The 56,105-nt window shown below is 57.7% G+C and carries 55 protein-coding genes and 1 other RNA gene (2 of these 56 running past the window's edge); 25 read left to right on the top strand and 31 right to left on the bottom strand.

The genetic code is table 11. From position 1 onward, the window contains the following. Nucleotides 1–47 carry the final stretch of an HHA domain-containing protein gene (locus D7S44_RS01070; RefSeq protein ID WP_120451305.1) on the top strand. The gene continues 172 nt to the left of window position 1, outside the view, so 47 of the gene's 219 nt are visible here — the last part of the coding sequence; its start codon lies beyond the left edge, outside the window; its stop codon occupies nt 45–47. A 124-nt stretch (nt 48–171) separates the two neighbouring features. Here D7S44_RS01070 and ffs read toward each other — a convergent pair. Continuing rightward, an RNA gene (gene ffs, locus D7S44_RS01065) (signal recognition particle sRNA small type) lies at nt 172–268 on the bottom strand. 165 nt (nt 269–433) lie between these two features. Between ffs and D7S44_RS01060 the strand changes: the two genes are divergently transcribed. Beyond that, nucleotides 434–745: an MGMT family protein gene (locus D7S44_RS01060; RefSeq protein ID WP_120451304.1), complete on the top strand. Its 312-nt coding sequence runs from the start codon at nt 434–436 to the stop codon at nt 743–745. 32 nt (nt 746–777) lie between these two features. On the opposite strand, the gene D7S44_RS01055 is transcribed toward D7S44_RS01060, so the two are convergent. After that, nucleotides 778–1,335, bottom strand: coding sequence for a YbaY family lipoprotein (locus tag D7S44_RS01055; RefSeq protein WP_120451303.1), 558 nt, complete (start codon nt 1,333–1,335; stop codon nt 778–780). Between the two features lie 189 nt (nt 1,336–1,524). On the opposite strand from D7S44_RS01055, the gene tesB reads away from it, so the two are divergent. Beyond that, nucleotides 1,525–2,388 carry an acyl-CoA thioesterase II gene (tesB, locus tag D7S44_RS01050; protein ID WP_120451302.1) on the top strand — a complete coding sequence of 288 codons (864 nt, stop codon included), beginning with the start codon at nt 1,525–1,527 and terminating at the stop codon, nt 2,386–2,388. Nucleotides 2,389–2,506: 118 nt separating this feature from the next. On the opposite strand, the gene amtB is transcribed toward tesB, so the two are convergent. From amtB to D7S44_RS01025, 5 genes are all read right to left on the bottom strand, one after another. Continuing rightward, nucleotides 2,507–3,799: an ammonium transporter AmtB gene (gene amtB / locus D7S44_RS01045; protein WP_120451301.1), complete on the bottom strand. Its 1,293-nt coding sequence runs from the start codon at nt 3,797–3,799 to the stop codon at nt 2,507–2,509. Between the two features lie 33 nt (nt 3,800–3,832). Continuing rightward, nucleotides 3,833–4,171 (bottom strand): P-II family nitrogen regulator, encoded by a 339-nt coding sequence (gene glnK / locus D7S44_RS01040; RefSeq protein ID WP_033752690.1) that lies wholly within the window; start codon nt 4,169–4,171, stop codon nt 3,833–3,835. Between the two features lie 257 nt (nt 4,172–4,428). After that, complete coding sequence (locus D7S44_RS01035) at nt 4,429–6,204, bottom strand: SmdB family multidrug efflux ABC transporter permease/ATP-binding protein (protein ID WP_120451300.1); 1,776 nt, start codon at nt 6,202–6,204, stop codon at nt 4,429–4,431. Then, a complete protein-coding gene (locus D7S44_RS01030; RefSeq protein ID WP_120451299.1) occupies nt 6,191–7,966 on the bottom strand; it encodes a SmdA family multidrug ABC transporter permease/ATP-binding protein in 1,776 nt (591 codons plus the stop codon). The genes D7S44_RS01035 and D7S44_RS01030 overlap by 14 nt, the downstream gene beginning before the upstream one ends. 23 nt (nt 7,967–7,989) lie before the next feature. Continuing rightward, nucleotides 7,990–8,451, bottom strand: a complete 462-nt coding sequence (locus D7S44_RS01025; protein ID WP_120451298.1) for an Lrp/AsnC family transcriptional regulator — start codon at nt 8,449–8,451, stop codon at nt 7,990–7,992. 115 nt (nt 8,452–8,566) lie between these two features. On the opposite strand from D7S44_RS01025, the gene D7S44_RS01020 reads away from it, so the two are divergent. Further along, nucleotides 8,567–9,598: a PLP-dependent cysteine synthase family protein gene (locus D7S44_RS01020; protein ID WP_218834573.1), complete on the top strand. Its 1,032-nt coding sequence runs from the start codon at nt 8,567–8,569 to the stop codon at nt 9,596–9,598. 34 nt (nt 9,599–9,632) lie between these two features. Here the strand turns inward: D7S44_RS01020 and cof are convergent, their stop codons facing one another. Next, entirely contained in the window at nt 9,633–10,454 is an 822-nt protein-coding gene (gene cof, locus D7S44_RS01015) for an HMP-PP phosphatase (RefSeq protein WP_120451297.1), read from the bottom strand. A 92-nt stretch (nt 10,455–10,546) separates the two neighbouring features. On the opposite strand from cof, the gene D7S44_RS01010 reads away from it, so the two are divergent. Both D7S44_RS01010 and queC read left to right on the top strand, forming a co-directional pair. After that, on the top strand, nt 10,547–12,229 hold the full coding sequence (locus tag D7S44_RS01010) for an SgrR family transcriptional regulator (RefSeq protein WP_120451296.1): 1,683 nt from the start codon (nt 10,547–10,549) through the stop codon (nt 12,227–12,229). Nucleotides 12,230–12,303: 74 nt separating this feature from the next. Then, on the top strand, nt 12,304–12,999 hold the full coding sequence (queC, locus tag D7S44_RS01005) for a 7-cyano-7-deazaguanine synthase QueC (protein ID WP_120451295.1): 696 nt from the start codon (nt 12,304–12,306) through the stop codon (nt 12,997–12,999). 21 nt (nt 13,000–13,020) lie between these two features. Here the strand turns inward: queC and D7S44_RS01000 are convergent, their stop codons facing one another. The 9 genes from D7S44_RS01000 to bolA all read right to left on the bottom strand — a co-directional run bounded on the left by D7S44_RS01000 (nt 13,021) and on the right by bolA (nt 23,412). Next, complete coding sequence (locus D7S44_RS01000; protein WP_120451294.1) at nt 13,021–13,419, bottom strand: YbgC/FadM family acyl-CoA thioesterase; 399 nt, start codon at nt 13,417–13,419, stop codon at nt 13,021–13,023. A 102-nt stretch (nt 13,420–13,521) separates the two neighbouring features. Further along, nucleotides 13,522–13,845: a ComEA family DNA-binding protein gene (locus D7S44_RS00995; protein ID WP_120451293.1), complete on the bottom strand. Its 324-nt coding sequence runs from the start codon at nt 13,843–13,845 to the stop codon at nt 13,522–13,524. Between the two features lie 139 nt (nt 13,846–13,984). Then, nucleotides 13,985–15,853 (bottom strand): peptidylprolyl isomerase, encoded by a 1,869-nt coding sequence (ppiD, locus tag D7S44_RS00990; protein ID WP_120451292.1) that lies wholly within the window; start codon nt 15,851–15,853, stop codon nt 13,985–13,987. A gap of 246 nt (nt 15,854–16,099) precedes the next feature. After that, on the bottom strand, nt 16,100–16,375 hold the full coding sequence (gene hupB, locus D7S44_RS00985) for a nucleoid-associated protein HU-beta (RefSeq protein ID WP_120451291.1): 276 nt from the start codon (nt 16,373–16,375) through the stop codon (nt 16,100–16,102). A gap of 214 nt (nt 16,376–16,589) precedes the next feature. Further along, nucleotides 16,590–18,944 (bottom strand): endopeptidase La, encoded by a 2,355-nt coding sequence (gene lon / locus D7S44_RS00980; protein ID WP_120451290.1) that lies wholly within the window; start codon nt 18,942–18,944, stop codon nt 16,590–16,592. A 190-nt stretch (nt 18,945–19,134) separates the two neighbouring features. Beyond that, the gene (gene clpX, locus D7S44_RS00975; protein WP_120451289.1) at nt 19,135–20,406 is read right to left on the bottom strand and encodes an ATP-dependent protease ATP-binding subunit ClpX; all 1,272 of its coding nucleotides are present in this window, start codon (nt 20,404–20,406) and stop codon (nt 19,135–19,137) included. A gap of 127 nt (nt 20,407–20,533) precedes the next feature. Next, nucleotides 20,534–21,157 carry an ATP-dependent Clp endopeptidase proteolytic subunit ClpP gene (gene clpP, locus D7S44_RS00970; protein ID WP_033752709.1) on the bottom strand — a complete coding sequence of 208 codons (624 nt, stop codon included), beginning with the start codon at nt 21,155–21,157 and terminating at the stop codon, nt 20,534–20,536. 336 nt (nt 21,158–21,493) lie between these two features. Then, nucleotides 21,494–22,798, bottom strand: a complete 1,305-nt coding sequence (gene tig, locus D7S44_RS00965) for a trigger factor (RefSeq protein WP_120451288.1) — start codon at nt 22,796–22,798, stop codon at nt 21,494–21,496. Nucleotides 22,799–23,097: 299 nt separating this feature from the next. Next, nucleotides 23,098–23,412 (bottom strand): transcriptional regulator BolA, encoded by a 315-nt coding sequence (bolA, locus tag D7S44_RS00960; RefSeq protein WP_120451287.1) that lies wholly within the window; start codon nt 23,410–23,412, stop codon nt 23,098–23,100. Nucleotides 23,413–23,690: 278 nt separating this feature from the next. On the opposite strand from bolA, the gene D7S44_RS00955 reads away from it, so the two are divergent. The 8 genes from D7S44_RS00955 to D7S44_RS00920 all read left to right on the top strand — a co-directional run bounded on the left by D7S44_RS00955 (nt 23,691) and on the right by D7S44_RS00920 (nt 32,515). After that, the gene (locus tag D7S44_RS00955) at nt 23,691–24,269 is read left to right on the top strand and encodes a lipoprotein (RefSeq protein WP_120451286.1); all 579 of its coding nucleotides are present in this window, start codon (nt 23,691–23,693) and stop codon (nt 24,267–24,269) included. Between the two features lie 51 nt (nt 24,270–24,320). Beyond that, nucleotides 24,321–25,811, top strand: a complete 1,491-nt coding sequence (ampG, locus tag D7S44_RS00950) for a muropeptide MFS transporter AmpG (protein WP_120451285.1) — start codon at nt 24,321–24,323, stop codon at nt 25,809–25,811. Nucleotides 25,812–26,257: 446 nt separating this feature from the next. Further along, nucleotides 26,258–27,184, top strand: a complete 927-nt coding sequence (gene cyoA / locus D7S44_RS00945; protein ID WP_120451284.1) for a cytochrome o ubiquinol oxidase subunit II — start codon at nt 26,258–26,260, stop codon at nt 27,182–27,184. Nucleotides 27,185–27,188: 4 nt separating this feature from the next. Further along, the gene (cyoB, locus tag D7S44_RS00940; protein ID WP_120451283.1) at nt 27,189–29,171 is read left to right on the top strand and encodes a cytochrome o ubiquinol oxidase subunit I; all 1,983 of its coding nucleotides are present in this window, start codon (nt 27,189–27,191) and stop codon (nt 29,169–29,171) included. Then, the gene (locus D7S44_RS00935) at nt 29,171–29,788 is read left to right on the top strand and encodes a cytochrome o ubiquinol oxidase subunit III (RefSeq protein ID WP_120451282.1); all 618 of its coding nucleotides are present in this window, start codon (nt 29,171–29,173) and stop codon (nt 29,786–29,788) included. The genes cyoB and D7S44_RS00935 overlap by 1 nt, the downstream gene beginning before the upstream one ends. Next, nucleotides 29,788–30,117 (top strand): cytochrome o ubiquinol oxidase subunit IV, encoded by a 330-nt coding sequence (locus D7S44_RS00930; RefSeq protein WP_120451281.1) that lies wholly within the window; start codon nt 29,788–29,790, stop codon nt 30,115–30,117. Before D7S44_RS00935 ends, D7S44_RS00930 begins: the two co-directional genes overlap by 1 nt. 13 nt (nt 30,118–30,130) lie before the next feature. Next, on the top strand, nt 30,131–31,018 hold the full coding sequence (cyoE, locus tag D7S44_RS00925; RefSeq protein ID WP_120451280.1) for a heme o synthase: 888 nt from the start codon (nt 30,131–30,133) through the stop codon (nt 31,016–31,018). Between the two features lie 132 nt (nt 31,019–31,150). Next, nucleotides 31,151–32,515, top strand: a complete 1,365-nt coding sequence (locus D7S44_RS00920) for an MFS transporter (RefSeq protein ID WP_120451279.1) — start codon at nt 31,151–31,153, stop codon at nt 32,513–32,515. 74 nt (nt 32,516–32,589) lie between these two features. Here the strand turns inward: D7S44_RS00920 and adhP are convergent, their stop codons facing one another. Together adhP and D7S44_RS00910 are read right to left on the bottom strand one after the other, a co-directional pair. Further along, a complete protein-coding gene (adhP, locus tag D7S44_RS00915; RefSeq protein ID WP_120451278.1) occupies nt 32,590–33,615 on the bottom strand; it encodes an alcohol dehydrogenase AdhP in 1,026 nt (341 codons plus the stop codon). Between the two features lie 154 nt (nt 33,616–33,769). Continuing rightward, entirely contained in the window at nt 33,770–34,261 is a 492-nt protein-coding gene (locus D7S44_RS00910) for a YajQ family cyclic di-GMP-binding protein (RefSeq protein ID WP_120451277.1), read from the bottom strand. Nucleotides 34,262–34,399: 138 nt separating this feature from the next. On the opposite strand from D7S44_RS00910, the gene panE reads away from it, so the two are divergent. Then, on the top strand, nt 34,400–35,320 hold the full coding sequence (gene panE, locus D7S44_RS00905) for a 2-dehydropantoate 2-reductase (RefSeq protein ID WP_120451276.1): 921 nt from the start codon (nt 34,400–34,402) through the stop codon (nt 35,318–35,320). Next, the gene (gene yajL, locus D7S44_RS00900) at nt 35,274–35,870 is read left to right on the top strand and encodes a protein deglycase YajL (RefSeq protein ID WP_120451275.1); all 597 of its coding nucleotides are present in this window, start codon (nt 35,274–35,276) and stop codon (nt 35,868–35,870) included. The genes panE and yajL overlap by 47 nt, the downstream gene beginning before the upstream one ends. A 54-nt stretch (nt 35,871–35,924) precedes the next feature. Here the strand turns inward: yajL and thiI are convergent, their stop codons facing one another. Then, a complete protein-coding gene (gene thiI / locus D7S44_RS00895) occupies nt 35,925–37,373 on the bottom strand; it encodes a tRNA uracil 4-sulfurtransferase ThiI (RefSeq protein ID WP_120451274.1) in 1,449 nt (482 codons plus the stop codon). 231 nt (nt 37,374–37,604) lie between these two features. Here thiI and xseB point away from each other — a divergent pair, with 231 nt between their 5' ends. The 4 genes from xseB (at nt 37,605) to D7S44_RS00875 (ending at nt 41,668) form a co-directional block, all read left to right on the top strand. After that, nucleotides 37,605–37,847 carry an exodeoxyribonuclease VII small subunit gene (gene xseB, locus D7S44_RS00890; protein WP_120451273.1) on the top strand — a complete coding sequence of 81 codons (243 nt, stop codon included), beginning with the start codon at nt 37,605–37,607 and terminating at the stop codon, nt 37,845–37,847. After that, nucleotides 37,847–38,746 carry a (2E,6E)-farnesyl diphosphate synthase gene (gene ispA, locus D7S44_RS00885; RefSeq protein WP_120451272.1) on the top strand — a complete coding sequence of 300 codons (900 nt, stop codon included), beginning with the start codon at nt 37,847–37,849 and terminating at the stop codon, nt 38,744–38,746. Before xseB ends, ispA begins: the two co-directional genes overlap by 1 nt. A 19-nt stretch (nt 38,747–38,765) precedes the next feature. Next, nucleotides 38,766–40,631 (top strand): 1-deoxy-D-xylulose-5-phosphate synthase, encoded by a 1,866-nt coding sequence (gene dxs / locus D7S44_RS00880; RefSeq protein ID WP_120451271.1) that lies wholly within the window; start codon nt 38,766–38,768, stop codon nt 40,629–40,631. A gap of 62 nt (nt 40,632–40,693) precedes the next feature. After that, nucleotides 40,694–41,668, top strand: coding sequence for an aldo/keto reductase (locus tag D7S44_RS00875; protein ID WP_120451270.1), 975 nt, complete (start codon nt 40,694–40,696; stop codon nt 41,666–41,668). Nucleotides 41,669–41,825: 157 nt separating this feature from the next. Here D7S44_RS00875 and pgpA read toward each other — a convergent pair whose 3' ends face one another. From pgpA to nrdR, 6 genes are all read right to left on the bottom strand, one after another. Further along, nucleotides 41,826–42,365, bottom strand: a complete 540-nt coding sequence (gene pgpA, locus D7S44_RS00870; protein WP_371315516.1) for a phosphatidylglycerophosphatase A — start codon at nt 42,363–42,365, stop codon at nt 41,826–41,828. Further along, nucleotides 42,310–43,287, bottom strand: coding sequence for a thiamine-phosphate kinase (thiL, locus tag D7S44_RS00865; protein WP_120451268.1), 978 nt, complete (start codon nt 43,285–43,287; stop codon nt 42,310–42,312). The genes pgpA and thiL overlap by 56 nt, the downstream gene beginning before the upstream one ends. 50 nt (nt 43,288–43,337) lie before the next feature. Then, nucleotides 43,338–43,757, bottom strand: a complete 420-nt coding sequence (nusB, locus tag D7S44_RS00860; RefSeq protein ID WP_120451267.1) for a transcription antitermination factor NusB — start codon at nt 43,755–43,757, stop codon at nt 43,338–43,340. 19 nt (nt 43,758–43,776) lie between these two features. Then, nucleotides 43,777–44,247 carry a 6,7-dimethyl-8-ribityllumazine synthase gene (gene ribH / locus D7S44_RS00855; protein WP_103795113.1) on the bottom strand — a complete coding sequence of 157 codons (471 nt, stop codon included), beginning with the start codon at nt 44,245–44,247 and terminating at the stop codon, nt 43,777–43,779. A gap of 89 nt (nt 44,248–44,336) precedes the next feature. Then, a complete protein-coding gene (gene ribD / locus D7S44_RS00850) occupies nt 44,337–45,440 on the bottom strand; it encodes a bifunctional diaminohydroxyphosphoribosylaminopyrimidine deaminase/5-amino-6-(5-phosphoribosylamino)uracil reductase RibD (protein ID WP_120451266.1) in 1,104 nt (367 codons plus the stop codon). Between the two features lie 2 nt (nt 45,441–45,442). Beyond that, nucleotides 45,443–45,892, bottom strand: a complete 450-nt coding sequence (nrdR, locus tag D7S44_RS00845) for a transcriptional regulator NrdR (protein WP_120451265.1) — start codon at nt 45,890–45,892, stop codon at nt 45,443–45,445. Between the two features lie 176 nt (nt 45,893–46,068). On the opposite strand from nrdR, the gene lysM reads away from it, so the two are divergent. Both lysM and D7S44_RS00835 read left to right on the top strand, forming a co-directional pair. Beyond that, on the top strand, nt 46,069–46,506 hold the full coding sequence (gene lysM, locus D7S44_RS00840; RefSeq protein ID WP_120451264.1) for a peptidoglycan-binding protein LysM: 438 nt from the start codon (nt 46,069–46,071) through the stop codon (nt 46,504–46,506). Between the two features lie 17 nt (nt 46,507–46,523). After that, a complete protein-coding gene (locus D7S44_RS00835; RefSeq protein ID WP_120451263.1) occupies nt 46,524–47,087 on the top strand; it encodes a SadB/YajI family lipoprotein in 564 nt (187 codons plus the stop codon). Nucleotides 47,088–47,228: 141 nt separating this feature from the next. On the opposite strand, the gene secF is transcribed toward D7S44_RS00835, so the two are convergent. The 5 genes from secF to queA all read right to left on the bottom strand — a co-directional run bounded on the left by secF (nt 47,229) and on the right by queA (nt 52,710). Beyond that, on the bottom strand, nt 47,229–48,197 hold the full coding sequence (secF, locus tag D7S44_RS00830) for a protein translocase subunit SecF (RefSeq protein WP_120451262.1): 969 nt from the start codon (nt 48,195–48,197) through the stop codon (nt 47,229–47,231). A gap of 10 nt (nt 48,198–48,207) precedes the next feature. Continuing rightward, a complete protein-coding gene (gene secD / locus D7S44_RS00825) occupies nt 48,208–50,055 on the bottom strand; it encodes a protein translocase subunit SecD (RefSeq protein ID WP_120451261.1) in 1,848 nt (615 codons plus the stop codon). A gap of 25 nt (nt 50,056–50,080) precedes the next feature. Next, nucleotides 50,081–50,413 carry a preprotein translocase subunit YajC gene (gene yajC, locus D7S44_RS00820; RefSeq protein ID WP_120451260.1) on the bottom strand — a complete coding sequence of 111 codons (333 nt, stop codon included), beginning with the start codon at nt 50,411–50,413 and terminating at the stop codon, nt 50,081–50,083. A 25-nt stretch (nt 50,414–50,438) separates the two neighbouring features. Beyond that, a complete protein-coding gene (gene tgt, locus D7S44_RS00815; RefSeq protein ID WP_120451259.1) occupies nt 50,439–51,563 on the bottom strand; it encodes a tRNA guanosine(34) transglycosylase Tgt in 1,125 nt (374 codons plus the stop codon). 76 nt (nt 51,564–51,639) lie between these two features. Beyond that, nucleotides 51,640–52,710: a tRNA preQ1(34) S-adenosylmethionine ribosyltransferase-isomerase QueA gene (gene queA / locus D7S44_RS00810; protein WP_120451258.1), complete on the bottom strand. Its 1,071-nt coding sequence runs from the start codon at nt 52,708–52,710 to the stop codon at nt 51,640–51,642. Between the two features lie 105 nt (nt 52,711–52,815). Between queA and D7S44_RS00805 the strand changes: the two genes are divergently transcribed. From D7S44_RS00805 to D7S44_RS00795, 3 genes are all read left to right on the top strand, one after another. After that, the gene (locus D7S44_RS00805) at nt 52,816–53,397 is read left to right on the top strand and encodes an ACP phosphodiesterase (protein WP_120451257.1); all 582 of its coding nucleotides are present in this window, start codon (nt 52,816–52,818) and stop codon (nt 53,395–53,397) included. 129 nt (nt 53,398–53,526) lie between these two features. Continuing rightward, on the top strand, nt 53,527–54,342 hold the full coding sequence (locus D7S44_RS00800; protein ID WP_120451256.1) for an inositol monophosphatase family protein: 816 nt from the start codon (nt 53,527–53,529) through the stop codon (nt 54,340–54,342). Between the two features lie 348 nt (nt 54,343–54,690). Then, nucleotides 54,691–56,105, top strand: the 5' portion of a protein-coding gene (locus tag D7S44_RS00795) for an acyltransferase family protein (protein ID WP_120451255.1). 541 nt of this gene lie beyond the right edge of the window; 1,415 of the gene's 1,956 nt are visible here — the first part of the coding sequence; its start codon is at nt 54,691–54,693; its stop codon lies beyond the right edge, outside the window.

Genomic DNA, 56,105 nt, shown 5'->3' with positions numbered 1-56,105 from the left:
AGCTTTACGACAAAGTCCCTGGCTCAGTATGGAAGTTCGTGCGTTAACACACTGTTTTTCCTTTCTCTTTGCTACAACCTATCCCTTTTTCTGAATAAATCTGTAACTGGCCATGGAGTGGCGGTTATAAGAGACGTATGAAGATTTTTCGAGGGGAGAAAGTGGTGGAGGCTCTGCCAGCCACATCCCGGCACACGCGTCGCCTGCTGCGGCTGCTTCCTTCCGGACCTGACCGAGTTCACAAGTTAGCATTGCGGGAGGACCAACAGAGCCTCCATTGATAAGCCCTCTTTCGAAGGCGGGGGCATTATCAGGGAAGCCCCCGGCAATTGCAAGCGCCGTCCGGATGACCGTTGTTTTCTTGAACAATGGGTGCCGCCTGACGCCGCGCCGCTATGCTAAAGTAGGTCTTTACGCCTACCGGAACGAGGTTATGGATCCGCAAGAGAGTTTTCAGCAGCGCATATGGCATATTGTCGCCGCTATTCCGCAAGGAAAAGTCGCTACCTATGGCGATATCGCCCGGCTGGCGGGTTCTCCACGCGCTGCGCGCCAGGTGGGCGGCGTATTGCGTCGTTTACCGCAAGGCACGCAGCTGCCATGGCATCGCGTGATTAACCGCCACGGCGCTATTTCTTTACAGGGCGACGATCTGCTACGACAGCGCGATGCGCTGGCGGCCGAAGGCATTGAGATAAGCGATGACGGGCGTATCGCGCTGGAACAGTATCGCTGGCGGCCCTGACAGCGGGGCTATAACGCCCCGCTCTCATCAGATTACAGGCTGGTCGGCGCAGGTACAGAAGAAGATGGGGTCACCTGCGTCGGAGAGGTTGACGGCACCGTAGTGGCCGCGCCGGGCTGTGTAGGCAGCGCCGTTTGCGGTACCGGCACCAGCAGCAGTTCCGCTTTGGTTCCGCCCTGGTTAATTACTGGCTTAACGGAATCGGTAATAAACGCCAGCTTGCCGTCAATAGTGATGGCCGCACTCAGCAAAATACGCGCGTTGGGCTGAATGTCAGCAGGATTAAACGGCAGCACGAAATGGAACGGCGCCTGCTTGCCCTGCGTGTGTACGGCGCGCTGCGAAAGCACTTTCGATGGCGCGTTCGCCATTGACGCATCGGAGAGCGTAACCGTCAACACCGCGTCAGGCGGTAGCGCGACGCGCTGACGAATATAGACTGAACCGCTCACGTTTGGCTGCGCAATCGCTGCCTGCTGTCCTGCTGCGCTTGCGCCCAGCGTCGGCACCGGTACAGATTTGCTGTGATCGGCACAACCTGCGGCGGCTGCAATTAACGTAATACCACTTACCACTTGCCAGAGTTTCATTGATGTCGTCTCCATCTGATCACTATGATTATCGGCTGCGAATTTATCGACTGGGATTTCATTCGCCTTATAGGGTTAATCCTGGCATAAAATCCAGATATTTCCTGTCGGTGCCTGATGCACTCTTTGATTGACGTTAACTGGTCGGATCTTTCACACTGAGCCGGTTAACTTTGTGAGGATTGCACTATGAGCCAGGCGCTGGAAAATCTGCTGAATTTATTAAATCTGGAAAAGCTGGAAGAGGGCCTCTATCGCGGCCAGAGCGAAGACTTAGGACTGCGTCAGGTCTTTGGCGGTCAGGTCGTCGGCCAGGCGCTCTACGCGGCGAAACAGACGGTGCCGGAAGAGCGCATCATTCACTCTTTCCACAGCTACTTCTTACGACCGGGCGACAGCAAGAAAAGCATTATTTACGATGTGGAAACGCTGCGCGACGGCAAAAGCTTCAGCGCGCGGCGCGTCAGTGCGATTCAGAACGGCCAGCCTATATTCTATATGACCGCCTCTTTCCAGGCGCCGGAGAGCGGTTTCGAGCATCAGAATGAGATGCCTGCGGTGCCCGGCCCCGAAACGCTGGCATCGGAACAGGATCTGGCGCAAAAGATGGCGCATCTGCTGCCGGAAAAGGTGCGTGAAAAATTCATCGCCGAGCGACCGCTGGAGATACGCCCGGTACAGATTCACAATCCGCTCAAAGGCCGCGTCGACGAGCCGGTGCGCCAGGTCTGGATCCGCGCCAACGGCGGCTTGCCTGGCGATCTGCGCATCCATCAGTATCTGCTGGGCTACGCCTCCGATTTAAATTTCCTGCCGGTGGCGCTTCAGCCGCACGGCAAGGGCTTCCTTGAGCCAGATATGCAGGTCGCCACTATCGATCACTCGATGTGGTTTCACCGCCCGTTTAACTTCAGCGACTGGCTACTCTACAGCGTGGTAAGCACCTCCGCCTCCGGCGCACGCGGTTTTGTGCGCGGCGAGTTCTATAACCAACAGGGGGTGCTGGTCGCCTCCACCGTGCAGGAAGGGGTGATGCGCCAGCGCAGCGAATAACTTATCCGGGCGCTGAAAAACGCAGCGGGCTGGCCCGGCGACGGGCAAAAAATAAGGGGCGAATAGTCGCCCCTTGTCGCGTTATAGTAGGTTGTGCACTGCTCTTCTTTGCCCCGGCTTACTGGTTGTAAGCGTTCTCGCCGTGGCTGTTCACATCGAGACCTTCGCGCTCCTGCTCTTCCGGCACGCGCAGACCCACGATCATATCTGCCAGCTTAAAGCCGATAAAGGCGACCACCGCAGACCAGACGATAGTAATGGCGACGCTGTAGAGCTGCACCCATACCTGATGTCCCATGGTGACCCCTTCCGCATAACCGACGCCGCCCAGCGAAGAGGAGGTGAATACGCCGGTCAGAATACAGCCAATAATGCCGCACACGCCGTGCACGCCGAAGACGTCACAGGGATCGTCCACGCGCAGCATTTTCTTCAGCGAGGTTACGCCCCACAGCCCAGCCAGACCGCCCACCAGGCCGATAATCAACGCCCCGCCGACGCCTACATAGCCACAGGCTGGGGTAATGGCGACCAGACCGGCGATAAAACCTGAACAGGCGCCCAGCAGCGACGGTTTGCCGCGTACGGCCCACTCGCCGAAGGTCCAGGAGAGCACCGCGCCTGCGGTCGCTACTACGGTGTTCAGAAAAGCCAGCGCGGCGATCTCGTTAGCGGCAGAGGCCGAACCGGCGTTAAAGCCAAACCAGCCCACGTAAAGGATCGCCGTACCGGTGAAGACCATCGGCAGGTTATGCGGTTTAAACGCCTCTTTGCCGAAGCCCGCGCGCTTGCCTACCAGATAGGCGCCCACCAGTCCGGCAATAGCGGCGTTAATATGCACGACCGTACCGCCTGCGAAGTCCAGCGCGCCATCCTGCGCCAGGAAACCGCCCGCCCAGACCATATGTGCAATCGGCAGATAAGCCAGAGTGACCCAGACGCCGACAAAAATCAGCACGGCGGAGAAGCGAATACGCTCGGCGATAGCGCCGACGATCAGCCCCACGGTAATACAGGCGAACGACGCCTGGAATGCGACGTGGATATACTGATAGAAGGTGCCCATCACCGCCTTCAGCTCGATGTTTTTCAGCATCGCCCACTGGAAGCTGCCGAAAAAGGCGTTGCCTTCGCTGAACGCCAGCGAATAGCCATACACAATCCACAGCACGCAGACTAACGCAAAGGTCACCGCGACCTGCGTCAGCATAGAGAGAACGTTTTTGCCGCGGATCAGGCCGCCGTAAAAGAGTGCGATCCCTGGAACCGTCATAAACAGCACCAGTGCGGTGCAAATCATCATAAATGCGTTGTCGGCCTTATCCGCAACCGCCGGCGCGGGCGCAGCCATCGCCAGCGAGGGTAACAGGGCCAGGCTGATGAGGCCCAACAAGGTCAGTGCTTTATTCATTTTTTTCCATCCCATCAGATTACGTAGCCGAAATCAGAGCGCTGCTTCGTCGGTTTCACCGGTGCGAATACGAATAACGCGCTGAAGCTCAGCGACAAAAATTTTGCCGTCACCGATCTTGCCGGTGTAAGCCGCCTTGCTGATCACATCCACCACTTCGTCGAGCTGGTCGTCGGCAATAGCGACATCAATCTTGACCTTGGGCAGAAAGTTCACGCTGTATTCAGCGCCGCGATAGAGCTCTGCATGGCCTTTCTGACGGCCAAATCCTTTAACCTCAGAAACGGTCAGCCCCTGAATGCCGATAGAGGAGAGCGCTTCGCGCACATCCTCCAGTTTGAATGGTTTGATGACTACGGTAACCAGCTTCATTACATCCCCTCCGGGTAGTAGACAAGTGAGTCGCCTCAGACGTGCAGAGACAGAAGCAAAGGCTGTGCCAGGAATGAAAAAGCGTGCGCGGTGCGCCCTGAATGCAGCGCAGTATGGCTTAACGTGGCAGGAAAAAAGGACCGGGAGAGAAAAGCGAAACGAGATAACGACAGGGCTGCACTTCTTTGGTGCTTCGGGCCTCAAAGAAGTGCAGCGATACGGAACATTCTGATAAATGCGCGCAAAAAAGGTGCAATTTACTCGACGGAGGCGACGGCTGTGCCCGACACCAGTTCATCGCCCGCCTGCTGCAGCTGATACATTTGCCAGTATCGCCCCTGACGCGCCAGCAGCCCGGCGTGATCGCCCTGCTCCACCACCTGACCGCGATGCAGCACCAGAATGGTATCGGCCTCGGTAATGGTCGACAGACGATGGGCGATGACCACCAGCGTGGTGTGCTGACGCAACGCGCGCAGGGTCTGCTGAATCGCCTGTTCGGTGCCGGAGTCGATATTGGCGGTCGCCTCGTCGAGGATGAGGATCTGCGGCATCTCTACCAGCACGCGCGCCAGCGCCAGCAGTTGCTTCTGTCCCACCGACAGATTGTTCCCCTGCTCGCCTAAACGCGTATGAATGCCGTCAGGCATATCGCGCGCCAGCGAGGCGAGCTGCACCTGTTCCAGTACCTGCCAGACCGCCTCTTCACTGATATCGCGGCCGAGGCGCACGTTAGCCAGCAAACTGTCCGCCAGCACCACAGGATCCTGCTGCACCATGGCAATGCCGCGACGCAGAGTCCGATGGCTGAGCTGGCTGACGGGACGATCGTCCAGCCTTATTTCGCCGCGTGTCGCCGGGTAATAGCCCATTAAAAGGCTGGCGAGGGTGCTTTTTCCGCTGCCGGTATGCCCTACCAGCGCGACGAAACTGCGCGCTGGCACGTCAAGATTGATATCGCTCAGCACGTCACGATCGCCGCGATAGGCGAAGCTCAGGTGACGCAGCGAGATACGTCCTGAACTCAGCGGGCGATCGTCATCGCCGTAATGCTGCTGCGTCGCGTCCATCAGCTCGAAAATGCGTTCGCCCGACACCATCGCCTGCTGCAGCATCGACTGCTGCGTCGTCAGTTCGATCAGCGGTTCGTTGAGACGACCAAGGTAGGTGATAAAGGCATAGAGCACGCCGACCTCAAATATGCCCGGCGAGGAGAAGCTGAACAGCATCAGCAGACCGCAAAGGATCAGCGCGGAAAAGAGGCTAAGCAGCGGGCGCAGCAGAAAACCGTCCAGCCGCAGCGTCTGCATACGCGCCAGATAGTGCGAACGACTGGCTTCGTTCATACGCTCGCCGAAGCGCGCCTGCTGACGAAACTGTTGGATCACGCTCATGCCGTTGATCACTTCGTTAAAACCGTTGTTGATATCCGCCAGATAGCTGCGTACGCGGCGCGCAATCGGCGTGCTGTAGCGCTGATAAATCAACATCACCGTCAGCACCAGCGGAAAGATCACCATCGCCACCAGCGCCATGCGCCAGTCAAGGCTGAACATCGCCACCATCATCGCGCCGATCAGCGCCGCGCCGCGCAACACTGTCGCCACCACCGTGACGTAGAGATCTTTAATCACCTCGGTGTCGTTGGTAACGCGTGAAATAATCTGCCCGACCGGCTGGGTATCGAAGGCGCTGAGCGGCTGACGCAGCGCCGCGTCCATAACGTCGCTGCGCAGCCGCTGCACCACGCCGATCGCCGCGCGGTTAAACAGCAAAGCCTGAAAATAGTGCAGTCCCGCCGCCAGCAGCTGCAGCAAAATAAAGCTCACTACCAGCCCGGCGACGATGCCCCAGGGCATCCGGTGTTTCGCCACCAGGTTGTCGATAAAATAGCTGACCAGCACAGGTCCGGTCACCTCGGCCGCGGCGGCGATCCAGAGCATGCCGACCGCGAGGCCCAGCGACCGGCGCCATGGTTTGCCATAGGCGAGCAGCCGCTTCAGCGTCGGCCATAAGCGTTTAGACTTCGCCATCGGGCGCTCCTTTTGCTGATTCATCCTCATCCAGCGCCGCCTCAAGCTGCTGATAGCGATACATATCGCGATACCATCCCGGCTGCGCCGCCAGCGCATCGTGATCCCCGCGCTGGGCGACCACGCCCTGTTGCAGCACCAGAATTTCGCTCGCCTCCGCCAGCGCCGACAGACGATGCGCGCTGATGATCAGGGTGCGGCCCTGTCCCCAGCGGCGCAGGTTATGCAGGATGTCATGTTCGGTGCGGCCATCGACCGCCGACAGGGCATCGTCGAGGATCAGGATCTCCGCGTCGAGCAACAGCGCGCGCGCAATAGAGATACGCTGCTTCTGGCCGCCGGAAAGCATTACGCCGCGCTCGCCCACTTCAGTGTCATACCCCTGCGGCAGACGCAAAATATCCTCGTGCACGCAGGCCAGCTGCGCTGCGCGCTCGATCTCTTCCTGACTGGCGTCGGGCCTGCCCAGCGCGATATTGCTCGCCACGCTGTCAGAGAAGAGGAACGGCGTCTGGCTGACCACCGCCAGGCGGCTGCGCCAGCTATCGATGCGCAGCTGCGGCAGCGGAATGTTGTGATAGCGGATCTCACCCTGTTCAATATCGAAATGGCGTTGCAACAGGCTGAGCAGCGTGCTTTTTCCGCTGCCGGTCGGGCCGCACAGGCCGAGCATCTGGCCAGGCTTCAGCTCAAAGCTGAGGTTGCGCAGCACCGGCGCGACGCTGGCCGGATAGCGAAACTCGCGGATCGCCGCCTTTAGTACGCCAGGGTTCGCAGGCGGAACCTGCTCGCCATCTTCCACCGCGGGCGCTTCCGCCAGCAGCGCGCCGATGCGGCTCCAGGCGGCGCTGCCGCGCTCGACGATATTGAACATCCACGCCAGCGCCAGCATCGGCCAGATCATCAGGCCAAGATACATAACAAAGCTGGTAAGCTGACCAAGCGTCAGCCGATCGTGCCATACCATCCAGCTGCCGCCGCCGATCGCCAGCAGGTTCGAGAAGCCGATTGCGATATAGATCGTAGGGTCGAAGCGGGCGTCGACGCGCGCCACGCGCAGGTTTTTCTCGCCGGTATCGCGGGCAATCGCGGAAAACTGCTCGGACTGGTGCGACTCCAGGCCAAAAGCCTTAATCATACGGATGCTGGTCAGGCTCTCCTGCGTCTGATCGTTAAGGCTGGAAAAGGCCGCCTGCGCCAGCTTAAAACGGTCGTGCAGCTGGTTGCCGTAACGATGGATAAACAGCGCCATGATCGGCATCGGCACCAGCGACAGCAGCGTCAGCTGCCAGCTAATCTGCAGGCTCATCACCAGCAGCACCACGCAGCCCATTACCAGCGAATCCACCAGCGTCAGCACCCCTTCGCCGGCGGCGAATACCACGCGATCCACATCATTAGTGGCGCGCGCGATAAGATCGCCGGTGCGATGGCGCAGATAAAAAGCCGGGTGCTGGCGGCTGAGCTGACGGTAAAAATCTTCGCGCAGTTCGACGGCAAGCTGATAGGAGGCGCCGAACAACAGCACGCGCCAGACATAGCGCAGCAGATAGGTCGCCACGGCGGTAACCAGCATCACGCCGATCCACATCATAATGGTGCGCGCGCTCATGCTGCTATGCGTAACGCCATCGACGATAACGCCTACCAGATGCGGCGGCAGCAGCTGCAGGATAGCGATGATAATCAGAAGAGTGACCGCGCCCAGATAGCGTCGCCACTCGCGAATAAAATACCAACTTAACTGGCTGAATAATCGCACTACGCTCTTCTCTTTCTTTTGCCTCAGGGGGCAACGGGTAACGCCGTGGTGTATTTAATCTCCTCCATGGCGAAGCTGGAGGTGACGTCAATCAGGCCCGGCACGCTGTTAACCAGACGCTTGTAAAATTCGTCGTAACGTTTCATATCCGCCACCTGAATACGCAGCAGGTAGTCGTATTCGCCCGCCGTACGGTAGAACGCCAGCACTTCAGGCATCTCCTGCACCGCCGTGACGAAGCGCTGATACCATTCGCGGCTGTGCTGCTGCGTTTTTACAAACATAAAGGCCGTCAGCGACAGGCCGAGCTTCTCCGCATCCAGCAGCGCGACGCGCGCGCGGATAATACCGTCATCCTCCAGCTTTTTCAGTCGCTTCCAGCACGGCGTGGTGGTGAGGTTGACGGCGTCCGCCAGCGCCTGCAGCGACAGCGTGCAGTCCCGCTGTAGCAGATCCAGTAAATGGCGGTCAGTTTTATCTAACATTTGCCTCTCCGGGAGAATATTTTTCTCCATTGGTGCCATTATAGCCGGAATAAAGCCAACTCTTTTTCCTGCCCGTGCCTTACAATCAGCGCATCTTTTTTGCCGGACTAGCATCATGAGTAACTGGACTCGCCACGCCATTAATGAGATCAACGCGGATTTTCAACGCTCCGCCGAAACCCACCTGATTCGCTTTCGCCTGGCGGATTATCCCGGCATCGCGTTCTATCTGAAAGATGAGAGCACCCATCCCAGCGGCAGCCTGAAACATCGCCTGGCGCGCTCGCTGTTTCTCTATGGGCTGGCGAACGGCTGGATTAAAGAGAACAGGCCGGTGATTGAGGCCTCATCCGGCAGCACGGCGGTGTCGGAGGCCTATTTCGCCCAGCTGCTCGGCCTGCCCTTTATCGCCGTGATGCCGGCGAGCACCGCGAAGCGCAAAATTGAACAGATCGCGTTCTACGGCGGTCAGTGTCATTTTGTCACCGATCCCTGCGAGCTTTACAGCGCGTCAACACAGCTGGCGCGCGAGCTGAACGGCCATTTTATGGATCAGTTCACCTACGCCGAACGCGCCACCGACTGGCGCGGCAATAATAACATCGCCGAAAGTATTTTCCGTCAGATGGCGCTCGAGCCCTTTCCGGTGCCGCACACGCTTATTATGGGCGCAGGAACCGGCGGCACCTCGGCGACGCTGGGGCGCTATATCCGCTATCAGGGTTTTGCCACTCAACTGCTGGTGGTCGATCCCGAGCATTCGGTATTCTTTGATTACTGGCACAGCCGTGATGCGGCGCTGCGCAGCGCACGCGGCAGCCAGATTGAAGGCATCGGCCGCCCGCGCGTCGAGCCCTCTTTTATGCCGGACGTGATTGACGAAATGATGAAAGTGCCTGACGGCGCGACGCTGGCGGCAATGCTGAAGCTGGCGCAGATTATTGGCCGCAAGCCTGGCGCCTCAACCGGTACCAACTTCTGGGGCATGATGCAGGTGGCGAAACGGATGCGTGCGAAAGGCGAACAGGGCGCGCTGGTGACGCTGATGTGTGACAGCGGCGAACGCTATCCCGATAGCTACTACGATGAAAGCTGGGTCGCGCGGCAGTTTGGCGATATCAGCGGCTGGCAGCGCGAGCTGGAATAAAATAGCGGACTTCCTGTCCGCTTCACTGTAATCCTCAGCATTCGGGGGAATACGCGAGGTGCGGCGTGGCCATCCAGTGATTTAAATAGTGAGACACCGCCTGTGTCTCGCAATGGCCGATAACCGGCAAATGGGGCAGCGCGGACTTGAGCTGACTCATGGCGTTGCCCATAACAAAACCTTTCCCTACCAGCGACAGCATTTCGCGGTCGTTCATGGCGTCGCCAAAGGCCATGCACTCCGCCAGCGTCAGCGAGAGATGCTGGCATAACATCGCCAGCGCACTGCCTTTGTTGCAGTTGAGCGGCAAGACCTCCAGACAATCCAGCGCCGAAAAACAGATATGCGCACGGTCGCCGAACGCCGCATCCAGCTGCGTTTTCAGCTGGCAAAGCGCATCGTGACTATCGACGAAGCAAATCTTGGTGACTTCATGGGCGGGAAAGCTTTTCAGGTCGCGCAGCTGATAGCTAAAGCCGCTCATGGAGTGCGCCTGCAGCAGCTCCGGCACAGGCACGTCGGTAAACCAGCCCTTATCATTAAAAACGTGTACCGTCGCAGCGCTCTTCCAGCGGCTGTGGAGCACCTCTTCCGCCACTGACGGCGAGAGATCGCTGGCAAACAGCACGTTACCCTCCAGATCGTGAACGCGCGTGCCGTTGCCGGTAATCAGCCATGCGGGCAGCGTGATGCGCTGGCGCAGGATCTGCATCTCCAGCAGATGTCGTCCGGTGGCGAACGCCAGATGCACGTCACGCTGATGTAGCGCCAGCAGACTGGCGAGCGTCTGCTGACCCAGCTGGTGGCTGGGCAGCAGCAGCGTGCCGTCCATATCGAATGCGGCTAGTCGCGCCATGGCTCTCTCCCGTTAATAAGTCAGAAGAGACTATCGCCTGGCAATCCCGGAACTAATAGTGAATACTTTGCGAAAACTGTTCCGGGTTTCTTATGCGCCAGCTTAATCGCCTCAACCAGTTCCAGCGCCTGTGGCAGCACAGCCAGGGCTCGCCCCAGCAAACCTGCGTGGCCGAGATGGCCAGCCGCTGCTTTTGTAGCGATCGTCATCTGCGCACCCTGCTGTCGCAGTGGCAGCATGCAGGCTGGCTGCGCTGGCAGGGCGAATCAGGGCGCGGCAAGCTTGGCTTACTGACCTTTCTGCGCACGCCGGAGCAGCTGCGACAGCAGCTGTTGCAGTCGCAATTGCAGGCGGGCAACGCCGCAGAAGCGCTGCAGGTGCTGGATATGGCGCCGGAGCGGCTGATGAACCTGCTGCGTCCGCTGATGGGTGGTCAGTGGCAAAACGACGCGCCGGTGCTGCGCATCCCCTACTACCGCCCGCTGGAATCGGTCGCGCCGCTGCAAATCAGCGGACGCGCCGAGCAGCATCTGGCGCGCCAGCTCTTTTCCGGCGTGACGCGTTTTGAAGCGGATGAACCGGTAGGCGATCTGGCCCATCACTGGCAGCACGCCGATGAGGGCCGCGTCTGGCTCTTCTGGCTGCGTCCTCGGCTGTTCTGGCATAACGATGAGCCACTCCAGGCCGCGCAGCTGGTCGAGCAGTTTCAGCGCATCCTGCAGGACGAGCGCGCGCGGCGTCTGCTGGCGGACGTTGAAAGCGTAGACGCGCCGCACCCGCTGGCGCTGCGTTTTCAGCTGAGCAGCAGCGATTACTGGCTGCCCTACCGGCTGGCGCATCAGCTCTGCCTGCTACCGCATCCGCAGCAGCCGCGCCTTGGCAGCGGCCCCTGGAAGCTGGCGCACTTTACGCCGGAGCTGGTGCGTATTGAGAGCCACGCGCGCTGGCACCTGCAGTTGCCGCTGATGCAGGCGGTGGAATACTGGATTACGCCGACGCTGTTCGATCGCGCGCTAGGCACCAGCTGTCGTCATCCGGTGCAGATCGCTATTGGCGACGCGGCGGATCTGGCATCGCTGCGTCCGGTCAGCCGCAGCATTAGCCTGGGCTTTTGTTATCTTGCCTGTCGTCCGCGCGCAGGCTTCAGCCCGGCACAGGCGCGTCGTCTGTTCCGTCTGCTGCAGCAAAGCGGCATCGTTGCGCAGCTGCCGCTGGAAGAGGGACTGATTACGCCAAGCAAAGAGCTGCTGCCGGGCTGGCCGGTGCCGCCTGTTGAAGATGAAGCGCCGGATCTGCCGCCGCGTCTGACCCTGCACTACCAGCTGCCGGTGGAGCTGCATGAGATGGCGCAGGCGCTGCGTCAGCTGTTGCTGGCGGAAGGCTGTGAGCTGACTATTATCTTTCACAACGTCAAAAGCTGGCGACGCTTTGAGGATCTGGAGCAGGCCGATCTGGTTATGGGCGATCGGCTGATTGGCGACGCGCCGATCTTTACCCTGGCGAGCTGGCTGGAACTCGACCGGCTGTGGCCCGCAGCCACCAGCAGCCGCCTTCGTCAGGAACTCTTGTCGATACAGCAGCTGGACGACGGCGATGCGCGCAGCGACGCGCTGCACCAGCTTTACCATCGCCTGATGTGCGACGGTCTGTTGCTGCCGCTGTTCAACTACCGCTATCAAATCTTCGCGCCGCCTGGCGTAGAGGGCATTCAGCTTAATACGCTCGGATGGTTCGATTTCAGCCGCGCCTGGGTTCCCCCGCCGCTGGCGATGTGAAGTATCGTTTCAGGCTGTTCAGCGGCCCGGAGAGTTATTACCATAGGCGCAAAATTTTCGACCAGGACAATATAATGAAACGAGCCGTAGTCGTGTTTAGCGGTGGACAAGACTCCACTACCTGCCTGATTCAGGCGTTGCAGCAGTATGATGAAGTGCACTGCGTCACGTTCGACTATGGTCAGCGTCATCGCGAAGAGATCGACGTTGCCCGCGCGCTGGCACTGAAGCTGGGCGCGCGCGCCCATAAAGTGCTCGACGTCACTCTGCTGAACGAGCTGGCGGTGAGCAGCCTGACCCGCGATAATATTCCGGTCCCCTCTTACGATCCCGCCGCCAGCGGCCTGCCAAGCACCTTTGTGCCGGGACGCAATATTCTGTTCCTGACGCTCGCCTCGGTTTACGCGTATCAGGTAGAGGCGGAAGCCGTCATTACCGGCGTGTGCGAAACCGATTTCTCCGGCTATCCCGACTGCCGCGATGAGTTTGTCAAAGCGCTGAACCATGCGGTCGCGCTGGGCATGGCGCGCGAGGTGCGTTTCGAGACCCCGCTGATGTGGCTTAACAAAGCCGAGACCTGGGCGCTGGCTGATTACTGGCAAAGCCTGACGCTGGTCCGTGAAGAGACGCTGACCTGCTATAACGGCGTTAAGGGCGACGGTTGCGGCGAATGCGCCGCCTGCCATTTGCGTGCTCGCGGTCTGAACGACTATCTCGCCGACCGCGACGGCGTGATGGCGGCAATGAAAAGCAAAAGCGGTTTAGCCTGAGTCTGCGCGCCGCACGGTTAATCAGGCTGAGAAAGCCTCCAGCCGCGCGCGCAGCTCGCTCTCCAGCGCTACCGCTTTCTGCGTGCGCAGATCGATGCAGACAAAGGTAAGCGCCGCATCCGCCACCAGAGTCTCGCTGCCCTCCAGCGTCACGCGCTGGGTGATAATGCCGCTTTTGCCGTTCAGCTGCGTGATTTCACTGTGAATAGCCAGAACGTCGCCCAGCACGGCCGGGCGACGGTAGTTGATATTAATGTTCACGACTACGAACGCCAGCTGCTGCTCTTGCAGCCAGTTAAACGCGCCGGCCTCCTCGAGCCACTGCCAGCGCGCCTCTTCGAGAAACTCCAGATAGCGCGCGTTGTTGACGTGCTGATACACATCAAGGTGGTAGCCGCGAACTTTAATAGTGGTCTGCATGCCTGACATCTCCTGTCGCAAAAGGGCTAAACTGGTATGACCTCTTTAGCGTAGCAAAACTCCTTTTGCAGTGCGGCAAAAGCGTCAGGGTTGCGCCTCAGCTCACAGTTTCAGCCGTTCAGCGTTCCGTTCGATTAGCGCATTGCCAATGCCCGGCACCTCTTTTAACTGTTCAATAGCGGTAAAGGGGCCGTACTGCTCGCGGTAGCTGACGATCGCCTGCGCCTTTTTCAGCCCCACGCCATTCATCGCCGCCGACAGCTGTTCGGCTGTCGCGTCGTTAATGCTGATTTGCTCGATCTGCGGTCCGGCCGTCTGCGCGACCGGCGTTTCGGTTGCGGTTTCCGCCGCCGCCAGGCCGGGATGATAAAGGGCGCCGCCAAGCGCTAAGGTTAAGTAAAGTGCTGACAACGTTGATTTAGACATGCTCTGTTTCTCCTTGTGTTTAACAGCAGGGAGAGCGTGACAGAGAGGCGGGAAAGCCGCAAAAGGCAAAATCTACCTATGGAAAAGGCCGCGCAAGCGGCCTTTTTGATTTTCACTGCAAAACAAATTTTTGCGAGCGTTACTGCATTTGCGCAGCGGCGCCGTATTTGATTTTTGCCTCTTTACGCAGGTTAGCGAGCAGCGCTTCGAATGCCAGCTGCGCGTTGTTCTGCGTTACGCCCCTGACCATTTCATCGACCTGCTCCTGCGGCAGCGTGCCGCTGCTGACCTTATCCAGCGCCACCAGCACGACATTGCCCTGCATATCTTCGCTGACGCCCCATGAGGTTTTACCGTCAACGGGCTGCGGCAGATTAAAGGCGGTCTGCGCTACCGGATCCTGACTGTTGCGATCGACGGTTTTGCTGGCGCTCAGCGTCAGCCCGGCCGCGCTAAGCGCGTCCTGCTTGCCCGCCTTGAGATCGGCCAGCAGCTTATCCGCCTGGGCTTTCGCCTGCTGTTCGGCTTTATCATGCTTCAGCGTGTCGGCGATTTGCGCTTTGACCTCTTCCAGCGGTTTGATCGCCTCAGGCTTGTGCTCGCTAATGCGCAGCACGAATGCACGATCGCCATCCACGGTAATAACGTCGGAGTTATTGCCGGGCGCGCCATTCTGGCCGAGCAGGCCGCCGTTAAACACGGCGTTTTTCACCGCGTCGAAGTTCAGCTCCTGCGGCACGCTGTCGTGGCTGAACCAGCCGGTTTCAACCACTTTCAGACCTGAAGCCTGCGCAGCGCCAGCAAGAGACTCATTGTCGTTGCTCGCTGCTTCGCTCACCTTCTGCTGCTGCTGGTAGAAGGCGTCGACCGCTTTCTCCTGTTTCGCTTTACTGGCCACGGCGTCGCGCACCTCAGCCAGCGGCTTGATCTGCTCCGGCTGGATATCGTCCAGGCGCACCACCAGGAAGCCGACCGACGATTTAATCACGCCGGAAAGCTGCCCTTTTTGCGTCAGACCGGCATTTTTCAGCTCATCCGGCGTCGTGGCAGGCTCCAGCCAGCCCATATCGCCGCCTTTGCGCGCGGAGATAGGATCGATCGATTTGCTTTTCGCCAGCGCGGCAAAGTCCGCGCCGCCCTTCAGCTGTTCCAGCACGGCACTGGCGTCCGCTTCGGTTTTGGTCTGGATGACGCTGTAGCGATTGCGCTGCGGCTGGGTGTAGTCCGCTTTATGTTGATCGTACCAGCTCTGAATGTCCGCATCGCTGACGTTCGTCTGCATGCTGGCGGCATCCATTTTGATATAGCTGACGCGAAACTGCTCCGGCGCCATAAAGTTGTTTTTATGCTGCTGGTAGTACTGCGAAACTTCGTCGTCGGTCGCGGTTTGCTTTGTCGCCAGCGCATTGACGTCGATTGTCGCCTGACGAATGTCGCGCTTCTGCGATACCAGGTCGACCAGCTTGCTGGTTTCATTTTTCAGCATAAAGTCGGTATTCGCGACGGCATTGATCAGCTGCTGGGTCGCCAGCTGCTTGCGCAGCGCTTCCGCATAGCGATCGGCGGTAAAGCCCATGCTGCTGAGCAGGCCGTTATATTTGGCGTTATCGAATTTGCCGTTGGTCTGAAACGCCTGCTGCGCGAAGATCGCCTGCTTCACCTGATCGTCGCTGATATTAATATGGAGATCGTTGATGTACTGATCGAGCAGCGCCTGGTCTACCAGCTGCGACAGCGCCTGCTGACGCATCTGCTGCATGAAACCGTCGTTGCCAGCAAGCTGAGAGAACTGATCGCCCAGCATTTGCTGCTGGCGGCTGCGCTCGCTGTTGAACGCCTGATCTAACTGCGCGCGGCTGATTTCCTGTCCGTTGACTTTAGCGGCATAATCGCTGCCGCCGCCGATAAGGTAGTTGCCAACGCCGGTCAGCACGAAGGAGAGAATAATCAACCCCAAAATAACCTTGAGCACGACATGATTCGACGCCGCGCGTAAATTGTCCATCATGGTATGACAACGCTCCGCTGTAGTGTGGATGTAAATCTCGGGCGCAACGCCTGTCGGATAAAGGCCGTTACGCAACTGCCGTTTAGCCTGGCAGCTTTACTCCTGTAGAGACAAGTCTTACAGCGATTTATCCCCGGATCCGAATAAAAAAGGCACATCAAATTTGATGTGCCCGTATGTTACATGAGAACGCATGAACCGTCCTCTAGTCCACGGAAGAAAATGCTTCTGCGGACGGGTGCGTTGTCATGCGTTGACAGCGTCTTTCAGCGCTTTACCGGCGCGGAAGCCCGGCACTTTGCCTGCGGCAATGGTGATCTCTTTGCCGGTTTGCGGGTTACGGCCGGTACGTGCGGCACGTTCGCGTACGGAGAAAGTGCCAAAGCCTACCAGAGCCACTTCGTCGCCGCCTTTCAGCGCGTCGGAAACAGAACTGGTGAATGCTTCCAAAACACGTCCCGCTGCTGCTTTAGAAATGTCAGCGTCTGCAGCAATTTTGTCGATCAACTGTGACTTATTCACTCTCTTCATCCCCTCTTTTATTATTTCACTTCACATCCGCGCGTCCTGCCGGATACGAATGCGCAGCACGTTATATCAAGCCTGTTGAGCCGAAACAACGGAATTCATCTTAATCGCTGTTTCCGCAGCCCCCTAAATTAACGGCACTAAAAAAAGCTGGCAAGCGCTCATTGGCCTGCCAGCTTCGCTTTTTAATGCTTTATGTCGCTAATCACTATTTTGCGGTAGCAACCTGCATGCCGTACGGGGCGTTTTCCAGCGCAAGACCTAATACTTCTTCGATACGCTTCACCGGATGGATCTCCAGATCGGCAATAACGTTAGCCGGAATTTCTTCCAGATCGCGTTTATTATCGTCCGGGATCAGCACCACTTTAATGCCGCCGCGATGGGCCGCCAGCAGCTTCTCTTTCAGCCCGCCGATCGGCAGCACCTGACCGCGCAGCGTGATCTCGCCGGTCATCGCCACGTCGGAACGCACCGGGTTGCCGGTCAGACAGGAAACCAGTGCGGTACACATCGCGATACCGGCGCTCGGGCCATCCTTCGGCGTCGCGCCTTCCGGCACGTGAACGTGGATGTCACGCTTCTCGTAGAAATCGCCGTTGATGCCCAGCTTCTCAGCGCGCGCGCGCACCACGGTCAGCGCCGCCTGAATCGACTCCTGCATGACTTCGCCGAGCGAGCCGGTATAGGTCAGCTTGCCTTTACCCGGCACGCAGGCGGTTTCGATGGTCAGCAGATCGCCGCCCACTTCCGTCCAGGCCAGGCCAGTCACCTGACCAACGCGGTTTTCGCTGTCGGCGCGGCCATAGTCGAAACGCTGGACGCCCAGGTAATCCTTCAGGTTGTCGCCGTTGATGGTGATGTGCTTCTGCTCTTTATTCAGCAGCAGCGCTTTTACCGCTTTACGGCACAGCTTCGACAGTTCGCGCTCCAGGCTACGCACGCCCGCTTCGCGGGTGTAGTAGCGGATAATGCCGATGATCGCGCTGTCTTCGACCGTGATTTCGTTCTCTTTCAGGGCGTTACGCTCAATCTGCTTCGGCAACAGATGCTGCTTAGCGATATTGAGTTTCTCATCCTCGGTATAGCCAGAGAGGCGGATTACCTCCATACGATCCAGCAGCGGTGCCGGAATGTTCATGGAGTTAGAGGTCGCGACGAACATCACGTCGGAGAGATCGTAATCCACTTCGAGGTAGTGATCGTTAAAGGCGATGTTCTGCTCGGGATCGAGCACTTCCAGCAGTGCGGAAGCGGGATCGCCGCGCATGTCGGATGACATCTTGTCGATCTCATCCAGCAGGAACAGCGGGTTCTTCACGCCGACCTTCGCCATTTTCTGGATCAGTTTGCCCGGCATAGAGCCGATATAAGTCCGACGGTGCCCGCGAATTTCCGCTTCGTCACGCACGCCGCCCAGCGCCATACGCACATACTTACGGCCGGTCGCCTTAGCGATAGACTGACCCAGCGAGGTTTTACCCACGCCCGGCGGTCCCACCAGACAGAGGATCGGGCCTTTGATTTTGCTGACGCGGCTCTGTACGGCGAGATATTCAAGGATGCGGTCTTTAACACGCTCCAGACCGTAGTGGTCGGTGTCCAGTGTCTCCTGGGCTTTGCGCAGGTCTTTCTTGACCTTGCTGCGCGCGTTCCAGGGTACCTGAACCATCCAGTCGATATAGCCGCGTACTACCGTCGCTTCGGCGGACATCGGCGACATCATTTTTAATTTCTGCAGCTCGGCTTCGGCTTTTTCACGCGCTTCGGCCGGCATTTTCGCCGCGTCGATTTTGCGCTTCAGGGCTTCGTACTCATCCGGCACGTCGTCCATTTCGCCCAGCTCTTTCTGAATCGCCTTCATCTGCTCATTCAGATAATATTCGCGCTGGCTCTTCTCCATCTGCTTTTTAACGCGGTTGCGAATGCGTTTCTCAACCTGCAGCAGATCGATTTCCGACTCCATCATCGCCATCAGATATTCCAGACGTTCGTTCACGTCCGACATCTCCAGCACTGACTGCTTATCGGCTAATTTCAGTGGCATATGCGCAGCAACGGTGTCGGCCAGACGCGCCGCATCGTCGATATTGTTCAGCGAGGTCAGCACTTCCGGCGGGATCTTCTTGTTCAGCTTGATATAGCCTTCAAACTGATTGATCGCCGTACGTACCAGCACTTCCTGTTCGCGCTCTTCGATTTCCGGCGAGATCAGGTATTCCGCCTGCGCGGTAAAATGGTCACCATTATCCGCCAGGGTAGTGATATGCGCGCGCTGCAGGCCTTCTACTAAAACTTTGACGGTGCCGTCAGGGAGTTTCAGCATCTGCAATACAGAGGCTACGGTCCCTACAGAGAAGAGATCGTTAATGCCAGGTTCATCCGTTGACGCCTCTTTCTGGGCAACCAGCATGATCTTCTTGTCATGATCCATCGCCGCTTCGAGGCAACGAATCGATTTTTCCCGACCAACAAACAACGGAATTACCATGTGCGGATAAACCACCACGTCGCGCAATGGCAACACGGGGATTTCAATGCGTTCAGAACGCTCAGGATTCATAGAGCTCTCTCTTAGTTAGTGTCCGCCAGGTGATGGGCACCGCATAATGCAGGGAATGTGCAGTTAAACCCACAGGATTATGAGTATATGGGGATGATCGTTCGACATTCAACGTCATGAGAGCGAGAAAAACAAAAGGGGAAAGAATTTTCCCCTTTTTTAATAATATCAATGCCCTTGCGGTGGCGAATTATTCGCCAGAAGCCTGAGCTTCATGCTTACCGTAGATCAGCATTGGCTCTGACTGACCTTCGATCACCGACTCGTCAATCACCACTTTCTCCACGTCTTCCATAGAAGGCAGGTCATACATGGTTTCCAGCAGCGCGCCTTCGACGATAGAGCGCAGGCCACGCGCGCCGGTCTTACGCGACATCGCTTTTTTAGCGATGGCGGTCAGCGCTTCGTCGCGGAACTCCAGCTCGACGCCTTCCAGGTTGAACAACGCCTGGTACTGTTTGGTCAGGGCGTTCTTCGGTTCGCGCAGGATCTGGATCAGCGCTTCTTCGCTCAGCTCGTTGAGCGTCGCGACCACCGGCAGACGGCCGATAAACTCTGGGATCAGGCCGAATTTGATCAAATCTTCAGGCTCTACCTGAGAGAGCAGCTCGCCTTCGGTCGCTTTTTGCGACTTGCCTTTCACCGTTGCGCCAAAGCCAATGCCGGAGCCGGTTTCTACGCGCTGGGAAATCACTTTGTCCAGGCCAGCGAATGCGCCGCCGCAGATAAACAGAATTTTCGAGGTATCAACCTGTAAAAACTCCTGCTGCGGATGCTTACGGCCGCCCTGCGGCGGAACCGCTGCCACGGTGCCTTCGATCAGCTTCAGCAGCGCCTGCTGCACGCCTTCACCGGAGACGTCGCGCGTAATGGACGGATTGTCCGATTTACGCGAGATTTTATCGATCTCATCGATATACACGATGCCGCGCTGCGCTTTCTGCACGTCGTAGTCGCACTTCTGCAGCAGCTTCTGGATGATATTCTCCACGTCTTCGCCTACATAGCCCGCTTCGGTCAGCGTGGTGGCGTCGGCCATGGTGAAAGGCACATCCAGCAGGCGCGCCAGCGTCTCCGCCAGCAATGTTTTACCGCTACCGGTAGGACCAATCAGCAGAATGTTGCTTTTGCCCAGCTCAATACCGTTGCTGGTATCGCCGTTGCGCAGGCGTTTGTAGTGGTTGTACACCGCAACCGCCAGCACTTTTTTCGCCTTTTCCTGGCCGATAACATAATCATCGAGGTGATGGCGGATTTCGTGCGGCGTAGGCAGCGCGCTACGTTCGCGATGCGGGGCAACTTCTTTAATCTCTTCGCGAATGATGTCATTGCACAGATCGACACATTCGTCGCAGATATACACTGACGGCCCGGCAATCAGCTTACGCACTTCATGCTGGCTTTTGCCGCAAAAAGAGCAGTACAGCAACTTCCCTGAACCGTCTTTGCGCTTATCTGTCATCAGTTAACCTCTTCTTGTTCTCAGGCCATACTGGCGTACGGCGCAGGCCGTGCGAACACGGCCAATATTCATTCAACTCAAACCCGTTTCCCAGTAACTATAGCGTAAGGAAACGGGCAGATGAGTCTTATTCGCGATGTGTCAGGACGGAGTCGACTAAACCATACTCTACCGCTTCACTCGCCGAGAGGAAACGGTCGCGCTCGGTATCGCGCTCAATTTCTTCCAGCGACTTGCCGGTGTGCTCCGCCATCAGCTCGTTCATGCGCTGTTTCACTTTCAGAATCTCTTTCGCATGAATCTCAATATCAGTCGCCTGGCCCTGATAGCCGCCCAGCGGCTGGTGGATCATCACGCGCGAGTTCGGCAGGCAGAAGCGTTTGCCTTTCGTGCCGGCGGTCAGCAGGAACGCGCCCATTGAGCAGGCCTGGCCCATACAAATCGTGCTGACGTCAGGCTTGATAAACTTCATGGTGTCGTAGATCGACATGCCCGCGGTAATGACGCCGCCGGGGGAGTTAATATAGAGATAGATATCTTTCTCTGGGTTTTCCGCTTCCAGAAACAGCATTTGCGCCACGATCAGATTGGCCATGTGATCTTCAACCTGACCGGTCAGGAAGATGACGCGCTCTTTCAGCAGGCGGGAATAGATGTCGTAGGAACGCTCGCCGCGCGAAGTCTGTTCAACCACCATGGGCACCAGCGCATTGCGCGGCGCAGTAAATTCACGATCGCCACTGTATGACATTACCGTCTCCTGGATATAGTTCATTGGCAACATTCTGTACCGATTTTCTCTGAAGCGAGCCCGCTCTGCGCGGCTCAGCTTCGTTTCCGACACCTTCAAGGACGGTTAATCAGCCAGTCTAACTCTCTTCTGCATACTCCCTCAATCTGGGGATACTGCCCTGCTGTTTCAAGCATAACAACCTTTTCTCTATTCGCTAACCTGGAAAAAGCGCAACGTGAATAATTTGCCGGTTTATTAAGCGACTAGCGGCCGAAGAGCGGAGATTGTGCCGGAAAAACAAAAAAGCCCGCGACTTCACAGCCGCGGGCTCAGCACTTCTGGTTAAATCAGCGATCAGGCAGCAGTAGTCTGATTCATCAGTTCCTGGAAGCTGGTCGCTTTCTCAGTTACTTTCGCTTTTTCCAGAACGGCTTCAACCGCCTGCTCTTCCAGCGCAACGTTGCGCATGTTGTTCATCAGCTCATTGTTTTTGCTGTAGAACTCGATCACTTCCTGCGGATCTTCGTAAGCGGAAGCCATCTCTTCGATCAGTGCGTTAACGCGCGCTTCGTCAGCTTTCAGCTCGTGGGTGCGGATGACTTCGCCCAGCAGCAGACCAACGATAACGCGGCGTTTCGCCTGCTCTTCGAACAGCTCGCGCGGCAGTTCCAGCGCTTGTTTCTCGTTGCCGCCGAAACGCTGTGCAGCCTGGCGACGCAGCACGTCGATTTCGCTGTCGATCAGCGCAGCCGGCACGTCGATTTCGTTGGCTTTCACCAGACCGTCGATCGCCTGCGTCTTCACGCGGTTGCGGATAGCGCCTTTCAGCTCGCGGTCCATGTTCTTACGCACTTCCGCGCGCAGACCTTCAACCGAACCATCTTCCACGCCGAAACGCTTGATGAAATCTTCGGTCAGCTCTGGCAGTTCGCGCGTTTCAACTTTCTTCAGCACGATGTCGAACTTCGCGTCTTTACCTTTCAGGTTTTCCGCGTGGTAGTCTTCCGGGAATTTCACGTCGATAGTGAAGGTTTCGCCAGCTTTATGACCGACGATGCCCTCTTCGAAGCCCGGGATCATACGACCCTGACCCATCGCCAGCACGAAGTCAGAGGCTTTGCCGCCTTCGAACTCTTCGCCGTCGACTGAACCGGTGAAGTCGATGGTAGCGCGATCTTCAGCCGTAGCCGCCGCATCGCTCTCTTTCCAGTTAGCCTGCTGCTTGCGCAGCGTGTCCAGCATGGCGTCGACGTCAGCTTCGGTCACTTCCACCAGCGGTTTTTCTACTTCGATGCTGTCCAGACCCTGCAGTTCAACTTCCGGGTAGACTTCGAACTCGACCGCGTAGGTGAAGTCTTCGCCTTCTTTATACTCGCCCGGCACGTAGTTCGGCGCGCCAGCCGGGTTGATTTTTTCTTTGATGATGGCGTCAACGAAGTTGCGCGTCATCAGCTCGCCCAGCACGTCCTGACGAACAGAAGCGCCGTAGCGCTGTGCGATGATATTGGCCGGCACTTTGCCTTTACGGAAACCATCGATACGGACTTTTTTCGCCACTTCCACCAGTTCTTTCTTCACTGCGCTTTCGATGCTGTCAGCGGGGACAGTAATCGTAATGCGACGGCCCAGACCCTGCGTGGTTTCTACTGAAACTGTCATCTTGTTACCTCAAAAAATCGCGTGCTCGGTCAACTTCAGACACCACACATTATGCAATGCGCCGTATCCAACAACCGGGACGGCTTCCATTAAGAGAACCTGATCCCTGTCACCAGAAGCGTCCCGAAGACATTCCGGAAAAATAGACGCAGCATTATAGCGGCATCGTCCTGGTGAGTCGAGGCTGTAAACTCACCACTTTTTAGCGGCTTTGCTGCTTTTTTGCGCCGGAGATCGCGTTTATCGCTTAATAATGAAAAAAAACGGCCCGCAGGCCGTTTTTTCAAACAGAGAAGATGTCAGGCGAGCGTGCCGGCGCCGCGGCAGTTTGGCGAGGCGAGCACGGTATCCTGCAGCCCTTCCCATTCCTTTAAAGTGTAAGTGTGCAGCGCCAGCGCGTGTACGCTGCCTGCCAGTTCGGCGGCAAGCTCGCCATAAATAGCCCGGTGGCGCGCGAGAAAGCGCTGGCCAGCAAAAAGATCGCTGACGATAACGACCTTAAAATGGCTTTCCGAACCCGCTGGCACATTATGGCGATAGCTTTCGTCATGCACTTCCAGATGTGCCGGCTGGAAAGCCAGGCGCAGCTTCTCTTCGATTTGTTCGCGGATCATTGTCTCTTTCCTCAATGGCGAGCGCTGTGCCCCATCTGGTTAAATATTAGTAGGTTTTCAGACGCATCCGCACAGATGTGTGAAAATATTTCTGCCAGCCTCTAAGCCGACCGGCATGATAGCGCAGCGAGAGCGGCGGTCAACGGTGAGTTTTCCTGAGCGTATAAAAAAGGCGCTTGCCCTTAATTTCCCTCTTTCGAGGGCTTTTTTCACTGCCGCGCAATGCTATGATGGCCGCAGTTTTTGCAAACCAACCCACAACATTAACGAGAATAAGTATGTTGAAAAAACTGTTATTTCCCCTGCTGGCCGCGTTCATTTTGGCCGGCTGTGCCAGCAACAGCAATACGCTGACTATTCAGCCTAAAATCGAGCTGCCACAGCAGGATCCAAGTCTGATGGGCGTGACTGTCAGCATCACCGGTGCCGACCAGCGCAGCGATCAGGCGCTGGCGAAAGTGAATCGCGACGGCCAGCTGGTGACCCTCACCCCATCGCGCGATTTACGCTTCCTGTTGCAGGAAGTGCTGGAGAAACAGATGACCGCGCGCGGCTATATGATCGGCCCAGATGGCGCTGTCGATCTGCAAATTGTGGTAAATAACCTTTATGCGGACGTTACCCAGGGCAATGTACGCTACAGCATCACCACCAAAGCGGATATTTCGATTATCGCCACTGCGAAGAACGGCAATAAACAGGTGAAAAATTATCGCCAGACTTACAGCGTAGAAGGCGCGTTCAGCGCGACCAACGATAAGATCACCAATGCGGTGAACTCGACGCTGGGCGATGTCATCTCCGATATGGCACAAGACACCAGCATCAACAACTTTATCAAGCAAAACGCGCACTAATCCGCCGTACTCTATGCCCGGCGCGCTGCCGGGCATCGCTTCAGGGTCACAATGAATCACTACCTCCGCATCTTCACCCAACGAAACGCCGCTGTTTTACTCCTGCTTGGCTTTGCTTCTGGCCTGCCGCTGGCGCTGACCGCCGGCACGCTGCAGGCGTGGATGACGGTAGAAAATGTCGATTTGAAGACCATCGGTTTTTTTTCGCTGGTCGGCCAGGCGTACGTATTTAAATTCCTCTGGTCACCGGTGATGGACCGCTTTACGCCGCCGTTTCTCGGACGACGTCGCGGCTGGCTGATAGTCACGCAGCTGGCGCTGATCGCCGGTATCGTCGCCATGGGTTTTATGCAGCCCGGACGCGATCTGACGCTGCTCGCCGCGCTGGCGGTACTGGTCGCTTTCTGCTCCGCCTCGCAGGATATTGTTTTCGACGCATGGAAAACGGACGTGCTGCCGCCGGAAGAGCGCGGCAGCGGCGCGGCGATCACCGTGCTGGGCTACCGGCTGGCGATGCTGGTCTCCGGCGGGCTCGCGCTCTGGCTGGCGGATCGCTATCTCGGCTGGCAGGCGACTTACTGGCTAATGGCATTGCTGATGATTCCCGCGCTTATCGCCACGCTGATGGCGAAAGAGCCCGATACGCGCGCCACGACGCCTCACTCGCTGCGTGAGGCGGTATCGCTGCCGCTGCGGGATTTTTTCCAGCGCAACAACGCCTGGCTGCTGATCACTTTAATCGTTCTTTATAAGCTCGGTGACGCCTTCGCCGCCTCGCTGACCACCACCTTTTTGATCCGCGGCGTCGGTTTCAACGCTGGCGACGTGGGGCTGGTAAACAAAACGCTCGGCCTGCTGGCGACTATTATCGGCGCGCTTTACGGTGGCGCGCTGATGCAGCGCCTGAGCCTGTTCCGCGCCCTGCTGATTTTCGGCATCTTACAGGCGGTATCTAATTTCGCTTACTGGCTGCTGGCGGTTACGCCCCATCACTTATGGAGTATGGCCAGCGCGGTCTTTGTAGAGAATCTGTGCGGCGGCATGGGCACGGCCGCTTTCGTCGCCCTGCTGATGACCTTGTGTAATAAATCGTTCTCCGCGACGCAGTTCGCTCTGCTTTCGGCGCTCTCTGCGGTAGGCCGCGTTTATGTCGGTCCCGCAGCCGGCTGGCTGGTCGAACTCTGGGGATGGCCTGTTTTTTACGCCTTTACCGTCGTGGCGGCGCTGCCGGGCCTGCTGCTGCTGCTGCTGTGTCGCGACACGCTGAACGTCGCGCAACGTAGCGAGCAATTTTTACCGCGCACGCGTTTTGCCGCTGGCTACCGCTGGACAACGCGTCTGTTCTGCACAGGATGCGCGTTTATTGCGCTCTGGCTGGCGGCGCTGGCGTTTCAGGCGCTGAATCTGTGGCAGAGGGAAAACATACCTGCCGGCCTGTTCGAAGTCGGTATGGCGTTGCTGGTGCTGGCGGTGTGCAGTGGTGTGGCGCTTGATTATATCGCGCAGCGGAAAAACGCAGCGGCGATCGCACCCGTTGATTAACAACGGGTATTATTTCAGCGTGAAACTGAAACAGACGACCTCTGCCGAGAAGGAAAGTTATACTTTGCCAACGCGTGTTATTTTCCAGAAAATATTAAGATTAAAATTCTTCGCTTAACAAATATATTAAAAACCGGTGCGTAATTATGTTGTATAAATTTCATCACACAAATGATGCAGATTTGTTAACGAATTGAGCACCAAAAGTAAGGTTTATTCTTTCCCTGATTTCTTTAGGGATACTTTCATCGGTTTTTGTTATAATTAGTGCCAACTGCTTGTCGCAGTTAATAATTTGTCACCCCAGGCAACATCTGTGACACCCTTAGCAAAAGGTGTCAACACGCTGCTGACATATCCTTATGCTGGTTTACACTGCATAAACCTTCCCGTAAAATGCGCGCACACTTAAACGACAATAAGCCCTTTGTCATTGAGGTCGTTAAATGAGACTCAGGAAATACAATAAAAGTTTGGGGATTTTGTCATTAATTGCAGGCACTTTGTTAATGAGTGGCTGCGATAATGCGTTGTTAAATCCCAAGGGACAGATTGCACTTGAGCAACGTTCGTTGATTCTGACAGCCTTCGGCTTGATGTTGATCGTCGTTATTCCCGCAATCTTGATGGCGGTGGTGTTTGCATGGAAATATCGTGCATCCAACACTGAAGCGAAGTACAGCCCTAACTGGTCACACTCTAATAAAGTGGAAGCCGTGGTCTGGACCATTCCGATCCTGATCATTCTCTTCCTCGGCGTGCTGACATGGAAATCAACTCACGCGCTGGAGCCGAGCAAACCGCTGGCCTCCGACGTTAAACCGGTTGAGATCCAGGTAGTGGCGCTGGACTGGAAATGGTTGTTTATTTACCCGCAACAGGGTATTGCTACCGTTAACCAGATCGCTTTCCCGGCTAATACGCCGGTGAGCTTCAAAATTACCTCCAACTCCGTCATGAACTCTTTCTTCATTCCGACGCTCGGCAGCCAGATCTACGCCATGGCGGGCATGCAGACTCAGCTGCACCTGATCGCCAACGAGCCAGGAACGTTTGACGGTATTTCCTCGAACTTCAGTGGTCGAGGTTTCTCTGGTATGAAGTTCAAAGCCATTGCAACCAAGGACGATGCGGAGTTCCAGCAGTGGGTCGCCAAAGTTAAAGCGGCGCCTAACACGCTGACCACGATGGAAGATTTCGAGAAAGTGGCTGTGCCAAGCGAAAATCATCCGGTGGAATATTTCTCTTCAGCGAATCCTGAACTGTTCAAGCAAGTCATTGCTAAGTTCATGACCAGCCACGGGAAGATGGACATGCCGCAGCACGAAGGCATGGACATGAGTCACACCGCTTCCGCGGGAGCCGAGGAATAATACGATGTTCGGAAAATTAACACTGGATGCAGTGCCGTACCATGAGCCAATTATCATGGTCACGGTTGCCGGGATCATCATTGGTGGTCTGGCAGTCATCGCTGCCCTAACCTACTTTGGTAAATGGCAGTATCTGTGGTCAGAATGGCTTACCTCCGTCGACCACAAAAAACTGGGTATCATGTACATCATCATGGCGTTCGTCATGCTGCTGCGCGGCTTTGCCGATGCGATTATGATGCGTACCCAACAGGTGATGGCTTCCGCTGGGGAAGCTGGCATACTCCCGCCGCACCACTACGACCAGATCTTTACCGCGCACGGCGTGATTATGATCTTCTTCGTGGCGATGCCTTTCGTTGTTGGTCTGATGAACATCGCGGTACCGCTGCAAATCGGCGCGCGCGACGTTGCTTTCCCGTTCCTGAACAACCTGAGCTTCTGGTTTACCGCGATCGGTGTGATCCTGGTTAACCTGTCGCTGGGCGTGGGCGAGTTCGCACAGACTGGCTGGCTGGCCTATCCGCCGCTGTCAGGCGCGGAGTACAGTCCTGGCGTCGGGGTCGATTACTGGATCTGGAGTCTCCAGCTGTCCGGTATCGGGACCACGCTGACCGGTATCAACTTCTTCGTTACCATTCTGAAGATGCGTGCGCCGGGCATGGACCTGTTCAAAATGCCGGTGTTTACCTGGGCTTCCCTGTGCACCAACGTCCTGATCATCGCTGCGTTCCCGGTTCTGACCGTGACCCTGGCGCTGTTGACGCTCGATCGTTACCTTGGCTTCCATTTCTTTACCAATGATATGGGCGGTAACATGATGATGTACGTCAACCTGATCTGGGTCTGGGGTCACCCGGAGGTGTACATCCTGGTTCTGCCGGTGTTTGGCGTCTTCTCTGAAGTCACTGCGACCTTCTCGAAAAAGCGTCTGTTCGGCTACACCTCGCTGGTGTGGGCGACCATCGCCATTACCGTACTGTCGTTTATCGTTTGGCTGCACCACTTCTTCACCATGGGTGCGGGCGCGAACGTTAACGCCTTCTTCGGCATCATGACGATGATCATCGCGATTCCGACCGGCGTGAAAATCTTTAACTGGCTGTTCACCATGTACCAGGGCCGCATCGTGATGCACTCTGCCATGCTGTGGACCGTTGGCTTCCTGGTCACCTTCTCTGTAGGTGGTATGACCGGTGTTCTGCTGGCGGTGCCGGGTGCGGACTTCGTGCTGCACAACAGTCTGTTCCTGATTGCGCACTTCCATAACGTCATCATCGGCGGCGTGGTATTCGGTTGTATGGCTGGCGTGACCTACTGGTTCCCGAAAGCTTTCGGCTTTACCCTGAACGAAACCTGGGGCAAACGCGCTTTCTGGTTCTGGATCATCGGCTTCTTCGTCGCCTTTATGCCGCTGTATATCCTGGGCTTCATGGGTATGACCCGTCGTCTGAGCCAGGACATCGATCCGCAGTTCCACGCTCTGCTGGTGGTTGCGGCTGTCGGTGTGGCGCTGATTGCTTGCGGTATCCTTTGCCAGCTGATCATGTTCTACGTTTCGGTCCGTGACCGTGACCAGAACCGCGATCTGACCGGTGACCCGTGGGGTGGACGTACGCTGGAGTGGGCAACCTCTTCACCGCCGCCGTTCTACAACTTTGCCACTATCCCGCATATCCATGAGCGCGATGCGTTCTGGGAAATGAAAGAGAAAGGCGAAGCGCACAAGCAACCGGCTCACTATGAAGAGATTCATATGCCGAAAAACAGCGGCGCGGCTATCGTTATCGCTGCATTCGCTACGGTGTTCGGCTTTGCCATGATCTGGCATATCTGGTGGCTGGCTGGCCTCACCTTCCTGGGCATGATTGTGACCTGGATTGTGAAAAGCTTCGATCAAGACGTGGACTACTACGTTCCGGTTGCCGAGATTGAGAAGATTGAAAAGCAGCACCTGGACGATATCAGCAAAGCGAGTCTCAAATAATGGCAACTGAAACTCTGACAAAACACCACCACGACGCCCATGCGGAGCATGGGCATCACGATGCAGGAGCCAATAAAGTCTTTGGCTTCTGGATCTACCTGATGAGCGACTGCATTATCTTCGCAACGCTGTTTGCGACCTATGCAGTAATGGTCAACAGCACTGCCGGCGGTCCGGCAGGTAAAGACATCTTCGAACTCCCGTTCGTTCTGGTTGAAACAGCGCTTCTGCTGTTGAGCTCCATTACCTACGGCATGGCGGTTATCGCCATGAACAAGGAAAACAAAGGCGCCGTTATCGGCTGGCTGGCGTTGACCTTCCTGTTCGGTGCTGGCTTTATCGGCATGGAGCTTTATGAGTTCCATCACCTGATCGAAGAGGGCTTTGGTCCAAACCGTAGCGGCTTCCTGTCCGGCTTCTTTACGCTGGTCGGTACCCACGGTCTGCACGTGACCTCTGGCCTGATCTGGATGGCGGTACTGATGTTCCAGATCGCGAAAAACGGTCTGTCGGCAACTAACCGTACCCGTATCATGTGCCTGAGCCTGTTCTGGCACTTCCTGGACGTAGTGTGGATCTGCGTGTTTACCGTTGTTTATCTGATGGGAGCCATGTAATGAGTCATTCTGTAACTGAACATGGTGCATCGCACGGTAGCGTTAAGTCCTACATGATCGGCTTTATCCTCTCTATCATCCTGACGGCAATCCCGTTCTGGATGGTAATGGATGGAAGCGCGTCGCACGCTACCATTCTGGGCGTAGTGCTTGTCTGTGCAGTGGTGCAGGTGCTGGTTCACCTGGTTTACTTCCTGCATCTCGACAGCAAGTCCGAAGGCGGCTGGAACATGGTGGCCATCGTCTTCTCGGCGGTCATTATCCTGATCGTCGTGGTTGGCTCGCTGTGGATTATGTGGAACCTCAACTACAACATGATGGTTCGCTAAAGAGTCGCTCGTAATGATTAAGCAATACCTGCAAGTAACAAAACCAGGAATTATTTTCGGGAATTTAATTTCTGTGATTGGCGGATTTCTGCTGGCTTCGAAAGGCAGCATTGATTACGCCCTGTTTCTCGCCTCTCTGGTCGGCGTATCGCTGGTTGTCGCATCGGGTTGTGTTTTCAACAACGTGATCGACCGTGATATTGACGTGAAGATGGAGAGAACCAGGAATCGGGTGCTGGTAAAAGGCCTCATCTCCGCGAAAGTAAGCCTGATTTATGCTACCGCGCTAGGTATTGCTGGCTTTGCGTTGCTCTACTTTGGTGCCAATCCGCTGGCCATGTGGCTGGCGGTCATGGGCTTCGTGGTTTACGTCGGTATTTACAGCCTCTACATGAAGCGTCACTCAGTATACGGGACGCTGATTGGCAGCCTGTCTGGCGCAGCGCCGCCGGTGATCGGCTACTGCGCCGTCACCAATGAGTTTGATGCGGGCGCGCTGATCCTGCTGGCGATCTTTAGCCTCTGGCAGATGCCGCACTCCTATGCGATTGCCATCTTCCGCTTTAAAGATTACCAGGCGGCGAACATTCCGGTTCTGCCGGTAGTGAAAGGCATCTCCGTAGCGAAGAATCATATTACGCTCTACATTCTGGCGTTTATGATTGCCACGCTGATGCTGTCGCTGGGCGGTTATGCGGGCTATAAATATCTGGTGGTCGCGGCGGCCGTTAGCGTGTGGTGGCTGGGAATGGCGTTATCAGGTTACAAGACCTCGAACGATCGCGTCTGGGCACGTAAGCTGTTCGTCTTCTCTATCGTGGCTATCACCGCGTTGAGCGTGATGATGTCGGTGGACTTTATGGGACCGGCATCAAAAGATCTGCTGACCTATGTGTGGTAAAGCCGCACTGCTATAGCATGCTAAGGGCGCGATTTCGCGCCCTTTCTTTTTGTTACCACTTCTTAAACACTATCATTTTACCCGCCCTGCCCTGCTCCCTAAAATAGATACGGCAAACTTACAGAGGTTGGAATGAACGATAATAAAATGACGCCGGTGGAGCTTCGCGCCACATGGGGTTTGGGCACGGTATTTTCCCTGCGAATGCTGGGCATGTTTATGGTCCTGCCGGTATTAACTACCTACGGTATGGCTCTTCAGGGGGCAAGTGAAACGCTTATTGGCCTGGCGATCGGTATCTACGGTCTGGCGCAGGCGATCTTTCAGATTCCTTTCGGCCTGATGTCTGACCGTATCGGCCGTAAGCCGCTGATCGTCGGCGGCCTGCTGCTGTTTGTGTTGGGCAGCCTTATCGCGGCGAACACGACCTCTATCTGGGGCATTATTCTCGGCCGCGCCTTACAGGGTTCCGGCGCGATTGCCGCTGCCGTCATGGCGCTGCTGTCTGATTTGACCCGTGAACAGAACCGCACCAAGGCGATGGCCTTTATCGGCATCAGCTTCGGCGTCACCTTCGCCATTGCGATGGTGATCGGTCCGATTGTCACTCACGCGCTGGGGCTGCACGCGCTGTTCTGGATGATCGCTATCCTCGCCTCGCTGGGCATCGTAATCACCCTGCTGGTGGTGCCCAACGCGCCGGGGCATGTGCTGAACCGCGAATCGGGCATGGTGAAAGGCAGCTTCCGCAAGGTGCTCGGCAATTCGCGTCTGATCAAGCTCAACGTCGGCATTCTCTGCCTGCATATCTTGCTGATGTCCAGCTTCGTCGCCCTGCCCGGTCAGTTCGAGCAGGCTGGTCTGCCAGCCGCCGAACACTGGAAAGTTTATCTGGTGACGATGCTGATCGCCTTTGTCGGCGTGGTGCCTTTTATTATCTATGCAGAAGTGAAGCGCCGCATGAAGCGCGTATTTGTCGCCTGCGTAGGATTGATCGTTATCGCGGAGATCGTGCTGTGGGGCGCGGAAGGTCACTTCTGGACGCTGGTGATCGGCGTGCAGCTTTTCTTCTTCGCCTTTAACCTGATGGAGGCGATTCTGCCTTCGCTGGTCAGCAAAGAGTCGCCGGCCGGCTACAAAGGCACCGCGATGGGGCTCTATTCCACCAGCCAGTTTATCGGCGTGGCGATCGGCGGCAGCCTCGGCGGCTGGGTATTTGGGCATTTCGATGCGCAAACCGTATTCCTGGTCGGCGCGATTGTTGCTGCGATCTGGCTGTTCGTTGCCATGACCATGCAGGAGCCGCCCTATGTCAGCAGCCTGCGTATCGTACTGAGCGATAGCGCGCTGGCGGTGCCGAATCTGGAACAGCGTCTGAAAGCGCAGCCGGGCGTGTCGGCCGTGCTGATCGTGCCGGAAGAGAAAAGCGCCTATATCAAAATCGACAGTAAGGTCACCAGCCGTCCCGAGCTGGAAGCACTGCTGGCAAGCAGCTGAGCGCTTTGCGATAAAGCATGACGCATCGACTAAAGAACCGGCCTTGCGCCGGTTCTTTGTTTTTCACGCCCGGCTCAGAGCGACATATCGACGACAACGCGCCCCTCGATTTTCCCGGCGCGCATACGTGCGAAGATATCGTTAATATTGCTCAGCGGCTCGATCCCGATGGTGGCTTTCACTTTATGCCTTCCGGCGAAATCGAGCGCCTCCTGTAGATCTTTCCGCGTGCCGACAATGGAGCCACGCACGGTAATGCCATCCAGCACCATATCGAAAATAGAGAGATCGAATTTACCCGGCGGCAAGCCGTTGAGCACCATTGTGCCGCCGCGCCGCAGCGTCCCGATAGCCTGCTCGAACGCCTTAGGCGATACCGCCGTTACCAGCACGCCATGGGCGCCGCCGAACGCTGAATGGAAAACCTGCGCCGGATCCTCGTTACGGGCATTTACCACGACGCTGGCGCCGAGGCGCTGCGCAAACGCCAGTTTTTCATCGTCGATATCTACTGCCGCGACATTTAATCCCATCGCTACGGCATACTGCACAGCCATATGCCCCAGCCCGCCAATACCCGAAATCACCACCCATTGGCCAGGCCGGGTATCGGTCATTTTTAGCCCTTTATAGACGGTAACGCCTGCGCAAAGGATGGGGGCGATTTCTGCATATCCGATGTTATCCGGCAATATGCCGACATAATTCGCATCGGCGAGGCAATATTCGGCAAAGCTACCGTTAACCGAATAGCCTGCATTTTTCTGGCTCAGACAAAGCGTTTCCCAGCTGTCGAGGCAGTGTTCGCAATGGCCGCACGCTGAATAGAGCCAGGGTATCCCGACGCGATCGCCCAGCTTGAGATGCGTGACATCCGGCCCTTTCGCCACCACTTCCCCGACGCCTTCATGGCCTGGAATAAAAGGCAGCGCAGGTTTCACTGGCCAGTCGCCTTCCGCCGCATGCAGGTCGGTATGGCACACGCCGGTCGCGGCGATTTTGACCAGAACCTGGCCCGGTCCTGCTTCCGGTACGGGCACCTGTTCAATGGTTAACGGCTCGCCAAAGGCTTTCACTACCGCAGCTTTCATCGTTTTCATGATTTATCTCCAGTCAGTCAGGCTCATAAACCAATGTGCACGACTTTGCCATGCACAGCGTTGATATAAAGCAGGGTAAAATGGATACAGGTCGTGTGACAATATTGAAAAGCGTAACGTGCGGACACCACTGTGGCCGCACGCTATGAGAGGATTAATCGCGGAAGTTTTTAAACTGGAAAGGTTGACCGAGGTTGCCGCCGCGCACCAGCGCCATCGCGCCCTGCAGATCGTCACGCGATTTGCCGGTCACGCGCAGCGAATCGCCCTGAATCTGCGTCTGCACCTTCAGCTTGCTGTCTTTAATCAGCTTGACGATTTTCTTCGCGACTTCGGTTTCAATGCCTTTTTTCATTTTGGCATCGACACTCCAGTTTTTACCGCTGTGCTCGATCTCCTCAGGAATATCGAGCGCGGCGCCCTCGATGCCGCGCTTGAGCAGCTTCTCACGCAGCATATCCACCAGCTGTTTCACCTGAAAATCGGACTCGCTGGTCACTTTGATGGTTTCATTCTTTTCGTTGAGCTCGAAACTGGCGCTCACGTTGCGAAAATCGAAGCGGGTTGTTAATTCACGGTTGGCATTTTCGACCGCGTTGCGAACTTCCTGCATGTCGATTTCTGAAACGATATCGAAAGATGGCATCTCTTCTTCTCCTGACGCTAAAGTGACATGCATAATACGCGTCTTGCCGCACTAAACAAAATCAGGCTGCGCACAACGCTATACTTATTATCGCTGTGTATTAAAGAACAAACGACAAACCCGGATACGGGAGGCAGTATGAAAATTACCGTGTTGGGTTGCGGGGCCATTGGCCAGGTCTGGCTTGCGGCCCTTGCACGCCAGGGCCATGAGGTTCAGGGATGGTTGCGCGTGCCGCAGCCCTACTGTTCCGTCAACGTTATCGATTACCAGGGCAGGGTGAGCAACAACACCTTTATCGCCAACGACCCGCTGTTTCTGGCTGACAGCCAGCTGCTGCTGGTGACGCTGAAGGCGCCACAGGTTTCGCCTGCGGTGCGTAACCTGCAGAGCGTGCTGTCGGAACATTGCCCTGTTCTGCTGCTGCATAACGGTATGGGCACGCTGGAGGAGCTAAAAGGACTCAGCCAGCCGCTGCTGCGCGGCATCACCACGCATGCGGCGATGCGCGACGGTACCGTGATAAAACATGTCGCCAGCGGCATCACCCATATCGGTCCCGCTAACCGTAAAAGCGCGGCCTACAGCGACCTCGCTGATATTCTGCACGCGGCGCTGCCGGACGTCGCCTGGCATGACAATATCGGCGCCGCCTGCTGGCGCAAGCTGGCGGTAAACTGCGTGATCAATCCGCTCACCGTCGAACACGACTGCCAGAATGGCGCGCTGCGCGCCTGGCCGGAGCAGATCGACATGCTCTGCCAGGAGCTGAGCTGGGTGATGGAGCGCGAGGGCCAGCACATCACCGCCGACAGCCTGAGCGACATCGTTTATAACGTGATTGAAACCACGGCGGCCAACACCTCCTCGATGCTGCAGGATGTACGGGCGCAGCGTCTGACTGAAATAGATTACATCACCGGATTCCTGCTGCGCCGCGCGCGCGCGCAGGGGATCGCCGTGCCGGAAAACACCCGCTTATATGAGTTTGTAAAACGCAAGGAGTCCCATTATGACCGCGAACACGCCAGTTCTGGTTTGCCTCGCACATGGCAGTGAAGAGACCGAGGCGGTTACCACCATCGATTTGCTGGTGCGCGGCGGTCTGAAGGTGGTCACCGCCAGCGTAGAGAGCGACGGCACGCGCGAAATCGTCTGTTCGCGTGGCGTTCGCCTGCTGGCCGATGCGCCGCTGGTGGAGGTTGCCGACGACGACTACGCGGCGATTGTGCTGCCGGGCGGTCTGAAAGGCGCGGAAACCTTTCGCGACAGCCCACTGCTGGTGGAAACGGTGCGCCAGTTCCATCTTTCCGGCCGCATCGTTGCGGCGATCTGCGCAGCGGCTGGTACCGTGCTGGTACCGCACGATCTCTTCCCGGTCGGCAATATGACCGGCTTCCCCGGTTTAAAAGAGACGATTCCCGCGGAGAAGTGGATGGAGAAACGTGTGGTGTGGGATCCACGCGTAAATCTGCTGACCAGCCAGGGTCCGGGCACGGCGATGGATTTCGCGTTAAAACTGATCGATCTGCTGGCAGGAAAAGAGAAAGCGGCGGAAGTCGCGTCCCAGCTGGTGCTGGCGGCGGGTATCTACGATTACAGCGAATAACGATCTTCTGTCCGTCAGCGGCGGCTAAAACAGGCCGCCGACGGACAGCGTCTTTTACGGACGATAAACCTTCACGTTTTTAAAGCCCTGCTCATGCAGATAGAGCGCCTGCAGCTTGCTCATCACGCCGCGATCGCAGTAGAGCAGCCAGGTTTTGCTCTGGTCGAGATCGGCGAACTGGCTGCTGAGCTTGTAAAACGGCAGCGATTTCACCTCGGTGCCCTGCAGCGCCAGCGGCTTATCTTCCTGCTCGTCAATGGCGCGAATATCCAGCACCCTATCGTCGCTGCCGAACGAGTCCACGGTTTCAACTTCCACCACTTCCTCTTCGGCCTGCTCGGCGATATCGCGAATATCGACGTTGCTCGCCTCTTCCACCACGCGCTGCAGAATGCTGAAGTCGAAATGCTGCTCTTCCGCCTCAATCTTCGCTTTCACCGCTTTTACCGTCGGGCTTTTAGAAATCACGCCGCAATATTCCGGCATGGTGCGGGCAAAATCTTCAGTGCCGATGTCGCGCGCCACCTTGATGATGTGCTCTTTATCGTGCGAGATCAGCGGACGCAGGATCAGGGTATCGGAGGCGTTATCGATCAGGCGCAGGTTGGTCAGCGTCTGGCTGGATACCTGGCCGAGCGCTTCGCCGGTCACCAGCGCCTGAACGCCATAGCGCTCTGCGACCATTGACGCGGCACGCACCATCATGCGCTTCAGCACCACGCCCATCTGGCCGTCATCCACTTTTTCCAGAATCTCGCCGACCACCGGCTCAAAGTTAATCGCTACAAAGCGCACGCGATGCGAGCGGCCGAAGCGGTTCCAGATATAGTGCGCGACCTGACGCACGCCGATTTCATGCGCTGCGCCGCCGAGATTAAAGAAGCAGTAGTGTACGCGACAGCCGCGGCGCAGCAGCATATAGCTGGAGACGCCAGAGTCGAATCCGCCAGAGATCAGCGACAGCACATCTTCCTGCGTGCCGATCGGGAAGCCGCCCAGCCCCTCATAGCGCCCGGTGATCAGCAGCAGGCGATCGTTCTCGATTTCGAGATGCACGGTAACGTCCGGCTTGTTGAGCTGCACCTTCGCGCTGGCGATATGCTGATTCAGGCCGCCACCGACGTAGCGCTCTACGTCCTGCGAGCTAAACTCATGTTTACCGCGGCGCTTAACGCGCACGCAGAAGCTTTTGTTTTGCAGGCTGTCGCCATAGAGCGCCAGCGTCTGCTCAAAAATATCGTGCACGTCGGTATAGGCACGGTCTTCGACCGACAGCACATGGTGAATGCCGGGAATGCGGGTGAGCTCATCCACAATCACGCCGCGCAGCCCTTCGTCTTTCGAACGGACTTCGATGTGATCCCAGTGACGCACCACGGCGATATCCTCACCGACGGTTTTCAGCACGTTGCGAATATTGCTGGTGAGGATTTTAATAAAGCGCAATCGCACCGACTGACTTTTGATGGTGATTTCGGGAAATAACTTGATGATAAACTTCATGGCGACACGAATTCGTTGGGCAAATAAGTGCGAGCACGCGGCACTTAGCTGGTAAAATCACAAAAATTGTGGGCTAAAGGGCGCATCCGCATCCGAGGCGCGAGAGTATATCACCTTTGTCAGATGACTGCTTCTGCAACCGCAGTCACATTGATTATTTTGCTAATCAAACGCTCTCCGCTACCATGACCGATTACGAGATAAAGTCTTACACGTGAGTCGACACTGAATATGCCGAAAAAAGCCGAACCGCCCGCTAGTTTTGAAACCTCCTTACAGCAGCTGGAGCAGATCGTCAGCCGGCTGGAGAGCGGCGAGCTGCCGCTTGAAGAGGCGCTGAATGAGTTTGAGCGCGGCGTACAGCTGGCGCGCAACGGTCAGCAAACGTTGCAACAGGCCGAGCAGCGCGTACGCATTCTGCTCAGCGACGATAAAGAGGCCGATCTCAGCGCCTTCACACCGGAAAAAGAGTAATGGATTTTATTCACCTGCTGAGCGTTTATCCGGAACGCGCAAACGCTGCGCTGTCGCGCTTGTTAGAGCCGCTTCCCTTTCAGAGTTCTCCTCTGGTTAATGCCATGCGTTATGGGGCATTATTGGGCGGTAAACGCCTGCGTCCTTTTCTGGTCTACGCCACCGGCGAAATGTTTAACGCGGACCCGGCGAGCCTCGATGCGCCTGCCGCCGCCGTGGAATGCATTCACGCCTACTCCCTGATCCATGACGACCTGCCAGCGATGGATGATGACGCGTTACGCCGCGGCCAGCCGACCTGCCATATTAAGTATGGCGAAGATACGGCGATACTCGCAGGCGATGCGCTGCAAACCCTGGCGTTCTCTATTCTGGCCGAAGAGCCGATGCCGGGCGTCAGCGACGCAAGCCGCATCGCAATGATTGCCGAACTGGCGCGCGCCAGCGGCGTAGCGGGCATGTGCGGCGGCCAGGCGCTCGATTTAGCGGCGGAAGGCCAGCGCGTCGGGCTGGAACAGCTGGAGCAGATCCATCGCCATAAAACCGGCGCGCTGATCCGCGCCGCCGTGCGCCTTGGCGCGCTCGCGGCAGGCGAACGCGGACGCGACGCGCTGCCCGCGCTGGATCGCTACGCTGACGCGATCGGCCTCGCGTTTCAGGTGCAGGACGATATTCTTGATGTGGTAGGCGACAGCGCGGTTACCGGCAAAAAACAGGGTGCCGATCAGGATCTGGATAAAAGCACCTACCCGTCGCTGCTGGGGCTTGATAACGCCCGAGCGAAAGCCAGGGAGCTTCACCAGCAAGCGCTGAGCGCGCTGGATATTCTTGCGGCGCAATCGTTAGACACCACAGCATTGCAGGCGCTGGCAAGCTTCATAATTGAACGCGACAAATAACTTCCATAATGAGTCTCTGATGAGTTTTGATATTGCAAAATACCCGACACTGGCGCAGGCAAGCACCGTTGAGGAGCTGCGTTCTCTCCCGAAAGAGACGCTTCCGGCGCTGTGCGATGAACTCCGTCAATACCTGCTGGACAGCGTGAGCCGCTCAAGCGGCCATTTCGCTTCGGGTCTGGGCGTCGTCGAGCTGACCGTCGCGCTGCATTACGTCTATAACACCCCGTTCGATCACCTGGTGTGGGACGTCGGGCATCAGGCCTACCCGCATAAAATTCTGACCGGCCGTCGCGATCGCATCGGCACCATTCGCCAGAAAAACGGCCTGCACCCTTTCCCGTGGCGCGGCGAGAGCGAATATGACGTGCTGAGCGTCGGGCACTCTTCGACTTCGATCAGCGCCGGGCTGGGCATGGCGGCGGCGGCGGAGCGCGAAGGCCTGGGTCGCCGCACCGCCTGTATCATCGGCGACGGGGCAATCACCGCCGGTATGGCGTTTGAGGCGATGAACCACGCGGGCGATATTAAGCCCGATATGCTGGTGATCCTTAACGACAACGAGATGTCGATCTCTGAGAATGTCGGCGCGCTGAACAACCGTCTGGCGCAGATCCTCTCCGGCAAAACCTACTCGCGCCTGCGCGAAGGCGGTAAACGCGTACTGGGCGGACTGCCGCCGATCAAAGAGCTGGTGAAGCGCACCGAAGAGCACCTGAAAGGCATGGTGGTGCCAGGCACGCTGTTTGAAGAGCTGGGCTTTAACTATATCGGCCCGGTCGACGGTCACGACGTCCTGACGCTGGTCACCACGCTGAAGAACATGCGCAGCCTGAAAGGGCCGCAGTTCCTGCATATTATGACCAAAAAGGGCAAAGGCTACGCGCCGGCAGAAGAAGATCCCATTGCCTGGCACGCAGTGCCGAAGTTCGATCCCGCCAGCGGCGCGCTGCCTAAAAGCGCCGGGGGTCTGCCCAGCTATTCTAAAATTTTCGGTAACTGGCTGTGCGAAATGGCGCAGGACGATCCGAAGCTAATGGCGGTCACGCCCGCGATGCGCGAAGGCTCCGGCATGGTGGAGTTTTCACGACGCTATCCGTCCCAGTACTTCGACGTGGCGATTGCCGAACAGCACGCGGTTACGTTCGCTGCCGGTATGGCGATCGGCGGCTATAAGCCGATTGTGGCGATCTACTCGACTTTCCTGCAGCGCGCCTACGATCAGGTGATCCACGACGTGGCGATCCAGAAGCTGCCGGTGCTGTTCGCCATCGATCGCGGCGGCATCGTCGGCGCCGACGGCCAGACGCACCAGGGCGCATTCGACCTCGCGTTTCTGCGCTGCGTGCCGGAGATGGTGATTATGACGCCGAGCGACGAGAACGAATGCCGTCAGATGCTCTATACCGGCTATCACTATCAGGACGGGCCGAGCGCGGTGCGCTATCCGCGCGGCAACGCGGTCGGCGTCGAGCTGACGCCGCTGCAGAGCCTGCCGCTCGGCAAAGGCGTGGTGAAGCGCAAGGGCGAAAAGGTGGCGATCCTCAACTTCGGCACCCTGCTGCCTGCGGCGGCGGAAGCGGCGGACGCGCTCAACGCCACGCTGGTAGATATGCGCTTCGTTAAGCCGCTGGATGAGGCGCTGATCGCCGAGCTGGCGCAGAGCCATGAGTCGCTGGTCACGCTGGAAGAAGGCGCGATCAAAGGCGGCGCGGGCAGCGGCGTCAATGAGACCGTGATGGCGAAGCGCCTGCGCGTGTCGGTGCTCAACCTGGGTCTGCCGGACGAATTTATCCCGCAGGGCACGCAGGATGAAGTACGTCGCGATTACCAGCTGGACGCGCAAGGCATTCAGCAGCAAATTCGCGACTGGCTCGCTCAGTAAAATCCCCTGCCCTCCTCTCCTGCTATGCTTAGCTGATTGTTTAATGCATAGCAGGAGTCTTCATGAAAACCACGCAGTTAGGCAACACCGACCTTCAGGTTTCCCGCCTCTGTCTCGGCTGTATGACGTTTGGCGAACCGGATCGCGGTCGTCACGCCTGGACGCTGCCGGAAGAGAGCAGCCGTCCGCTGATCCGCCAGGCGCTGGAAGCGGGCATCAACTTTTTCGATACCGCGAACAGCTATTCCGATGGCAGCAGTGAAGAGATTGTCGGCCGCGCGCTGAAAGCGTTCGCGCGGCGCGAGGATATTGTGGTCGCCACCAAGGTTTACTTCCCGCTCAGCAATCTGTCGCAGGGTCTGTCGCGCAAAAATATTATGCAGTCGATCGACGACAGTTTGCAGCGCCTGGATATGGAGTATGTCGACCTGCTGCAAATTCACCGCTGGGATTATGAAACGCCGCTGGAAGAGACGCTGGAAGCGCTGAGCGACGTGGTGAAAGCGGGCAAAGCGCGTTATATCGGCGCCTCTTCTATGTACGCCTGGCAGTTCGCTAAAGCGGTGTACACGCAGCGCCAGCATGGCTGGGCGCAGTTCGTCAGCATGCAGGATCAGTACAACCTGATTCAGCGCGAAGAGGAGCGCGAGATGCATCCGCTCTGTCTGGCGGAGAATATCGCCGTGTTGCCCTGGAGCCCGCTGGCGCGCGGCAGGCTGACGCGTCCCTGGGGAGAGACCACAACGCGTTCGGTATCGGATGAGTTCGGCAAAACCCTCTACAGCGCCACGGAAGAGAACGATGCGGCTATCGCACAGCGCGTAGAGGCGATTGCCGCGCAGAAAGGCGTCAGCCGCGCGCAGGTCGCGCTCGCCTGGCTGCTGCATAAGCCCGCCGTCACCGCGCCGATTATCGGGGCATCGCGCACCGAGCAGTTAGCGGATCTTGTGAAAGCAGTTGAGGTCACGCTGAGCGCGGAGGAGATTGCCGAGCTGGAGACGGTCTATCAGCCTCATCCGGTGGTGGGATTCGAATAAGGTTCTTTTTCAGGCCGCACGACCCTGGCGGAAGCGGGTGGCGTGGGCAGAAGAGCAAAGCGTCCCGCGCCAGGGATGGCGCGGGCCGAGCGAGCATGGATGTCTTGAGCGACTTTGCGATCGGCCCACGCCACCCGCATGGGCACGTTATACCAGCCTAGAATCCCAGCCAGCGCCCCGCCGCATAGAGCAGCGCCGCTGAGATCACGCCGGCGATAATATCATCCACCATAATCCCCATGCCGCCGTGAACGTTGCGGTCGAACCAGCGGATCGGCCAGGGCTTCCACATATCGAAAATGCGGAATATGACAAAACCGGCCAGCACCCACTGCCAGGTATGCGCCGGGATCGCCATCAGCGTAATCCACATGCCGATAAACTCATCCCAGACAATGCTGCCGTGATCGTGCACGCCCATATCTTTAGCGGTGCGGTGACAGAGATATACGCCAAGACTGATCCCCAGCAGCACGATCAGCGAGTAGAGATCCTGCGGCAGCCGCGCCATCAGCCACCAGAAAGGGATCGCCGCCAGCGATCCCATCGTACCTGGCACAAAAGGGCTTAATCCGCTGCCGAAACCGGTGGCGAGCAGATGCCAGGGATTGCCCATGCGCAGACGGCTTTTCGCCACATCCTTATTTAGCGTCAAAATGATCAAATCCCTTATGACTGAAGGTAACCGGTTTGCCATGCTCCAGCAGCGTCAGCCCTTCTGATTCCGGCATCAGCTGCCCGATACAGGTAAAGGGCACGCCAAGGTGGCCCAGCGCGACGTCAAGCGCGCCGCGGTTCATCTCCGGTACGGTAAAGCAGAGCTCATAATCCTCGCCGCCGCTCAGCGCCCAGCGCTGCACCTGCTCAGGCTCGAAGTGGTCGCGCAGCGCGGGTGACAGCGGCAGCGCGTCGAGATTAAGCCGCGCGCCGCAGCCACTCGCCTTGAGAATATGGCCGAGGTCGGAAATCAGACCGTCGGAAATATCGATTGCCGCCGAGGCGAGCGAACGCAGCGCCTGTCCCTGCAGGATGCGCGGCATTGGCCGCAGATGGCGCTTAATCAGCACTTCATGCACCGCCGGATCGTTGATACGTCGATGATGCTGCAGCAGCGCCAGACCCGCCGCGCTGTCGCCCAGCGTGCCGGTCACGTAGATCCAGTCGCCCGGCTTCGCGCCGGAACGTTTCAGCGCGCGTCCTTGCGGCACCAGACCGTGAATGCCGAGCGTCAGGCTCAACGGACCGCGCGTGGTATCGCCACCTACCAGCTGCATATCGTAATACTCCAGCAGCTCGAACAGGCTTTCGCTGAAGGCTTTCAGCCAGGCCTCGTCGACCTCCGGCAGCGTCAGCGCCAGCGTCAGCCACGCTGGATCGGCGCCCATCGCCGCCAGATCGCTGAGATTAACCGCCAGCGCTTTATAGCCGAGATCGGCAGGATGGATATCGCGTAAAAAGTGGACGCCCGCCACCAGCGTATCGGTGCTGATCGCCAGCGTCTGTTTCTCTGGCACGCTCATCAGCGCGCAGTCGTCGCCGATGCCGGTTTCGACATCCCGGCGGCTGCGGGTTCTGCGATTGAAATAGCGTGCGATGAGTTCGAATTCGCCACAGGACATGATTGCGTTCCGCTTACTGATGAAAAAAGGCCAGCAAGCTGGCCTTTTCTTTATTTGCGATTGGGTCTGATTTGTGGAGCGGCTTTATCCAGCACGCCGTTGACGAACTTATGGCTGTCTTCAGCGCCAAACACTTTCGCCAGCTCGATCCCTTCGTTGATGGCCACTTTATAGGGCACATCATCGCGCTTGCTCAGTTCATACAGCGAAATACGCAGGATTGCTTTTTCTACCTGGCCCAGCTCTTCCAGCTGGCGCGACAGGTAAGGTTTCATCAGCCCATCCAGATACGCGCTGTTGGTCGCCACACCGGACAGCAGTTCGCGGAAATAGGTAATGTCGACGTCTTTGACGTCTTGTTCCGCCAGAAACTGGTATTCCACATCGGCAATGTCGTTTTTAGACAACTGCCAGGAGTAGAGCGCCTGGACAGCGCACTCGCGGGCGCGGCGACGAGCAGCAGGTTTCACAAAATTCCCCTTACAAAAATCAGGCTTTGATGGCTTTCAATACGTTAATCATTTCGAGTGCGGTCAGGGCCGCTTCGGCGCCTTTGTTACCCGCTTTGGTACCGGCACGCTCAATAGCCTGCTCGATATTTTCCGTGGTCAGCACGCCGAACGTTACCGGGATTTCGCTGGTCATCGCGACATTAGCGATGCCGGAGCTGGCTTCGCCGGCGACATATTCAAAGTGAGCGGTGCCGCCGCGAATAACGGTGCCCAGCGCCACAATGGCGTCGTGCTTGCCGCTGTTCGCCAGCGCGCGGGCTGCCAGCGGCAGTTCGTACGCGCCTGGAACCCAGACGACGGTGATGTTTTCATCTTTCACCTGACCGATACGCTTCAGGGCATCGATCGCGCCGTCCAGCAGGCTGTCGTTGATGAAGTTGTTAAAACGCGCGATGACGATGGCAACATTGGCCTCAGGCGTGGCAACAGCAGCTTCGATAACTTTCATACTTATCCTTTCAGGGTTTTGTTATGGCCCCGCAGGGGGGCGGATTCTATCACACTCTTTGGCGGCGTGCTCTCGCTTTTCCGCCACTGTCAGCGCGGCGTCAGCGTCAGGCGCAGATCGGGGCCGACCTGGCGCACGTCGCAGAATGAAAAGGCTGGCGCATCAGCCAGACGCTGCAGGCCAGGCAGCTGACACAGGCCGCGCGCGGCGTCGCCGAGCAGCGTTGGTGCCAGATAGACAATCAGCTCATCCACCACGCCCGCCTGCAGCAGCGCGCCAGCCAGCGACGCGCCCGCTTCGACCCACAGGCTGTTCACCTGTCGTTTGCCGAGCAGCATCATCAGCGCCACCAGATCGAGCTGCTCTTCGCGCCGCGGCACAGCTATCTGCGTCACGCTCTCCGGCCAGGGCTGCTCGTCAGGCGCGGCGCGCATCAGCCAGGTTTCACCCGGCTGCGTAATCAGTTTATGCTGCGGCGTAACCCGGTTGCGGCTGTCCACCACTACGCGCAGCGGCTGGCGCAGCGCAGCTTCGTCCAGCAGCGAACGCGACGCTTCATCCAGCTCTGGCCAGCGCACCGTCAGCGAAGGATTATCCGCCAGTACGGTGCTGCTGCTGCTGAGAATAGCGGAACTTTGCGCGCGCAGACGCTGCACGTCTCGACGGGCGGCGGCCGAGGTAATCCACTGGCTTTCGCCGCTCGCCATGGCGGTACGGCCATCGAGCGAGGCGCCGAGCTTGAGCTGAACAAAAGGAAAGCCGGTGCGCATACGCTTCAGGAAACCGCGATTCAGCGCCTCCGCTTCCGCCATCATCAGGCCGTGGCTCACCGCGATGCCCGCCTGCTGCAGGCGGTAGAGACCGCGCCCGGCGACCTGCGGATTGGGATCCTGCATCGCCGCGACCACGCGACTGACGCCGGCGGCGATCAAGGCGTCGCAGCACGGCGGCGTGCGGCCGTGATGGCTGCAAGGCTCCAGCGTAACGTAAGCGGTCGCGCCGCGCGCCCTGTCACCTGCCATGCGCAGCGCATGCACTTCGGCATGCGGCTCACCAGCACGTTGATGCCACCCTTCGCCGACTATCGCGCCGTCGCGCACGATAACGCAGCCCACGTTGGGATTGGGCGTCGTTGTGAAACGTCCGCGCCGCGCCAGTTCCAGCGCGCGCGCCATATAGCGTTCATCAGTCATGGTTAATCCTGTAACTTAGCGATCTCCGCGCCGAAATCGCGAATATCTTCAAAGCTGCGGTAGACCGAGGCGAAACGGATATAGGCGACCTTATCCAGCTTTTTCAGCTCGTCCATCACCAGATTGCCGATCAGCTTGCTGGGAATTTCCCGCTCGCCGGTGGCGCGCAGCTGAGTTTTGATATGGTTTACCGCGCTTTCGACCGCATCGGCGCTCACCGGACGCTTCTCCAGCGCCTTCATCATGCCGCTGCTGAGCTTGTCTTCGTTAAAGGGTTCGCGCACGTCATTGCTTTTCACTACCCGCGGCATCACCAGCTCCGCCACTTCGAAGGTAGTGAAACGCTCATGGCACACCAGACACTGACGGCGACGCCGCACGGACGATCCTTCGCTAACCAGACGGGAATCAATGACTTTCGTGTCCACAGCTGAGCAAAATGGGCAGTGCATGACGGTTCCTGACGCTAAATAAATGGGCCACACAGTGTAGCGCGAATGGCAAGTCAACAAAATGTATAAGCGTGCCTTTCCACTTTTGCCTTTCGGCAGGAGACGTAGCGAGAAAAAGTCTATGCTTAATGATGTCGTCAGAAAGGCGGCTTACACCACGACAATCTGGAGGATATATGGGTTTGTTTAACTTTGTGAAAGAGGCAGGCGAAAAACTGTGGGACGCAGTATCCAGCCATGATGACGCCAGCAAAAAGCTGAAGGAGCACATCGACCAACTGGGCTTACCGGACAGCGACAAAGTGAACGTGGCGGTAAACGGCGACACCGTAACGGTGAGCGGCGACGGCATTTCTCAAGAGCTGAAAGAGAAAATTTTGGTGGCGGCCGGTAACGTCGCGGGCATCACCAAAGTCGACGACCAGGTTAAAACAACCGATAACGCGCCGGAAGCGGAGCTCTACACCGTGAAAAAAGGCGACACGCTGAGCGCCATCTCTAAGACCGTTTATGGCAACGCCAACGAATACAACAAAATTTTCGAAGCCAACAAACCGATGCTGACGCATCCTGATAAAATCTATCCAGGCCAGGTATTACGTATTCCTAAATAACGGAAAAGGAACGCTTTATGATCAGGACGGTTTGGGCGCCGCTGGCGTGTACGGTAGCGCTGTTAAGCGGCTGTAGCTCGACACCTACCAGCCCAAAAGTGAATCAGCTGCATCAGGAAGTGAGCCAGCTGAATCAGCAGATGCGCCACCTGACGAATCAGGCGAGCGCTATCGAAATCCAGGGGCAGCTTAACAGCAACTCGACGCAGGGCGCCTGGCTGGTGCCACAGGCTAACACGCCGGTGGAGCTGCAAACGCAGCTCGGCAAGCTGCGCCTCTCGCTGACGCGCCTTGCCGCGGAAGCCAACGGCGCGCGCGCCCACCTCACCATTAGCGCGGCAGAGAGTCAGGCCGTTCCGGCGCTGCACGCGCGCGTGGTGTGGGGCGAGCGAGACCCGGCGACGGGCAAACCGCTGGAGGCGAGCAGCCTGAGCCAGACTATTGAGGTGCCGTCCACGCTACTGCCGCGCGCCTCGGTAACGGTGCCGCTGCGTCTGAGCGGCTTCGCGCCGGGGCAGATCGGCTTTGTACGCGTGCATGACGTCGTCGGCGACGCCCCTGCCGTTCCTGCCGCGCCGTAAGGAGCGGCACGGAGGACGGAGAGGGAAAACGGCGCACGCATCACAGCGCTGAGCGAGCGGGCGATCCCCTTCCCCTCCTTATCCGCTCCCAAACAAAACGGGCTGCCAGATGGCAGCCCGTTTTTTTATCACGCTCGCGCGTTACGGCATGATTGAAGGCTGATCCGCGCCCTCTTTCTCTACCTTCTGCACCAGCATATGTTCGCGCTTCATGCCCAGCTTCAGCGCCAGCGCGGAAGAGACATAAATCGACGAAATGGTGCCGATGGTGACACCGATCAGCATCGTCAGCGAGAAGCCTTTCAGCAGCGCGCCGCCAAAGATGAACAGGATCAGGATCATCGCCAGGGTGGTCAGCGAGGTGATCAGGGTACGGCTCAGCGTCTGGGTCAGCGACACGTTGGTGATATCGTAAGAAGAGCCGCGACGGATCTTGCGGAAGTTCTCACGAATACGGTCAGACACCACGATTTTATCGTTGAGCGAGTAGCCGATCACCGACATCAGCGAGGCGACAATAGTCAGATCGATCTCGATATGCGCCAGCGACAGAATGCCGCAGGTGATGATCACGTCATGCGCCAGCGCCAGTACGGTGCCGAGCGCCAGACGCCACTCAAAACGGAAGCCGATATAGATCAGAATCGCAATCAGCGCCGACAGCAGCGCCATCGCGCCCGCCTGCGCCAGGTCGCTGCCCACGCTCGGGCCGACGAACTCAATGCGCTTCACCGTCGCGTTCTGCTGGGTGGTCTGATTGATGATGGTAATGATCTTGTTGCCCAACTCCTGCCCAGCCGGACCGTCCATGGGTGCCATGCGCACCATCACGTCACGGCTGCTGCCGAAGTTCTGCACGATAGGATCGGCATAACCCGCTTTTTCCAGCCCGTCACGCAGCGTATCCAGCTCTGCGGGTTTCTCCAGCGCGATCTCGATCACCGTACCACCGGTAAAATCGAGACCCCAGTTGAAACCGCGCACCGAGACCATGGCGACAGACGCCACGATCAGCAGGCCGGAGATAATAAACGCCAGCGTGTCCCAGCGCATAAAGTCGACGACTTTACGCCCGTGGTTCAGCTGTTCAATATTGTATTCCTGTGCCACAACGCACTCCTCAGATAGACAGCTTGTTGATGCGTTTGCCGCCGTACACCAGGTTCACGATGGCGCGCGTTCCAACGATCGCGGTAAACATCGAGGTGGCGATACCAATAGCGGTGGTAATCGCAAAGCCTTTAATTGAACCTGTACCAACGGCATACAGGATGATGACCTTGATCAGCGTCGTTACGTTAGCGTCGACGATACTGGAGAAGGCGCCTTTATAGCCTTCATGAATCGCCTGCTGTACGGAACGTCCGTTTCTCAGCTCTTCCTTAATACGCTCGTTAATCAGTACGTTCGCATCCACCGCAACCGCCAGCGTCAGCACGATACCGGCGATACCCGGCATGGTAAGCGTGGCACCCGGCAGCAGCGACATGATGCCGACAATCAGCACCAGGTTGCACAGCAGCGCGCTGGTGGCGATCAGGCCGAACTTCTTATAGAACACCACCATAAACAGAATGGAGGCGATCAGGCCCCACAGGCAGGCTTCAAGCCCCTGCGTGATATTCTGCGCACCCATGGTCGGGCCGATGGTGCGCTCTTCCACAATCTGAATCGGCGCAATCAGCGCGCCCGCACGCAGCAGCAGCGAGAGCTGGCGCGCTTCGTTCGGGTTGTTGATGCCGGTGATGCGGAAGCTGTTGCCAAGGCGAGACTGGATATTGGCGACGTTAATCACCTCTTCCTGCTTCACCAGCACCGCGCGGCCGTTGGCGTCTTTCTTACCGCTGTCTTTGTACTCCACGAACAGGGTCGCCATCGGCTTGCCGATATTGTCCTTGGTGAAGGTAGACATGATATTGCCGCCCGCGCCGTCCAGCGAGATATTCACCTGCGGCTGGTTGTACTCATCCATGCTGGACGTTGAGTCGGTGATGTGGTCACCGGTCAGGATCACGCGCTTGTAGAGCACAACCGGCTGGCCTTCACGCGTCTGTTTCACTTCCGAGTCGCCCGGCACGCGGCCGTTGGCGGCGGCAGTCGGATCGGCGGTGGTATTGACCAGACGGAATTCCAGAGTAGCGGTGGCGCCGAGGATCTCTTTGGCGCGCGCGGTATCCTGGATGCCCGGCAGTTCAACCACGATGCGGTCAGTTCCCTGACGCTGCACCAGCGGTTCGGCGACGCCGAGCTGGTTAACGCGGTTACGCAGGATAGTGATGTTCTGCTGAACGGCGTACTCGCGCGCTTCGCTGAGGCGCGCATCGCTCATCACCGCGCGCAGCGCATCGCTGCCGCTGGAAGAGATCACCAGGTCGCGATGGCGAGCAGTCAGCCAGTTAATCGCCTCATCGCGGCTGTTGCCGTCGCGGAAACGGATTTCCACGCCGTAGTTGGCGATTTTATTGACGTTGGTATAAGGGATATTTTTTTCGCGCAGGTCGCTGCGCAGGCTGTCGGCATTCTGCTCCTGCAGCTTGCCCAGCGCGGTGTCCATATCCACTTCCATCAGGAAGTGCACGCCGCCGCGCAGATCCAGACCGAGCTTCATCGGTTCAGCCGCCAGCAGGCTCAGCCAGCGCGGCGTAGCTGGCGCAAGGTTGAGCGCGACGACGTAGTTTTCGCCAAGCTTATTCACAATCGCTTCACGGGCGCGCAGCTGCACATCCGTATTGGCGAAGCGCGCCAGGATGGCGCCGTTTTCCAGCGCGAGGGATTTGCTCTGGATATTCTCTTGTTTTAACAGGTTCTGAATCTGATCCAGCGTTTGCTCACTGGCGGCGGCGCCGCGCGCGCCAGTGATCTGAACAGCCGGATCCTCACCATACAGGTTGGGAAGCGCATAGAGCAGGCCGACAAGAATGACGACGACCAGCATCACGTACTTCCACAAAGGATAACGATTTAACACGGCAGTTCCCTTAGGGAAGTAAATATTAGAGCGCCTTCATCGTACCTTTCGGCAGGACGGCAGCCACGAAATCACGTTTGATAACCACTTCGTTGGTCTCGTTCAGGGCGATAGAAACATAGCCCGTGTCGGAAACTTTGGTCACGCGGCCTACCAGGCCACCGCTGGTCAGCACTTCGTCACCTTTGGAGATAGATTCCATCAGCTTTTTGTGCTCTTTCGCACGCTTCTGCTGCGGACGCAGGATCATGAAGTAAAAAATCAGGCCAAACACCACTAGCATGATCACCAGAGAATACGGACTTCCCTGCGACGGTGCACCTGCGGCTGCCACGGCGTCAGAAATGAAAAAGCTCATTTAATTTCCCTCATTAATAAAATTATCAGACGTTTAACGGCGGAACCGCTTTGCCCGTCCGTTGGTAGAACTCGCTAACAAAGCGCTCCAATTTACCCTCTTCAATAGCCTGGCGTAAACCCGCCATCAGGCGCTGGTAATAGCGCAGGTTATGAATGGTATTCAGGCGCGCGCCGAGTATTTCGTTACAGCGATCAAGATGATGCAAGTAGGCACGGCTGTAATTGCGACAGGTGTAGCAATCACACTCCGCATCCAGCGGCGAGGTGTCGTCTTTATGCTTCGCGTTACGGATTTTCACCACGCCGTCGGTGACAAACAGATGGCCGTTGCGCGCGTTGCGCGTCGGCATCACGCAGTCGAACATATCTATGCCGCGACGTACGCCTTCCACCAGATCTTCCGGTTTGCCGACGCCCATCAGGTAACGAGGTTTATCCTGCGGGATCTGCGGACAAACGTGCTCCAGGATGCGATGCATGTCCTCTTTCGGCTCACCCACCGCCAGGCCGCCCACAGCGTACCCATCAAAGCCAATCTCTACCAGACCTTTGACCGAGACATCACGTAAATCTTCGTAAACAGAACCCTGAATAATGCCGAACAGCGCGTTCTTGTTGCCCAAGCTGTCGAAGCGGTCGCGGCTGCGTTTTGCCCAGCGCAGCGACATCTCCATAGAGCGTTTCGCGTAGTCCCAGTCCGCCGGGTATGGCGTACACTCATCGAAGATCATCACGATGTCCGATCCCAGATCGAACTGAATCTCCATCGACTTTTCAGGATCGAGGAAGATCGGATCGCCGTTGATCGGGTTGCGGAAGTGCACACCCGCTTCGGTGATCTTACGAATATCGCCAAGGCTGAAGACCTGGAAGCCGCCGGAGTCGGTCAGGATCGGGCCTTTCCACTGCATAAAGTCGTGCAGGTCGCCGTGCAGCTTCATGATCTCCTGGCCGGGACGCAGCCAGAGATGAAAGGTATTGCCGAGAATAATCTGCGCGCCGGTCTCCTGTACCTCTTCCGGCGTCATGCCTTTAACTGTGCCGTAGGTGCCCACCGGCATAAACGCCGGGGTTTCCACCACGCCGCGATCGAAAATCAGACGGCCACGGCGCGCGCGCCCGTCGGTAGTGTCGAGTTCAAACTTCACAAAGCCTCCATCAGAGAAACAGTCTGATGCGATGGTTAAACAAGCAGTTTACGGCGCAGCCGTAAACCGGACGTCATCAGGCGCCGACTTTCTCGTGCGGCGCCTGCGGATTTTTAGTAATGAACATTGCGTCGCCATAGCTGAAGAAGCGATAGGCTTCGGCGACGGCAGCCTGATAGGCCGTCATAGTATGCTGATACCCGGCAAACGCCGACACCAGCATAATCAGGGTGGATTCCGGCAGGTGGAAATTGGTGATCAGCGCGTCGATCACCTGATATTCGTAGCCCGGATAGATAAAGATCTGCGTGTCGTCGAAGAAGGGCGCAATCAGCGCCTCTTTGCTCGCCTGCGCGGCGCTCTCCAGCGAGCGCACCGACGTCGTGCCGACGGCGACCACTTTATTGCCTCGCGCTTTGCACGCCAGCACCGCATCAACCACCTCCTGCGGCACCTCAGCATATTCGGAATGCATCACATGCTCTTCAATGCTGTCGACGCGTACCGGCTGGAAGGTGCCCGCGCCAACGTGCAGCGTGACGAACGCCATCTCTACGCCCTTCTCGCGCAGCGCGGCCAGCAAAGGCTCGTCGAAATGCAGACCGGCGGTCGGTGCCGCCACCGCGCCGGGCCGGGCGCTGTAGACGGTCTGGTAAAGCTCGCGGTCCGCCTCTTCATCAGGACGATCGATATAGGGCGGCAGCGGCATATGGCCGACGCTGTTGAGGATATCCAGCACCGCGCGGTCGTCTTCGAACGCGATCTCAAACAGCGTATCGTGGCGCGCCACCATAGTTGCTTTAACGCTTTCGTCATCGCCAAGCAGCAGCTGCGCGCCGGGCTTAGGCGCTTTGGAGGCGCGCACGTGCGCCAGCACGCGCTTCTCGTCCAGCATGCGCTCCACCAGCATTTCGATTTTGCCGCCGCTCGCCTTACGGCCATAGACGCGCGCCGGGATCACCCGCGTATTGTTGAATACCAGCAGATCGCCGGGATTTAGCTTCTCCAGCACGTCGGTAAACACCCCGTGCGTCAGCTGCCCGCTCGGACCGTCCAGCGACAGCAAGCGACAACCGCTACGCTGCGCCTGCGGATAGTGGGCGATTAAGGATTCAGGCAACTCAAAAGCAAAATCGGCAACACGCATGGCTAACTTCTTACTCAGGCATAAAAACAGGCGGCACAGTTTAGCGGAAAAGCGGCCAATTCTGAACAACTGGCTGCGCGTTCGCACTTCTGGCTATAATGCGGCATGAACTTTCTTGCTCATCTTCACCTCGCCCACCTCGCCGAAAGCTCGCTGCTCGGCAACCTGCTGGCGGATTTCGTGCGCGGAAATCCGCACGAACGGTGGCCGATGCCGGTCGCTGACGGCATTCTGATGCACCGCCGACTGGATGCGATGACTGACGCGCTGCCTGAAGTGCAGGAAGCGCGCCCGCTGTTTCGTCCGCAGACGCGTCGCGTCGCGCCCATTACGCTTGACGTGGTCTGGGATCACTTTCTCGCCCGCCACTGGGACCAGATCTGCCCCGAAATGACGCTGGCCGCCTTCTCGCGCTTTGCCGAACAGCGCGTCGTGCCGCAGCTGGCGGGCACGCCGGAGAGCTTCCAGGCGCTGAACGCGGTGATGTGGCGCGAACGCTGGTTTGAGCACTATGCCGAGCCGACGCGCATGGCGCGCGTGCTCAACGGCATGGCCCAGCGGCGGCCGCGCCTCGCTGCGCTGCGCGACTCTTATCAGGACTTCACCGATCACTACGCCCTGCTGGAAACGCTGTTTTTCCGCTTCTATCCGCGCCTGATGACGCTGGCGCGCAGCAAAACGCTCTGATCTTTTCCCGACTTGCCAGCACTTCGCATTTCCGGCTTAATGAAACCCTGCTTAACAATAGCGCGCTCCCCGCGCGTTATTTCCGGCCCGTGATCGATTCAGCCTGTGATAAATGATAAGAGGGAAAGGATGTCATCCGCTTCACAAACCGAAACAGACGCACGTTACCACTATGCCTGTGAAATCGCCCGCGCGGCGGCCAGCCGCGCCTATGCATGGTACCAGCAGCGCCAGCAGCTGGTGGTGGAACACAAGCGGGATTTACAGGATGTTGTCAGCGAGGCGGATCGCAACGTTGAAGAGCTGATTAAAACCCTTATCGCCGAACGTTTCCCGGACGATGCGGTGCTGGGCGAAGAGAGCGGTGGCGACGTCGAAGGTGCCCGCTGGGTATGGGTCGTGGACCCTATTGACGGCACCGCCTGCTTCCTCAACGGCCTGCATAACTGGTGCGTCTCGCTTGCCGTACTGTGCGACGGCGAAGCGCTAATCGGTGTCGTCTGCGATCCAAACCATCAGGAGCTGTTTCACGCCCGTGCGGGCCGCGGCGCCTGGGTCAACGAGACGCGCCTGCAGGCGCACGGCGCGCAGCACCTCAGCGAGGGCGTGCTGGGGTTAAGCAACTCCAGCCGCGCGCCGGCGGCTCAAACCGCCGGTTTCATTCAGGGCCTGCTTGAACAGGGCGGCATGTTCGTACGTATCGGCTCTGGCGCGCTCACCACCGCCTGGGCGGCCGCGGGCCGTTTGATCGGCTACTACGAAGCGCATATGAATCCCTGGGACAGCCTGCCGGGTATCGTGCTGATGCGCGAAGCGGGCGGCGTTACCAATGACTATCTGGCCAACAACGGCCTGAAAAACGGCAATCCGGTGCTGCTTGCTAACCCGGCCATCTATGCGCAAGTTAATGCGCTGCTCGGCGCTGCTGCCGTTGAGCAAGGGTAGTCGCAAACGGAGAGCGCCTTCGTCTGAGACGCGGCTGGCAGGTCGCGTCGTTACCCTGCCCGCGTTAATTCCGCCGTTATCTCACTGTAACGCTTCTTATCTGTCGCCCTTTTATCCATAACCTTCCCTACACCATTTTTTTAGCGCCGCTACGGACTTTTCTATATTCACCCTCTGCATGATTTCATCGCCTTTTTTTGACTTAATATAGTGGCGTCAATCATCCCTTTATCATTATTTATTTTGTCATTTGCTTATTTCGGCGACTGGATTCGCCGATTTCTTTATGGGCAGCGCCAGCGCATCAGCGGTATTCACTACCTTTGCCGATACTCGGGGAACCCAATAATGAAAACGCGCTTACCTGCGGATTATCGCGCGGATATTGATGGCCTGCGCGCCATAGCGATCCTGATGGTTGTGCTGTTCCACGCAGGTGTCAGCACGTTGCCGGGCGGCTATACGGGCGTCGACATCGCCTTTGTTATTTCAGGCTTTCTTATCGGCTCTCTTCTCAGCCGCGACATCGCCTCCGGCCAGTTTTCACTCTTTCAGTTCGCTCTGCGACGTATTCGACTCATTGCGCCTGCCCTGATGACCATGCTGTTCAGCCTGCTCTTTATCGGCTATTTCCTGCTCTCGCCGCTGGAATATAGTCAGCTGGCGAAATACAGCTTCGCCCTGTTTCTCTCGGTGCCCAATATTATTCTGCTAAAAGGCGCGGATTATTTCAGCGCCCCGGCAGATTTAAATCCGCTGCTGACAACCTGGTCGCTCGGCATTGAAGTGCAGTTCTATATTGCGCTGCCGATCATAATGCTGCTGGCGGCCAGAGCGCGCCTCCCGATGTTCGTCGCGGTGGCGCTGCTGAGCCTGCTGTCTCTGGCGAGCTGCATCTGGCTGACGCCGCAAGAGAGTTCGCAGGCCTTCTATCTGCTGCCGACGCGCGGCTGGGAGCTGGGTGCCGGGGTGCTGCTGGCACTGTGGAAGCCGAAACCAGTCGGCGGCGGCTGGGCCAGCCTCTTTACCCTCGCCGGGCTGGCGCTCATCGCCTTCTGCGCCCTGAAGCTGAATAAAAGCGACGCGTTTCCCGGCTATCAGGCGCTGCTGCCGGTGCTGGCGGCGTGCCTGATTATTATGGCGCGCGGCGCGCTCAGCCGTCTGGCGCTGGAAAATGCGCCGATGCGCTTTATCGGCAAACTCTCCTACTCCTGGTATCTGTGGCACTGGCCGCTGCTGGCGCTGGCGCGTATCTGCAGCGACGGACCGGTCAGCGTCAACCAGGGACTGAGCATCAGCGCGATGGCGCTGGGGATCGCCTGGCTGACCTGGCGCTATGTCGAACAGCCCTTTCGCCGCCCGGCCAGCGCGCCGCGCGCCGTCATTCCTGCCTACTGCCTGATCTCGCTCGCCGCTGCCGCCGCAATGGTGGGCGTATGGAGCAGCGGCGGCCTCCCCTGGCGCGTTAACGACAAAGTGATCAGCAGCGAAACCTACAAAATTGACGCCCAGGCGAATCCTTGCCTGCTTGATACCGGCCCAAATCTGCCCTCGACGGATAAACGCTGTCAGCCGGAGACGTCGCGTCCCGGCATCGCGCTGGCAGGCGACAGCCATGCAGCAGCGATGCGCAGCGCCGTGGCACGCTACGCAGAAGCGCAGCATAAGCCGCTCTATCAGTTCACTAAAATCGCCTGTCCGCTGCTGGCGGCGGGCTTTACGCGCGCGCTTTACCAGCAGCCGGCGCACGCCAGCCAGTGCGC

This window comes from Pantoea piersonii, assembly GCF_003612015.1.
Classification (GTDB): domain Bacteria; phylum Pseudomonadota; class Gammaproteobacteria; order Enterobacterales; family Enterobacteriaceae; genus Pantoea; species Pantoea piersonii.
Note: the sequence above shows the minus strand (reverse complement) of the source record. Positions and strands in the feature narration are given on the sequence as shown.

Coding starts and splice junctions, on each gene's coding strand:
- D7S44_RS01060 (WP_120451304.1), top strand. CDS start 434: ATGGATCCGCAAGAGAGTTTTCAGCAGCGCATATGGCATATTGTCGCC.
- D7S44_RS01055 (WP_120451303.1), bottom strand. CDS start 1,335: ATGAAACTCTGGCAAGTGGTAAGTGGTATTACGTTAATTGCAGCCGCC.
- tesB (WP_120451302.1), top strand. CDS start 1,525: ATGAGCCAGGCGCTGGAAAATCTGCTGAATTTATTAAATCTGGAAAAG.
- amtB (WP_120451301.1), bottom strand. CDS start 3,799: ATGAATAAAGCACTGACCTTGTTGGGCCTCATCAGCCTGGCCCTGTTA.
- glnK (WP_033752690.1), bottom strand. CDS start 4,171: ATGAAGCTGGTTACCGTAGTCATCAAACCATTCAAACTGGAGGATGTG.
- D7S44_RS01035 (WP_120451300.1), bottom strand. CDS start 6,204: ATGGCGAAGTCTAAACGCTTATGGCCGACGCTGAAGCGGCTGCTCGCC.
- D7S44_RS01025 (WP_120451298.1), bottom strand. CDS start 8,451: ATGTTAGATAAAACTGACCGCCATTTACTGGATCTGCTACAGCGGGAC.
- D7S44_RS01020 (WP_218834573.1), top strand. CDS start 8,567: ATGAGTAACTGGACTCGCCACGCCATTAATGAGATCAACGCGGATTTT.
- cof (WP_120451297.1), bottom strand. CDS start 10,454: ATGGCGCGACTAGCCGCATTCGATATGGACGGCACGCTGCTGCTGCCC.
- D7S44_RS01010 (WP_120451296.1), top strand. CDS start 10,547: ATGCGCCAGCTTAATCGCCTCAACCAGTTCCAGCGCCTGTGGCAGCAC.
- queC (WP_120451295.1), top strand. CDS start 12,304: ATGAAACGAGCCGTAGTCGTGTTTAGCGGTGGACAAGACTCCACTACC.
- D7S44_RS01000 (WP_120451294.1), bottom strand. CDS start 13,419: ATGCAGACCACTATTAAAGTTCGCGGCTACCACCTTGATGTGTATCAG.
- D7S44_RS00995 (WP_120451293.1), bottom strand. CDS start 13,845: ATGTCTAAATCAACGTTGTCAGCACTTTACTTAACCTTAGCGCTTGGC.
- ppiD (WP_120451292.1), bottom strand. CDS start 15,853: ATGATGGACAATTTACGCGCGGCGTCGAATCATGTCGTGCTCAAGGTT.
- lon (WP_120451290.1), bottom strand. CDS start 18,944: ATGAATCCTGAGCGTTCTGAACGCATTGAAATCCCCGTGTTGCCATTG.
- clpX (WP_120451289.1), bottom strand. CDS start 20,406: ATGACAGATAAGCGCAAAGACGGTTCAGGGAAGTTGCTGTACTGCTCT.
- clpP (WP_033752709.1), bottom strand. CDS start 21,157: ATGTCATACAGTGGCGATCGTGAATTTACTGCGCCGCGCAATGCGCTG.
- tig (WP_120451288.1), bottom strand. CDS start 22,798: ATGACAGTTTCAGTAGAAACCACGCAGGGTCTGGGCCGTCGCATTACG.
- bolA (WP_120451287.1), bottom strand. CDS start 23,412: ATGATCCGCGAACAAATCGAAGAGAAGCTGCGCCTGGCTTTCCAGCCG.
- D7S44_RS00955 (WP_120451286.1), top strand. CDS start 23,691: ATGTTGAAAAAACTGTTATTTCCCCTGCTGGCCGCGTTCATTTTGGCC.
- ampG (WP_120451285.1), top strand. CDS start 24,321: ATGAATCACTACCTCCGCATCTTCACCCAACGAAACGCCGCTGTTTTA.
- cyoA (WP_120451284.1), top strand. CDS start 26,258: ATGAGACTCAGGAAATACAATAAAAGTTTGGGGATTTTGTCATTAATT.
- cyoB (WP_120451283.1), top strand. CDS start 27,189: ATGTTCGGAAAATTAACACTGGATGCAGTGCCGTACCATGAGCCAATT.
- D7S44_RS00935 (WP_120451282.1), top strand. CDS start 29,171: ATGGCAACTGAAACTCTGACAAAACACCACCACGACGCCCATGCGGAG.
- D7S44_RS00930 (WP_120451281.1), top strand. CDS start 29,788: ATGAGTCATTCTGTAACTGAACATGGTGCATCGCACGGTAGCGTTAAG.
- cyoE (WP_120451280.1), top strand. CDS start 30,131: ATGATTAAGCAATACCTGCAAGTAACAAAACCAGGAATTATTTTCGGG.
- D7S44_RS00920 (WP_120451279.1), top strand. CDS start 31,151: ATGAACGATAATAAAATGACGCCGGTGGAGCTTCGCGCCACATGGGGT.
- adhP (WP_120451278.1), bottom strand. CDS start 33,615: ATGAAAACGATGAAAGCTGCGGTAGTGAAAGCCTTTGGCGAGCCGTTA.
- D7S44_RS00910 (WP_120451277.1), bottom strand. CDS start 34,261: ATGCCATCTTTCGATATCGTTTCAGAAATCGACATGCAGGAAGTTCGC.
- panE (WP_120451276.1), top strand. CDS start 34,400: ATGAAAATTACCGTGTTGGGTTGCGGGGCCATTGGCCAGGTCTGGCTT.
- yajL (WP_120451275.1), top strand. CDS start 35,274: ATGACCGCGAACACGCCAGTTCTGGTTTGCCTCGCACATGGCAGTGAA.
- thiI (WP_120451274.1), bottom strand. CDS start 37,373: ATGAAGTTTATCATCAAGTTATTTCCCGAAATCACCATCAAAAGTCAG.
- xseB (WP_120451273.1), top strand. CDS start 37,605: ATGCCGAAAAAAGCCGAACCGCCCGCTAGTTTTGAAACCTCCTTACAG.
- ispA (WP_120451272.1), top strand. CDS start 37,847: ATGGATTTTATTCACCTGCTGAGCGTTTATCCGGAACGCGCAAACGCT.
- dxs (WP_120451271.1), top strand. CDS start 38,766: ATGAGTTTTGATATTGCAAAATACCCGACACTGGCGCAGGCAAGCACC.
- D7S44_RS00875 (WP_120451270.1), top strand. CDS start 40,694: ATGAAAACCACGCAGTTAGGCAACACCGACCTTCAGGTTTCCCGCCTC.
- pgpA (WP_371315516.1), bottom strand. CDS start 42,365: ATGGCAAACCGGTTACCTTCAGTCATAAGGGATTTGATCATTTTGACG.
- thiL (WP_120451268.1), bottom strand. CDS start 43,287: ATGTCCTGTGGCGAATTCGAACTCATCGCACGCTATTTCAATCGCAGA.
- ribH (WP_103795113.1), bottom strand. CDS start 44,247: ATGAAAGTTATCGAAGCTGCTGTTGCCACGCCTGAGGCCAATGTTGCC.
- ribD (WP_120451266.1), bottom strand. CDS start 45,440: ATGACTGATGAACGCTATATGGCGCGCGCGCTGGAACTGGCGCGGCGC.
- nrdR (WP_120451265.1), bottom strand. CDS start 45,892: ATGCACTGCCCATTTTGCTCAGCTGTGGACACGAAAGTCATTGATTCC.
- lysM (WP_120451264.1), top strand. CDS start 46,069: ATGGGTTTGTTTAACTTTGTGAAAGAGGCAGGCGAAAAACTGTGGGAC.
- D7S44_RS00835 (WP_120451263.1), top strand. CDS start 46,524: ATGATCAGGACGGTTTGGGCGCCGCTGGCGTGTACGGTAGCGCTGTTA.
- yajC (WP_120451260.1), bottom strand. CDS start 50,413: ATGAGCTTTTTCATTTCTGACGCCGTGGCAGCCGCAGGTGCACCGTCG.
- queA (WP_120451258.1), bottom strand. CDS start 52,710: ATGCGTGTTGCCGATTTTGCTTTTGAGTTGCCTGAATCCTTAATCGCC.
- D7S44_RS00805 (WP_120451257.1), top strand. CDS start 52,816: ATGAACTTTCTTGCTCATCTTCACCTCGCCCACCTCGCCGAAAGCTCG.
- D7S44_RS00800 (WP_120451256.1), top strand. CDS start 53,527: ATGTCATCCGCTTCACAAACCGAAACAGACGCACGTTACCACTATGCC.